The sequence below is a fragment of the Dongia deserti genome (genome assembly GCF_003574735.1).
GTDB lineage: Bacteria > Pseudomonadota > Alphaproteobacteria > Dongiales > Dongiaceae > Dongia_A > Dongia_A deserti.
Map to the genome: position 1 here is coordinate 170,883 of NZ_QORW01000002.1, position 57,671 is coordinate 228,553.

At 65.4% G+C, this 57,671-nt stretch carries 50 protein-coding genes and 1 other RNA gene (2 of these 51 cut by a window edge); 37 read left to right on the plus strand and 14 right to left on the minus strand.

From position 1 onward, the window contains the following. Together DTX69_RS03840 and DTX69_RS03845 are read left to right on the plus strand one after the other, a co-directional pair. Positions 1–752, plus strand: the 3' portion of a protein-coding gene (locus tag DTX69_RS03840) for an MFS transporter (RefSeq protein WP_162916629.1). The gene continues 478 nt to the left of window position 1, outside the view; only the last 752 of its 1,230 coding nucleotides appear in the window; the start codon falls outside the window, past its left edge; its stop codon occupies positions 750–752. Next, positions 715–1,095, plus strand: a complete 381-nt coding sequence (locus tag DTX69_RS03845) for a TfoX/Sxy family protein (protein ID WP_162916631.1) — start codon at positions 715–717, stop codon at positions 1,093–1,095. Before DTX69_RS03840 ends, DTX69_RS03845 begins: the two co-directional genes overlap by 38 nt. Here the strand turns inward: DTX69_RS03845 and DTX69_RS03850 are convergent, their stop codons facing one another. After that, positions 1,096–1,884: a class I SAM-dependent methyltransferase gene (locus DTX69_RS03850; protein WP_119300186.1), complete on the minus strand. Its 789-nt coding sequence runs from the start codon at positions 1,882–1,884 to the stop codon at positions 1,096–1,098. Between the two features lie 122 nt (positions 1,885–2,006). On the opposite strand from DTX69_RS03850, the gene fumC reads away from it, so the two are divergent. The 4 genes from fumC (at position 2,007) to DTX69_RS03870 (ending at position 5,789) form a co-directional block, all read left to right on the plus strand. Beyond that, positions 2,007–3,407 carry a class II fumarate hydratase gene (gene fumC, locus DTX69_RS03855; RefSeq protein ID WP_119300187.1) on the plus strand — a complete coding sequence of 467 codons (1,401 nt, stop codon included), beginning with the start codon at positions 2,007–2,009 and terminating at the stop codon, positions 3,405–3,407. A 162-nt stretch (positions 3,408–3,569) separates the two neighbouring features. Further along, positions 3,570–3,812 carry a ribbon-helix-helix domain-containing protein gene (locus DTX69_RS03860; RefSeq protein ID WP_284735530.1) on the plus strand — a complete coding sequence of 81 codons (243 nt, stop codon included), beginning with the start codon at positions 3,570–3,572 and terminating at the stop codon, positions 3,810–3,812. Then, the gene (locus tag DTX69_RS03865; RefSeq protein ID WP_119300188.1) at positions 3,809–5,425 is read left to right on the plus strand and encodes a GMC family oxidoreductase; all 1,617 of its coding nucleotides are present in this window, start codon (positions 3,809–3,811) and stop codon (positions 5,423–5,425) included. Before DTX69_RS03860 ends, DTX69_RS03865 begins: the two co-directional genes overlap by 4 nt. 49 nt (positions 5,426–5,474) lie before the next feature. Continuing rightward, positions 5,475–5,789 (plus strand): ribosomal protein L7/L12, encoded by a 315-nt coding sequence (locus tag DTX69_RS03870; RefSeq protein ID WP_284735531.1) that lies wholly within the window; start codon positions 5,475–5,477, stop codon positions 5,787–5,789. A 3-nt stretch (positions 5,790–5,792) separates the two neighbouring features. On the opposite strand, the gene DTX69_RS03875 is transcribed toward DTX69_RS03870, so the two are convergent. Further along, positions 5,793–6,650, minus strand: coding sequence for an AraC family transcriptional regulator (locus DTX69_RS03875; RefSeq protein ID WP_119300189.1), 858 nt, complete (start codon positions 6,648–6,650; stop codon positions 5,793–5,795). Between the two features lie 109 nt (positions 6,651–6,759). Further along, positions 6,760–11,052 (minus strand): AsmA family protein, encoded by a 4,293-nt coding sequence (locus DTX69_RS03880; protein ID WP_119300190.1) that lies wholly within the window; start codon positions 11,050–11,052, stop codon positions 6,760–6,762. Between the two features lie 167 nt (positions 11,053–11,219). Here DTX69_RS03880 and DTX69_RS03885 point away from each other — a divergent pair, with 167 nt between their 5' ends. Together DTX69_RS03885 and DTX69_RS30935 are read left to right on the plus strand one after the other, a co-directional pair. Further along, positions 11,220–11,417 carry a DUF4169 family protein gene (locus DTX69_RS03885; protein WP_119300191.1) on the plus strand — a complete coding sequence of 66 codons (198 nt, stop codon included), beginning with the start codon at positions 11,220–11,222 and terminating at the stop codon, positions 11,415–11,417. Between the two features lie 199 nt (positions 11,418–11,616). Then, positions 11,617–11,769 (plus strand): CPCC family cysteine-rich protein, encoded by a 153-nt coding sequence (locus tag DTX69_RS30935; RefSeq protein WP_407643969.1) that lies wholly within the window; start codon positions 11,617–11,619, stop codon positions 11,767–11,769. Positions 11,770–11,777: 8 nt separating this feature from the next. On the opposite strand, the gene DTX69_RS03895 is transcribed toward DTX69_RS30935, so the two are convergent. Both DTX69_RS03895 and DTX69_RS03900 read right to left on the minus strand, forming a co-directional pair. After that, complete coding sequence (locus DTX69_RS03895) at positions 11,778–13,178, minus strand: FAD-binding oxidoreductase (RefSeq protein WP_119300193.1); 1,401 nt, start codon at positions 13,176–13,178, stop codon at positions 11,778–11,780. Positions 13,179–13,182: 4 nt separating this feature from the next. Next, positions 13,183–16,842, minus strand: a complete 3,660-nt coding sequence (locus DTX69_RS03900; protein ID WP_119300194.1) for a hydantoinase B/oxoprolinase family protein — start codon at positions 16,840–16,842, stop codon at positions 13,183–13,185. Between the two features lie 138 nt (positions 16,843–16,980). On the opposite strand from DTX69_RS03900, the gene DTX69_RS03905 reads away from it, so the two are divergent. Both DTX69_RS03905 and DTX69_RS03910 read left to right on the plus strand, forming a co-directional pair. Continuing rightward, entirely contained in the window at positions 16,981–17,736 is a 756-nt protein-coding gene (locus tag DTX69_RS03905; RefSeq protein WP_119300195.1) for a TerB family tellurite resistance protein, read from the plus strand. A 12-nt stretch (positions 17,737–17,748) separates the two neighbouring features. Then, complete coding sequence (locus DTX69_RS03910) at positions 17,749–19,578, plus strand: ABC-F family ATP-binding cassette domain-containing protein (protein WP_119300196.1); 1,830 nt, start codon at positions 17,749–17,751, stop codon at positions 19,576–19,578. Here the strand turns inward: DTX69_RS03910 and DTX69_RS03915 are convergent. Genes DTX69_RS03915 through DTX69_RS03935 form a run of 5 tightly spaced genes read right to left on the minus strand, consistent with a single transcriptional unit; the run spans position 19,575 to position 24,115 of the window. Beyond that, on the minus strand, positions 19,575–20,549 hold the full coding sequence (locus tag DTX69_RS03915) for a branched-chain amino acid ABC transporter permease (RefSeq protein WP_119300197.1): 975 nt from the start codon (positions 20,547–20,549) through the stop codon (positions 19,575–19,577). The genes DTX69_RS03910 and DTX69_RS03915 overlap by 4 nt on opposite strands. Before the next feature lies 1 nt (position 20,550). Next, a complete protein-coding gene (locus tag DTX69_RS03920; protein ID WP_119300198.1) occupies positions 20,551–21,438 on the minus strand; it encodes a branched-chain amino acid ABC transporter permease in 888 nt (295 codons plus the stop codon). A gap of 4 nt (positions 21,439–21,442) precedes the next feature. Further along, positions 21,443–22,153, minus strand: a complete 711-nt coding sequence (locus DTX69_RS03925) for an ABC transporter ATP-binding protein (protein WP_119300199.1) — start codon at positions 22,151–22,153, stop codon at positions 21,443–21,445. Then, a complete protein-coding gene (locus tag DTX69_RS03930) occupies positions 22,146–22,916 on the minus strand; it encodes an ABC transporter ATP-binding protein (protein ID WP_119300200.1) in 771 nt (256 codons plus the stop codon). Before DTX69_RS03930 ends, DTX69_RS03925 begins: the two co-directional genes overlap by 8 nt. An 11-nt stretch (positions 22,917–22,927) precedes the next feature. Beyond that, positions 22,928–24,115, minus strand: a complete 1,188-nt coding sequence (locus DTX69_RS03935; protein WP_284735555.1) for an ABC transporter substrate-binding protein — start codon at positions 24,113–24,115, stop codon at positions 22,928–22,930. Positions 24,116–24,562: 447 nt separating this feature from the next. Here DTX69_RS03935 and DTX69_RS03940 point away from each other — a divergent pair, with 447 nt between their 5' ends. The 24 genes from DTX69_RS03940 to DTX69_RS04055 all read left to right on the plus strand — a co-directional run bounded on the left by DTX69_RS03940 (position 24,563) and on the right by DTX69_RS04055 (position 51,830). After that, entirely contained in the window at positions 24,563–25,447 is an 885-nt protein-coding gene (locus tag DTX69_RS03940) for a DMT family transporter (protein WP_119300202.1), read from the plus strand. Between the two features lie 11 nt (positions 25,448–25,458). Continuing rightward, the gene (locus DTX69_RS03945) at positions 25,459–26,187 is read left to right on the plus strand and encodes an N-acetylmuramoyl-L-alanine amidase (protein ID WP_119300203.1); all 729 of its coding nucleotides are present in this window, start codon (positions 25,459–25,461) and stop codon (positions 26,185–26,187) included. A 12-nt stretch (positions 26,188–26,199) separates the two neighbouring features. After that, an RNA gene (gene rnpB, locus DTX69_RS03950) (RNase P RNA component class A) lies at positions 26,200–26,598 on the plus strand. A 429-nt stretch (positions 26,599–27,027) separates the two neighbouring features. Further along, a complete protein-coding gene (gene mraZ / locus DTX69_RS03955; RefSeq protein ID WP_119300204.1) occupies positions 27,028–27,498 on the plus strand; it encodes a division/cell wall cluster transcriptional repressor MraZ in 471 nt (156 codons plus the stop codon). Further along, positions 27,495–28,460, plus strand: coding sequence for a 16S rRNA (cytosine(1402)-N(4))-methyltransferase RsmH (gene rsmH / locus DTX69_RS03960; protein WP_284735532.1), 966 nt, complete (start codon positions 27,495–27,497; stop codon positions 28,458–28,460). The genes mraZ and rsmH overlap by 4 nt, the downstream gene beginning before the upstream one ends. Beyond that, positions 28,457–29,002, plus strand: coding sequence for a cell division protein FtsL (gene ftsL, locus DTX69_RS03965; RefSeq protein ID WP_119300205.1), 546 nt, complete (start codon positions 28,457–28,459; stop codon positions 29,000–29,002). The genes rsmH and ftsL overlap by 4 nt, the downstream gene beginning before the upstream one ends. After that, entirely contained in the window at positions 28,999–30,873 is a 1,875-nt protein-coding gene (locus DTX69_RS03970; RefSeq protein WP_284735533.1) for a peptidoglycan D,D-transpeptidase FtsI family protein, read from the plus strand. Before ftsL ends, DTX69_RS03970 begins: the two co-directional genes overlap by 4 nt. Next, the gene (locus DTX69_RS03975) at positions 30,860–32,347 is read left to right on the plus strand and encodes a UDP-N-acetylmuramoyl-L-alanyl-D-glutamate--2,6-diaminopimelate ligase (protein WP_119300206.1); all 1,488 of its coding nucleotides are present in this window, start codon (positions 30,860–30,862) and stop codon (positions 32,345–32,347) included. Before DTX69_RS03970 ends, DTX69_RS03975 begins: the two co-directional genes overlap by 14 nt. Next, positions 32,344–33,765: a UDP-N-acetylmuramoylalanyl-D-glutamyl-2,6-diaminopimelate--D-alanyl-D-alanine ligase gene (locus DTX69_RS03980; protein ID WP_119300207.1), complete on the plus strand. Its 1,422-nt coding sequence runs from the start codon at positions 32,344–32,346 to the stop codon at positions 33,763–33,765. Before DTX69_RS03975 ends, DTX69_RS03980 begins: the two co-directional genes overlap by 4 nt. Positions 33,766–33,780: 15 nt before the next feature. Further along, entirely contained in the window at positions 33,781–34,869 is a 1,089-nt protein-coding gene (gene mraY, locus DTX69_RS03985; protein WP_119300208.1) for a phospho-N-acetylmuramoyl-pentapeptide-transferase, read from the plus strand. A gap of 14 nt (positions 34,870–34,883) precedes the next feature. Beyond that, positions 34,884–36,260, plus strand: coding sequence for a UDP-N-acetylmuramoyl-L-alanine--D-glutamate ligase (murD, locus tag DTX69_RS03990; RefSeq protein WP_119300209.1), 1,377 nt, complete (start codon positions 34,884–34,886; stop codon positions 36,258–36,260). Then, on the plus strand, positions 36,257–37,378 hold the full coding sequence (locus tag DTX69_RS03995) for an FtsW/RodA/SpoVE family cell cycle protein (protein WP_119300210.1): 1,122 nt from the start codon (positions 36,257–36,259) through the stop codon (positions 37,376–37,378). Before murD ends, DTX69_RS03995 begins: the two co-directional genes overlap by 4 nt. Continuing rightward, entirely contained in the window at positions 37,375–38,505 is a 1,131-nt protein-coding gene (gene murG / locus DTX69_RS04000) for an undecaprenyldiphospho-muramoylpentapeptide beta-N-acetylglucosaminyltransferase (protein WP_119300211.1), read from the plus strand. Before DTX69_RS03995 ends, murG begins: the two co-directional genes overlap by 4 nt. Continuing rightward, on the plus strand, positions 38,505–39,923 hold the full coding sequence (murC, locus tag DTX69_RS04005; RefSeq protein WP_119300212.1) for a UDP-N-acetylmuramate--L-alanine ligase: 1,419 nt from the start codon (positions 38,505–38,507) through the stop codon (positions 39,921–39,923). The genes murG and murC overlap by 1 nt, the downstream gene beginning before the upstream one ends. An 8-nt stretch (positions 39,924–39,931) precedes the next feature. Then, a complete protein-coding gene (murB, locus tag DTX69_RS04010) occupies positions 39,932–40,876 on the plus strand; it encodes a UDP-N-acetylmuramate dehydrogenase (RefSeq protein ID WP_284735534.1) in 945 nt (314 codons plus the stop codon). Further along, a complete protein-coding gene (locus DTX69_RS04015) occupies positions 40,873–41,796 on the plus strand; it encodes a D-alanine--D-alanine ligase (RefSeq protein WP_119300214.1) in 924 nt (307 codons plus the stop codon). The genes murB and DTX69_RS04015 overlap by 4 nt, the downstream gene beginning before the upstream one ends. Continuing rightward, a complete protein-coding gene (locus DTX69_RS04020) occupies positions 41,784–42,689 on the plus strand; it encodes a cell division protein FtsQ/DivIB (RefSeq protein ID WP_119300215.1) in 906 nt (301 codons plus the stop codon). The genes DTX69_RS04015 and DTX69_RS04020 overlap by 13 nt, the downstream gene beginning before the upstream one ends. After that, positions 42,686–43,945, plus strand: a complete 1,260-nt coding sequence (gene ftsA / locus DTX69_RS04025; RefSeq protein WP_119300216.1) for a cell division protein FtsA — start codon at positions 42,686–42,688, stop codon at positions 43,943–43,945. The genes DTX69_RS04020 and ftsA overlap by 4 nt, the downstream gene beginning before the upstream one ends. A 30-nt stretch (positions 43,946–43,975) precedes the next feature. Then, positions 43,976–45,790, plus strand: coding sequence for a cell division protein FtsZ (ftsZ, locus tag DTX69_RS04030; RefSeq protein WP_119300217.1), 1,815 nt, complete (start codon positions 43,976–43,978; stop codon positions 45,788–45,790). A gap of 227 nt (positions 45,791–46,017) precedes the next feature. Then, entirely contained in the window at positions 46,018–46,806 is a 789-nt protein-coding gene (locus DTX69_RS04035) for an outer membrane protein assembly factor BamD (RefSeq protein ID WP_456073055.1), read from the plus strand. 18 nt (positions 46,807–46,824) lie between these two features. After that, on the plus strand, positions 46,825–48,492 hold the full coding sequence (gene recN, locus DTX69_RS04040; RefSeq protein WP_119300219.1) for a DNA repair protein RecN: 1,668 nt from the start codon (positions 46,825–46,827) through the stop codon (positions 48,490–48,492). A gap of 66 nt (positions 48,493–48,558) precedes the next feature. Continuing rightward, entirely contained in the window at positions 48,559–50,652 is a 2,094-nt protein-coding gene (gene ligA, locus DTX69_RS04045; protein ID WP_119300220.1) for an NAD-dependent DNA ligase LigA, read from the plus strand. Then, the gene (locus DTX69_RS04050) at positions 50,653–51,159 is read left to right on the plus strand and encodes a hypothetical protein (protein WP_119300221.1); all 507 of its coding nucleotides are present in this window, start codon (positions 50,653–50,655) and stop codon (positions 51,157–51,159) included. A 173-nt stretch (positions 51,160–51,332) separates the two neighbouring features. Then, complete coding sequence (locus tag DTX69_RS04055) at positions 51,333–51,830, plus strand: hypothetical protein (RefSeq protein ID WP_162916633.1); 498 nt, start codon at positions 51,333–51,335, stop codon at positions 51,828–51,830. Between the two features lie 54 nt (positions 51,831–51,884). Here DTX69_RS04055 and DTX69_RS04060 read toward each other — a convergent pair whose 3' ends face one another. Beyond that, positions 51,885–53,891, minus strand: coding sequence for an aminopeptidase P family protein (locus DTX69_RS04060; protein WP_284735535.1), 2,007 nt, complete (start codon positions 53,889–53,891; stop codon positions 51,885–51,887). A 225-nt stretch (positions 53,892–54,116) separates the two neighbouring features. Between DTX69_RS04060 and DTX69_RS04065 the strand changes: the two genes are divergently transcribed. Next, complete coding sequence (locus tag DTX69_RS04065; protein WP_162916635.1) at positions 54,117–54,773, plus strand: DUF1127 domain-containing protein; 657 nt, start codon at positions 54,117–54,119, stop codon at positions 54,771–54,773. A 159-nt stretch (positions 54,774–54,932) separates the two neighbouring features. Here the strand turns inward: DTX69_RS04065 and DTX69_RS04070 are convergent, their stop codons facing one another. Beyond that, the gene (locus DTX69_RS04070) at positions 54,933–55,889 is read right to left on the minus strand and encodes a LysR family transcriptional regulator (RefSeq protein ID WP_119300224.1); all 957 of its coding nucleotides are present in this window, start codon (positions 55,887–55,889) and stop codon (positions 54,933–54,935) included. A gap of 104 nt (positions 55,890–55,993) precedes the next feature. Between DTX69_RS04070 and DTX69_RS04075 the strand changes: the two genes are divergently transcribed. Continuing rightward, the gene (locus DTX69_RS04075; RefSeq protein ID WP_119300225.1) at positions 55,994–56,707 is read left to right on the plus strand and encodes an SDR family NAD(P)-dependent oxidoreductase; all 714 of its coding nucleotides are present in this window, start codon (positions 55,994–55,996) and stop codon (positions 56,705–56,707) included. A gap of 24 nt (positions 56,708–56,731) precedes the next feature. Further along, positions 56,732–56,965, plus strand: coding sequence for a tautomerase family protein (locus DTX69_RS04080; RefSeq protein ID WP_119300226.1), 234 nt, complete (start codon positions 56,732–56,734; stop codon positions 56,963–56,965). A gap of 7 nt (positions 56,966–56,972) precedes the next feature. Here the strand turns inward: DTX69_RS04080 and DTX69_RS04085 are convergent, their stop codons facing one another. Both DTX69_RS04085 and DTX69_RS04090 read right to left on the minus strand, forming a co-directional pair. After that, positions 56,973–57,605 (minus strand): hypothetical protein, encoded by a 633-nt coding sequence (locus tag DTX69_RS04085; RefSeq protein WP_119300227.1) that lies wholly within the window; start codon positions 57,603–57,605, stop codon positions 56,973–56,975. A 61-nt stretch (positions 57,606–57,666) separates the two neighbouring features. Further along, positions 57,667–57,671 carry the 3' end of a 50S ribosomal protein L11 methyltransferase gene (locus DTX69_RS04090; protein WP_162916637.1) on the minus strand. 898 nt of this gene lie beyond the right edge of the window, so only the last 5 of its 903 coding nucleotides appear in the window; its start codon lies beyond the right edge, outside the window; the stop codon is at positions 57,667–57,669.

A 57,671-nucleotide genomic window follows, 5' to 3' on the forward strand; every position in this document is an offset into this window, starting at 1 on the left:
CAGCGGCTTTCGTGCTTTCTGCACTCGGCAACGGACTGGCCTTGCTGCTGGTCGCCGCCCTCATTCGATCGCGGCCGGGAGAAAAACACCCGCCGATGCCAGCCTGGGGGGCGCTCTGGCAGGCGGCGCACAACCGCAACGCCCTCGCCTACTCGCTCGCCTACGCCGCGCATATGTGGGAGCTGTATGGCTTCCGCGCCTGGCTGGTCGCCTATCTGTTGTTCGCCGCGACCGGCAGCCTGGCGCCGACTGGCGATACGTCGTATGCGCTGTGGGGCGCGGTCCTGCTGCTGCTCGGCATGCCGTCCAGCATCATCGGCAACGAATTTGCGCTGAAGATCGGCCGGCAGCGCCAGCTCGTGCTGGCGATGTTCATCTCCGTCGCCCTTGCGCTCGCGTTCGGCGCTGGCTCCTTCCTGCCCTTCCCTCTTCTGCTCGTCCTTGGTGGGATCTACTCGCTGTTCGTGACCGCCGATTCCGCATCGCTCACCGCGGGCGCCGTCGCCCAGGCAAAGCCGGGCCAGAGCGGTGCCACCATGGCGCTGCATTCGCTGCTAGGTTTCGGGGCAGCCAGCCTCGGCCCGCTCGCTTTCGGGCTGGCGCTGGATATCGGCGGCGATCATGCTGCCGGATCCTGGTTCGCGGGTTTTGCTATCCTGGGCGCCGGCGTGGCCTGCGGGCCCTTGATCCTGAAGCTCATGCTGAGGACCGGCAGTGACGACAAAGGCGCACGTGATCATCGCAAGGCTTGAAGCCAGCCTGACTCCGCTCGGCGCGTTCCGGTCGCGCGCAATGTTCGGTGGGCACGGGCTCTATCTGAACGACCTGTTCTTCGGCCTCATCGCCTATGACACGCTCTACTTGAAGACCGATGAGACGAATCGCAGTGACTACGTGAAGGCGCATTCGAAGCCATTCTCGTTCGAAAGCAACCGCAAGGGTCTCGTCACCACGTCCTATTGGCAATGTCCGGCAGAGACATTCAAGGATATGCGCAAGCTGCGGCGCTGGGTCGGCAAAGCGCTCGATGCAGCACGACGCGCCAAATCAGCAAAACCGAAGCGCGCGCCGCGCAAGAAGGATTTTCCGTTCTAGCTATTTCCGCGCGCTGATCGAGAACAGCAGCGGCAGCTTGCCTGGATGGTGATTCACCACGAAACGGCCAGGCTCGCTTTCCACCAGGAAGTTCCAACACTTGTGCACGCAGTACGGAAACTCCTTGAGGCTGGTCAGCATGAGGCCGGCGTCGAGCAGCGCTTGCACGATCTCGGCAAGGCTGTGCGGCCACTCGTAGCATTCGATCGGCGCATGTTCGCCGCCGGCATAGCTGGTCGTCGATTCGAAGCGCAGCGCCTCGCCGCTGTTGAAATAGCCGGACGTGATCTGCTTCGCGTCCTCGTCGAGCGCGGAGATGATGGGATGGAACTCCACGATATGAAAGCGTCCGCCCGGCTTCAGATGGCGCGCGATCACCCCTGCCCAGGCATCGAGATCGGGCAGCCAGTTCAAGGAGCCGTACGACGTGAACACGATGTCGAACTGTGCATCGCCCAGCGCCGTGGGATCCAGCACGTCGGCACAGACGAAACGCGCATCGATGCCGAGTTCCTGTGCCAGGGCCTGCGCCCGCGCGATCGCCTCCGGCGACAGGTCCACACCGGTGACCTGCGCGCCGCGGCGTGCCCACGACAAGGTGTCCTGCCCGAAATGGCACTGCAGGTGCAGCAGGCTCTTGCCCGCGACATCGCCCACTTCCTCCAGCTCGATGTGTTTCAGTGAGGTCTGGCCGGCCCGGAAACCCGCCATGTCATAGAATGCGGACTCCTGGTTGATCCGCGCCCATTCGTTCCACAGGCGGCGATTGGCGGTGATGCGGCTGTCCATGATCCCCTCGGCTTGCGGCGCGCACCCTAAGTCCTTGCATCCCGCTGGGTCAATGCGCCGCTTCAAAAATCAGGCGTTTCCGGCTAGAACCCTCGCCATTCCATTCGCCAACGGGGACCTCCATGGCCAAGCAGAAGAACACGCGCACCGAGAGCGACTCCTTCGGCCCGATCGACGTGCCGGCTGACAAACTGTGGGGCGCGCAGACCCAGCGTTCGTTCCAGAACTTCAAGATCGGCGGCGAGCGTATGCCGACGCCTTTGATCCGCGCCTTCGGCCTGCTCAAGCAGGCGGCGGCGGAGGCCAACATGGCGGCGGGCAAGCTCGACAAGAAGATCGGCAAGGCGATCGCCGCGGCCGCGGCGGAAGTGGCGAACGGACAGCTCGACGATCACTTCCCGCTGGTAGTGTGGCAGACCGGATCCGGCACGCAGACCAACATGAACCTCAACGAGGTCATCGCCAACCGCGCCAACGAGATGCTGGGTGGCAAGCGCGGCGACAAGAAGCCGGTGCACCCGAATGACCAAGTGAACTACGGTCAGTCCTCCAATGACTCCTTCCCGACCGCCATGCATATCGCCGCCGTGCAGCAGGTCCACGATCTGGTGCTGCCGGCGCTCGATCACCTCGCCAGGGCGCTGGAGACCAAGAGCAAGGAATTCGCCAAGGTCATCAAGATCGGCCGCACCCATCTGCAGGATGCGACACCGGTTACGCTCGGCCAGGAGTTCTCCGGCTATGCGATGCAGCTGCGCCTCGGCATCGATCGCGTGAAGGCCTGCCTGCCGCGGCTCTATGCGCTGGCGCAAGGCGGCACCGCGGTCGGCACCGGCCTCAACAGCGCCAAAGGATTCGACAAGGCGTTTGCGGATGAGCTGAAGAAGCTGACCGGCCTGCCGTTCGTGCCGGCGAAGAACAAGTTCGAGGCGCTCGCGGCCCACGATGCGATGGTGGAGATCTCCGGCGCCTACAACGTGCTGGCGGCCTCTCTCATGAAGATCGCGAACGACCTGCGCCTCTTGGGCTCCGGCCCGCGCTCCGGCATTGCGGAGATCAACCTGCCGGAGAACGAGCCCGGCTCCTCCATCATGCCGGGCAAGGTCAATCCGACCCAGGCCGAGGCCATGACCATGGTCTGCGCGCAGGTGATGGGCAACCACGTGACCGTGACGATCGCCGGCTCCAACGGCCATCTCGAACTCAACGTGTTCAAGCCGGTCATCATCTACAACGTATTGCAGTCCGGCCGCTTGATCGCGGATGCTTGCCGCAGCTTCACCGATAATTGCGTCGCCGGCATCACGGTCAATTTGCCACGCATCAAGCAGCTGCTCGAGCAGTCGCTGATGCTGGTGACCGCGCTCAACACCCGCATCGGCTACGACAACGCCGCCAAGGTCGCGAAGAAGGCGCACAAGGAAGGCAAGAGCCTGAAGCAGGCCGCGCTGGAGCTCGACCTGCTGACCTCCGAGCAGTTCGACAAATGGGTGCGGCCCCAGGACATGCTGGGACCGAAGTGACGCGGTAGTCGTGGTGTTGACGCACGGCAGAACCACTTCGCAGACCGTCACCCCGGCCTTGAGCCGGGGCCCATTCCTCAGCCGCTCCAGCGTCCGAACAATGGACCCCGGATCACGCCACTTCGTGGCTGTCCGGGATGACGGAGGGAGCAAGCGTCGGCGATGAGTGCTTCCGACCATCGCCTGGAGAAGCATTCCGTCGCGATTGCCGGCCATCGCACCAGCGTCACGCTCGAGGCTATCTTCTGGCGCGCGCTCAAGAGCATCGCGAAGGAACGCCGCCGCTCGCTCTCTGAATTGATCGCTGAAATCGACAGCAGGCGCGGCGAAATGGATCCGCCCCCCAACCTTTCAAGCGCGCTCAGAGTCTATGTACTATCGCAGTCACGCGCAGGCAGGGCATGACTCAGGAACCAACGCTCGGCACCTACGACTACATCATTGTCGGCGGCGGCACCGCCGGGTGCCTGCTGGCCAATCGCCTGTCCGCCGATCCGGGCGTGTCCGTCCTGCTGCTCGAGGCTGGCGGCAAGGACGACTACCTCTGGATCCACATCCCGGTCGGCTATCTCTATTGCATGGGGAACCCGCGCACCGACTGGTGCTTCAAGACGGAAGCGGAGCCGGGGCTCGGCGGGCGCGCCATCAACTATCCGCGCGGCAAGGTGCTGGGCGGCTGCTCCTCCATCAACGGCATGATCTACATGCGCGGGCAGGCGCGCGATTACGACCACTGGCGGCAGCTCGGAAACCAGGGCTGGGGCTGGGATGACGTGCTTCCGCATTTCAGGCGGCACGAGGATTACCTGCACGGCGCCGACGACGCGCACGGCGCCGGCGGCGAATGGCGCATCGATCGCCAGCGCCTGCACTGGCCGATCCTGGATACGATCCGTGAGGCGGCGGTCGCGACCGGCATCCCCAGCGTCACCGACTTCAACCGTGGCGACAATCACGGCGTCGCCTATTTCCACGTGACGCAGCGCGGCGGCCTCCGTGTCAACACCGCCAGGGCGTTCCTGAAGCCGGTGCGCAACAGGCCCAATCTGCGCATCGTCTCGCAGGCGCAGGCGAAGCGCGTGCTGATCGAGAATCGGCGCGCGGTCGGCGTGCAGGCAAGCGTCGCCGGCGCGGACCAGGTCGCACGAGCGCGCGGTGAAGTGATCCTGAGTGCCGGCGCCATCGGCTCGCCGCATCTGCTCGAGCTCTCCGGCGTCGGAGAGGCCGCGCGGCTGTACGATCTCGGCATCGAGATCGTGCATGCGCTGCCCGGCGTCGGCGAGAACCTTCAGGACCATCTGCAGCTGCGTCTGATCTACAAGGTCCAAAACGCGCTGACGCTCAACACATTATCGGCGAGCCTGTGGGGCAAGGCGCGCATCGGCTTCGAATACCTGCTGCGGCAGAGCGGGCCAATGTCCATGGCGCCGAGCCAGCTGGGCGCCTTCGCCAAGTCGGATCCGAGCCTCGAGACGCCCGACCTCGAATATCACATCCAGCCGCTGTCGCTGGATCGGTTCGGCGAGCCCTTGCATCCCTTCCCCGCCGTGACCATGAGCGTGTGCAATCTGCGCCCGGAGAGCCGCGGCAGTGTCCATTCCGTGAGCGCGCATTTCGGTGAGTCGCCGGCGATCCGTCCCAACTACCTCTCCACGCAGCGCGACCGATTGGTCGCGGCTTCCGCGATCCGCCTCACCCGCCGCATCATGCAGGCGGCACCGATGCAGCCGCACGCGCCGGAGGAGTTCAAGCCCGGCCTTGCCTTCCAGAGCGACGAGGAGCTGGCCGAGGCGGCCGGGCAGATCGGCACCACCATCTTTCACCCGGTGGGCACGGCGAAGATGGGCCGCGACGACAGGGCCGTGGTCGACGAGCGGCTGCGGGTGCGCGGCATCGAGCGCCTGCGCGTGATCGACGCCTCGATCATGCCGACCATCACCTCTGGCAACACCAACGCGCCGACCCTGATGATCGCCGAGAAGGGTGCTGCCATGCTGCGCGAGGACCGCCGAGCCTGACCCGCAGATTGCGCTTGTCATCCGGAGCGCGCGATCTCACCATGGCTGCATGCTCAAATACCTCATCCTCGGAATCGTCATCCTGGCGGTGATCTTCCTGGTCATGCGGGCGTTCGGTCGTCGGCCGAAGGACGTGGGCGGAGGCGACAAGCCGAAGATGATCGCTCCGGACGGCGGCGCAGTCGCGGCGGAGATCGAAGGCCAGGAGCTGGATATCGACCCCAAGGTCCTCGACGAGGTACGCCGGCTGTCCGCGGGCGGCCAGAAGATCGAAGCAATCAAGCTGTTGCGCGAAGCCACCGGCCTTGGCTTGGCGGACGCGAAGGGCATCGTCGACTCGCTCGACCGCATTCGCCCCAAGTAAGCCTCATTTCAGCGGCAGATATATGTCCGAGATCAGCTCCGTCGGCGGTGTGTCGCGCGGGGTGTTGAGATACTCCTCCACGCACGGCGCGTCGGCGGGCTCGCGGGCGGATTGCGGCAGCCATGTGCCGTAGAGCCATTCATAGGCGCCACGCATGTCCGCATACGGACCCTTGTGGCGCAGCACTGCATACTCGCCGGCGGCGATGATGACGGGCTCGAGCGGCGGCTCGATCGACAGCGCTGCGGGCGCAATGATGGCGGCGCGCGACCGCAGCTCTGCCTGCGGCACAGAGGCAGGATCATCATAGTAGATGCCGAACATGCGCAGCCCCGGACCGAGCAGGTTGCGCGCACCCAAGACGCCGAACAGTTTCTCGAACGCGCGGCCGATCTCCATGTAGGAGCCGCGGTGCGGAATCGTTACCGCCTGCATCTGCGGCAGAGTACGGATCTCGACGTGCTGCATGGTTGAGCTCCCGTGTTTCGTGGCTGGATCGAAGCGGCGATGGCTGCCTTCCCGGCGGTATTTCGCCGGCGGCATGCCATAAGCCGCTTTGAAGGCGCGCGTGAAGGATTCGACACCGCCGAAGCCGGACTTCTCCGCGATCTCCTCGATTGGACGATCGGTGTGGGTGAGCCAACCGGTGGCGCGGTGCAAGCGCAGGCGCCGCACCGTCGTCGCGATCGTCTCGCCGCGCATGGCATGATAGATGCGATGCCAGTGATAGGGCGAGAGGCAGGCGACCTCCGCCAGCTTGTTCAGATCGAGTTCGTCATCCAGGTGATCGAACACATAGGCCGTCACGCGATCCATGCGCTCGCCATACTCGATCCAGTGATTGTTGCCCGCTCGCGTCATGGGCGGCAGCTAAGCACGGATCGATTTGACAAATCTTGCGGAATGCATCGCCTCGCATGAAACGGGCGGCGTAGTGGCCGCCCGATCCATATGTGATCTCGAAGACTGGCTAGTCGCCGAAGCCTGGCAGCTTCAGGCCAGGGATAATGATGTCCGGCTGCTTTTGCTCCTGCTGCGGCTGCTGTTCGCCGGGCGGAACAGCGCCGGGCTCGGTCGCGCCAGGTTCGGCTGGTTGTTCTGCCGGTGCCTGCTGCTCCGGCTCCGGTGCCTGTTCGGCTGGCGCTTCCTCAGCGGGCGCTTGTTCGGCAGGGGCCTCTTCCGCTGGCGCTGTGCCTGGCACCGCAGCGCCCGGTTCGCTCGGCTGCTGTTGCTGCTGTTGCGCCGGCTGCTGTTGCTGCTGCTGTTTCTTCTTGGTCGTGCCGCCGAACAGGTCGCCGACACCCGGCAGAACGGCGCCGGGCTGTTGCTGCTGTTGCTGTTGTGGTTGTTGTTGTTGCTTCCCCCCGCCCAGCAGATCGCCCACGCCTGGCAGCTTCACCCCCGGCACAGTGCCGACGCCGGGAATCTGAGCACCCGGCTGACCTTCCGTGCTGGTCGCCGGCGCGGTCTGCTGGCCGCCCAGCAGGTTGCCGATGCCCGGCAGCTTCTTGAGTCCGGGAATCTCGTCCACCAGGCCGCCCGGATTGAACGCGCCCTGCTGCGTCAGCCCCATGAGGCCAGTCGCACCGGCGGCGCCGTTGGTGGCGAATCTCGGCGTTGGCGTCATCGGCCCATCCAGCGCGATGCTCATGAACGCCTCCTGCGCGTCCTTGCCGAACAGGTCGACGATCATGTCCATCGCCCAACCGCCGATGTCGAAATCGCCCTTGGCCGTGCCGCGCGCCCGCGGGTTCACGAAGGCGAAGTCCTGGGTGTTGAGCACGCCCTGCTTGATGTTGAACGTGCCGTCCAGCTTGTTGTCGACGCCGGTGTAGGATGAGAGGATGCCGTTCACCGCACTGGTGATGCCCTGCACCTGCTTCACCTTCGCACCGAGAACACCGATCAGGGCGGAGCCGACCTGCTGCTCCATCTTGCCGATGATCTGCACGGTGCCGTCGATGTTGCCGCTACCGGCGAGCGAGCGCATCAACGCAGCCTGGCTTTCACCCGCGCCGGTGGCGTTGAGGTTGAGCGAGAGCGGGCCCTTGATCTGGTTGCCGGCGATGCCGCCGCCAGCCAACTGACCGACCTGGATCTTGTCCACGGCCACCTTGGCGTCGAGCTTGGTGGTCGGCGTGCTGGCATCTACGGTGGTGCCGCCGAGGTTGAAGCCGCCGCCATAGATCTTGCCCTGTAGCGTCTGCATGGTGGCCACGCCGTTGCGCACCGTGATCTTTGCGACCAGGTCGTCGATCTGCTGGTCCGGCATGATCAGGGACTTCGCGGTGAAGTCGATGTCCGCGTCCTGGTTCCGGAGCGCCGACAGATCGAGCGGTTCCTTGGACCAGGGCGAACCGCCCTTGCCGCCACCGCCGGAACCCGCACCGGCGGCCGACTTGCCGCTATCGCCCCCCATGAAGGGTGTCAGATTGACGACACCGCCTTTGAGATTGGCGACGACCATCGGCTTGGCGCCGGTCGCGTCATAGCTGGCGTTGCCGGCGATCGAGCTGTTGCCCCAGGCGGCGTTCAGGTCGGAGACCTTGGCATTCTTGGTGTTGCCTTGCGCTTTCAGCGATGCCTTCAGCGGCCCGGCCTTGACGCCGGAACTCTGGATGTCCGCCATCTGCAGCAGCTGCGTGAACTCCGGATGGTCCGCCGACAAGGCGATGTTGAAGCCGACCGGAGGTGGATTGTTGGGATCCTTGCCCTTCGGCATCTGCACGGTGCCGGCGACCTTCGCCTTGCCACCGATGCCGTTGAGATTGAGATCCAGCGCCATGTCCTCCGCGCTGCCCTTGAGCGTGCCGGCGATGCCCAGCGCGCCGACCGATTTCGCTTTCGGCCCGGCAAGGCCCGCCAGCTGCAGCAGAGGCGCCGGCTTGTCCGCGGTGAGGTTGAGCGCGGTGTCGATTTGCGGCGTACCCGAGATGCCGGCGACCTTGCCCTTCAGCGTGCCTTTGCCTCCGATGCCGGCCATCGCCAGCGCGACGTCGTAGGTCAGATCGTCGGCGCCGCTTTGCGCCTGTCCGGTGAAGCTGACGGCGCCCATGTTCTTGGCCGCATCGGCCGGCGCGCCGGTCAATTCGGCGATCGGGCCCAGGTCCTTGGCCTTGATGTCGAAAGTGGAGTTGATCTTCGGAATCCCCTGGCCGATGCCGTTGGCCGTGCCCTTGGCCGCGCCCTGGAAGCCGATGCCGGCCATCGCCGCATTCACGTCATAGGTAACATCGGTCGGGGTTCCGGCCGCGGTGCCTTTCAGCGTGAGCGCGCCGAACTTGCCCTGCGGCTGCGGGCCCATGCCGGCCATCTGCAGCACACGCCCGGCATCCTTCGCGGTCACGTCAAACTTGGAATCGAACTTCGGATCGCCTTTGAGGTCCGTGATCTTCGCAGCAACGTTCGCCTTGCCGCCCTGGAAGTCGGCGACGCTCAGCTCCTTCACGTCGAGCGCGCCGTTCGCAACCTGTGCCACCAGCCGCAAGCCGCTGATCTGCTGCTCGTTCATGGTGAGCGAGCCGGCCTTGAAGTCGACATTGGCGTTGTAGTCGGCGAGCGGCGCCAGCGCCTTCAGCGGATTGCCGCCCTGGTCCGGCTTCTTGTCGGTCGTCGCGGGCTGCGCTTCCTCTTTCGCGGACTTGACCGGCATGTAGCCGTCTACATTCAGCTTGTCGATCGCGAGGCCGACGCCAAGGCCCATCTGCTTGCGCTGCGCGCCATCCGGCAACGCCAGCGCCACGCCGCCGGTGATGTTCGATTGGTCGAGCGTGGCCTTGAGATTAGCGAGCTCCGCCTGGGAAGGATTGTATTTGACACCGGTATTGAGCGCGAACCTGCGCAGGCGATCGTCCGGCACATCCTTGACCGCCCCCGGCACAAACGCGTCGATCAGGGCGCGCAGATTGCTCGAATCGGCCTTCAGCGTTCCGTCGAAGTTCGGCTGGCCGTTCTGCGCGCTGAGCGCGCCGTTGAGTGCCACGGTGCTACTGCCCGGCAGCTTGGCGGACGCGGTCTTGATGGTGAGCACGCCTTTCGCCAGCTGTACGGCAACGTTCGTGTTTTCGATCGCCTGACCCTTGTAGACAATCTGCTCGACCGTCATGCCGAGGTCGGCCGTCACGTCGGCCGGCAGGCTGAAGGGCTCGGCCGGCTTGGCCGGCCCCGCTGGCGATTGCGCCGGCGCTTCCGCGCTCTCCTGCTTCGCCTCGCCGGCCGGCATCAACTTGTCCAGGTCGACGCGGCCGACGGCGACGTTCGCTTTCACGGTCGGTGCCGCCTCGTAATTGGCGGCGACGTTCGCCTTGGCGTTCAGATCGCCCAGCGTGGCGGTGAAATTGTCCGTCCCGGCATTGGTTTTGCCGGCCTTGATGTCGGCATCGACCGCGAACGCCTGCGCCATGATCGGCGGCAGCCCGTCGGCCGACTGGTTCGGCATGCTCGCGATCAGCTGCGCCAGGTTCTCGCCCTTGCTGGAGAGCTTGCCGGTGACGATGGGCTTGCTGGCATCCTCCACCGCGGACACATCGACCTGGCCGACGAAGCCGATGGTGGCTTTCGCCTCGGTCAGGTTGAAGGTGACCTCCACCGGCATCGGCGCCTGCTGATTGAGCGCACCGGTCTTGATGCGGAAGCCGAGCGGGATGTTGACGACGGTGGCGCCGCCTTCGGCCTGGAAAGGCCCGGTGAGGCTGTCCAGCGACAGATCTATGTTGAGATTCTCCACCTTCTGCTCGGTGCCGGCGGCGAGGTCGCGATAGATGAGCGTGCCGCCTTCGATCGAGGCACTCTTGATCACCACCGCCATGTCGCCGCCGCCGGATGGGGGCGCCGTGCTTGGCTCCGGAACCACACCGGCTTCCGGCGCCTCGACTTCGGGCGCGATCTGCCAGTTGCCGCTGCCATCCTTCAGCTTCTCGAAGACGAAGGTCGGCTTTTCGAGGACCACCTCTTCTACCTCGACCTTGCCGGAGATCAGCGGCATCAACGCCACGTTCACTTTCGCCGACTCGAGGGTCGCCATGTCGGGTTGGCTGCCTCCCGGCGCGTTGCCGAAGCGGACGCCGGAGACCGTCACGCCGGGTGTGGGCAGGATCGTGAGCGAGATGTCTCCGTCGATCGCGAGGTCACGCCCAGTCGCCTTCTTCGCCTGCGCCGCGATCTCCGCCTTATAATCGTTGAGATCGATAAAAAACGGCGCCGCCAACGCCACCACAACGAGGAGGCCAACGAGGCCGCCGACGATCCACAGCACTTTCTTCATGTCGTTCCTGCCCTTTTGTGGCTAGCCGGGTCGGCTCACCCCTCGGGTTCCGGGGCCGAATTCAGAATCGGAACCGCTTGCGGTCATTATCGCTGCGGGACAAAATGCCTCGCAAGCACAACTCGCCCGACCCAGGTGAAATTTTCGCGAGCCCGAAGGCCCTTGATATGGCTGAGATTGTCAATCTGAACCACGTCCGCAAGGCCAAGCAGCGCGAGGAAGACAAGCGCCGAGCCCGCGAGCGCCGCGTCAAATGGGGCCGGATCAAAGCCGACCGCGAGCGCGAGCGCCTGCTGGAAGCCAAGGCCGAGAAGATCCACGAGGGCCACCGGCGGGAAAAGCCGAAGGATGAGCGTGAGGACTAAACGCTCACCCGCGCCACCACTCCTATGTCACCCCGGCCTCCGAGCCGGGGTCCATTGCGCCGCTTGGCGCCAAGCCCATCCATGGACCCCGGATCACGCCGCTTCGCGGCTGTCCGGGGTGACAGATTGAGGAATGTGACTATGATGGGCGCCAACGGCGATTTAGTTCCATGCCCGTGTTGTGGAAGCCCCGCTTTCGGTGAAGTTGGGCAGCTACGAGATCTGCGGAGTTTGCAACTGGGAAGATGACCCTGTGCAATCCGCTGATCTTAATTACCGTGGCGGCGCAAACAAGATGAGCCTGAACGAGGCGAGACAGCACTGGTGCGCGACTAGTACCCCAACGCGCTAGCTCGACCCTCACACCCTGAAAATCTTCCCCGGATTCATCCGGTTCTCCGGGTCCAGCGTCTGTTTGATAAGGCGCATCAGGCCGACCGCTTCGCCATGCTCGCGCTCGAGGAACGCGATCTTGCCGAAGCCGATGCCGTGCTCGCCGGTGCAGGTGCCGCCCATCGCCAGCGCACGATCGACCAAGCGGTCGTTGAAGGCCTCGGCGCGCCTCAGCTCCGCCGGATCGTCGGGATTGATGACGATCGTCACGTGGAAATTGCCATCGCCGACATGGCCCAGGATCATGGCGACAAGTCCGCTCGCCTCGATGTCCTTGCGCGTCTCCACGATGCACTCGGCGAGGCGCGAGATCGGCACGCACACGTCGGTTGGCCAGCCTTTCGAGCCCGGCCGCATCGAGAGGCCGGCATAATAGGCATCATGCCGCGCCTGCCAGAGCTTGGTGCGCTCCTCCGGCTTCACGCTCCAGCGGAAATCGCCGCCGCCATACTCGGCAGCGATGGCCCTTACCAGCTCGACCTGCTCCGCGACGCCCTTTTCGCTGCCGTGGAACTCGATGAACAAGGTCGGCTGCTCGGCATAGTCCAGCTTCGAGTACTGGTTGCTGGCCTTCATCTGGAAATCGTCCAGCAGCTCGATGCGCGCGACCGGAATACCGGCCTGGATGACGTTGATCACCGTGTTAACCGCATCGGCGACGGTCGGGAATGGCGTGACCGCCGCCGCCATCGTCTCGGGAATACCGTAGAGGCGCAGGCGCACTTCCGCGATGACGCCGAGCGTGCCTTCCGATCCGACGAACAGCCGCGTCAAATCGTAACCCGCCGCCGATTTGCGCGCGCGGCCGCCAGTCTTCATGATGCGCCCATCGGCAGTCACGATGGTGAGGCCCAGCACGTTCTCCCGCATCGTGCCGTAGCGCACCGCGTTTGTGCCGCTGGCGCGGGTCGAGGTCATGCCGCCGATCGTAGCATCCGCGCCGGGATCGATCGGGAAGAACAGGCCCTGGTCGCGCAGGTAGGTGTTGAGCTGCTTGCGCGTGACGCCGGCCTCGACCAGCACGTCGAGATCCTCCGCATTCACCTCGACAACTCGGTTCATGCGGCTCATGTCGATCGAGACGCCGCCCTCGAGCGCCGCAACATGCCCCTCGAGTGACGTGCCGACGCCGAACGGAATCACCGGCGCGCTATGCTTGCGCGCGAGGCGCATGATCGCGGCGACTTCCTCCGTGCTCTCCGGAAACACCACGACGTCCGGCTTGTGGGTCTCGTGATAGCTCTCGTCGTGCCCGTGGCGATCGAGAATGCCGGGATTGACGCTGCAGCGCTCGCCCAGCATGGCATGCAGCGCTTCGATCAGCGGAGCAGGTTCCGGAACGCGTCGGGACGTATTGGCAATGGCCATGGCGCTACTCCGCTGCCTTGGGAACGGCAGGCTTGCCGAAGCCGCCGCCGCCCGGGGTCTCTATGATAAAGCAATCGCCGGGCTGCATGTCGATCTTGTCGGTCCCTTTGAGCTCGACCACCGAGCCGTCCGCCCGCTCCACGGAATTGCGACCCAGAGAGCCCGGCGCGCCGCCTTCCAGACCATAGGGTGGGATACGGCGATGGCCGCTCAGGATCGCGGCGGTCATCGCCTCGCGGAAGCGGATGCGGCGCACCACGCCGTCACCGCCACGGTGCAGCCCGGCGCCGCCGCTGCCACGCCGGATGCGGAACTCTTCCACCAGGACGGGGAAGCGGAATTCCAGCACCTCCGGGTCCGTCAGGCGCGAGTTTGTCATGTGGGTCTGCACGGCGTCGGTCCCGTCGAAGCCCGGCCCGGCGCCGGAGCCGCCCGCCACTGTCTCGTAATACTGGTGCCGCGCATTGCCGAATGTGAAGTTGTTCATCGTGCCCTGCGCCTCCGCCATCACCTTCATCGCGCCATAGAGCGCATCGGTGATGCATTGCGAGGTCTCGACATTGCCCGCGACCACGGCCGCCGGATAGGTCGGGCGGAGCATGCAGCCCTCGGGGATCACGACATCCAGCGGCTCCAAACAGCCGGCATTCATCGGGATCTCGTCATCGATCATGGTGCGGAAAACGTAAAGGACGGCAGCCTTGGCAACGGAGGACGGCGCGTTGAAGTTATTCGGCCGCTGCGGCGAAGTGCCGGTGAAGTCGATCTTCGCCCGCCGCGCCTTCTTGTCCACCCTCACGGTCACTGCGATCTTTGCGCCGTCATCCATCTCGTAGACGAACGACCCGTCACTCAGCCGATCGATGACGCGCCGCACTTGCTCGGCGGCGTTGTCCTTCACGTGGCCCATGTAGGCGTGCACGACATCAAGGCCGAACTGTTCCACCATACGCCGCAATTCCTGCACGCCGCGCTCGTTGGCGGCGACCTGTGCCTTGAGGTCAGCCACATTCTGGTCGACGTTGCGGGCGGGGTACTTGCTGCTCGCCAAAAGGGTGCGCAGCTCGGCCTCCAGAAAGCGGCCTTCATCCACCAGCTTGAAATTGTCGATCAGCACGCCTTCTTCCGCCACGTCGCGGCTGTCCGGCGGCATGGAGCCCGGCGTGATGCCGCCGATGTCGGCGTGGTGCCCGCGGCTCGCCACGTAGAACAGGATGACCTTGCTGCCTTCATCGAGCCCGTTCTCGCTAAACACCGGCGTGATCACGGTGACGTCCGGCAGGTGCGTGCCGCCATTGTACGGCGCATTCAGCACATAGACATCGCCGGGCATGATGGTGGATTTGCCGGTTGCATCGCGATTGGCGCGGATGATGGTCTCGACCGATTCACCCATCGAGCCGAGATGCACCGGCATGTGCGGCGCGTTGGCGATGAGCTTGCCTTGCTGGTCGAACAGGGCGCAGGAGAAGTCCAGCCGCTCCTTGATGTTCACCGAATAGCTGGTCTTCTCCAAGGTCGATCCCATCTGCTCGGCGATCGACATGAAGAGGTTGTTGAAGATCTCCAGCATCACCGGATCGACGCTGGTGCCGATGGCGGCCTGCCGTGCCAGCGCCTTGCGCCGCTCCAGCACCAGATGCCCGCGCGGCGTCGCCACCGCTGTCCAGCCCAGCTCCACGATGGTGGTGCTGGTCGGCTCCAGGATGATGGCGGGGCCGTCCACCTCCTGGCCGGGGCGCATTTCGCTGCGCTCCAGCACGGGTGCTTGGTGACTGGCCCCCTCCGCCCAGAACGGCATTGAGGCCTTGGGCTTGGCATCAGCACGATCGGTAGAAGCCAGCACGGGATCGGCGACCGCTTCCGTGCGCCCGATTGCCTCGATGCTGACGGAATCGACGATGAGCGTCTTGTCCGGCACGATGAAGCCGTATTGCCGACGATGTGCGACTTCGAAGCTCTCCTTGATGGCGGCAACGTCACCGAAGTTTGCCAGCAGCGGCGCATCGGTGCCTGCATATTTGATGTGGACGTGCCGCTCCACCTCGATCGCGGACTTGTCGATCCCCTGTGCCAGCAGTTCTGCCTCACCCTCGCGCGCCATTTCGTCCAGCGCGCGCGACAAGGCCGGCATTGCCCCTGCATTCAGCTCCGCCTCAATCGTGCGATGGCGGAGCGCGCGCACGTCCGCGAGGCCCATGCCATAAGCGGAGAGCACGCCGGCGAAGGGATGCAGGAAGATGCGCTTCATGCCGAGCTCGTCCGCCACGCGGCAGGCATGCTGCCCGCCTGCGCCGCCAAAGCAGGCCAGTGTGTATTTGCTGACGTCGTAGCCGCGCTGGATCGAGATTTCCTTGATCGCGTTGGCCATGTTGGCGACCGCGATCGTCATGAAGCCTTCGGCGGTCTCCTCCGCGGAGACGGTCTTTCCGCTGGCCGCTGAAATCTCCTGGGCCAGCGCCGCGAACTTCTCCGCCACGACCTCGCGGTCCAGTGTCTGGTCAGCGCTCGGCCCGAAGATGCGTGGAAAGAACTGGGGGTTGAGCCGACCCAGCATCACGTTGCAATCCGTGACGGTCAGCGGCCCGCCGCGGCGATAGCTCGCCGGGCCCGGATTGGCGCCGGCGGAATCCGGCCCGACGCGGAAGCGCGCGCCGTCGAAATGCAGGATCGATCCTCCCCCCGCCGCAACCGTGTGGATCTGCATCATCGGCGCACGCACGCGCACGCCGGCGACCTGCGCGTCAAAGGTGCGCTCATAGGCGCCGCTCCAATGCGAGACGTCGGTCGAGGTCCCGCCCATGTCGAAGCCGATGATGCGGCTGAACCCCGCCAGGCGTGCCGTCTCCACCACGCCGACGATGCCGCCCGCCGGCCCCGACAAAATGCTGTCCTTGCCCTGGAACTTGGCGGCGTCGGTCAGCCCGCCGTTGGATTGCATGAACATGAGGCGCGTGCGGTCGTTGCCCACCTCCCGCGCCACTTGATCGACATAGCGCCGCAGAATCGGCGAGAGATAGGCATCGACCACGGTCGTGTCGCCGCGGCTGACCAGCTTCATCAGCGGGGACACTCGATGGCTGACCGAGATCTGCCTGAAGCCGAGCTCCTTTGCCAAATCCGCCAGCGCCTTCTCATGCTGCGTATGACGGAAGCCATGCATCAGCAGGATAGCGATACTTTCGAACCCTGCTACGCGTGCAGCGGCAAGGTCGCGCCGCGCCGCCGCGATATCGAGCGGCTTCAGCACCTGGCCCTCCGCCGTGATCCGCTCGTCCACCTCGATCGCCTCGGCATAGAGCAGCTCCGGCAGTTTGATCTGGCGCGCGAAGATCTTGGGCCGGTTCTGGTAGGCGATGCGCAAGGCATCGCGGAATCCCTTGGTGATCACCAGCAACGTCCGCTCGCCCTTGCGCTCCAGCAATGCGTTGGTCGCAACGGTGGTGCCCATTTTTATCGCGGCCACCTCGCGCGGGATCGGCCCGTTGGCCGCGAGGCCGAGGATGTCACGGATGCCCTGGATCGCGGCGTCGCGATAGCGCTCTGGATTCTCCGACAGCAGCTTATGCGTCACCAGCGAGCCGTCCGGCCGCTTCGCCACCACGTCGGTGAAGGTGCCGCCGCGATCGATCCAGAACTGCCAGTCGCCGTTGCCCAGACTCATGCGAAAATCCTTGAAACTGCCGCGTTTCCCTGCGATGAAGCGTCCCGACTATAACGCCTGCCCGGGATCGTTCCAGCCTTGGCGCAGGCGGCTCCGACCGTTATGGTCAGAGTCGGCGGGAGAGGCCACAATCACCACATGAGTATTTGGGGCAAGATCATCGGCGGAGTTGCCGGGTTCGCTTTGGGCGGCCCGCTGGGTGCGTTGCTGGGCGCGATCGCCGGGCACGCCGCCGATATGCGGATCGATCAGGCCGAGCCAGCGGCACCCGACGACCACCAGTTGGACGACCGATCGGCAACGCGGCAGATCGCCTTCACCATCGCCGTCATCGTGCTCGGCGCCAAGATGGCGAAGGCGGACGGCGTGGTCAGCCGCGCGGAGGTCGCCGCTTTCAAGGAAGTGTTCCAGGTGCCGTCGCATGAGATGAAGAACGTCGCGCGTCTGTTCGATCGGGCGAAGCAGGATCCCGCGGGCTTTGAGCCTTACGCCAAGCAGGTCGCGCGCATGTTCCGCAAAGACCATCCGGTGCTGGAGGAGCTGCTCGACGGATTATTCCACATTGCCAAGGCCGATGGCGGCGTGCATGAGGCGGAGGTCGCCTATCTCAAGAGCGTCGCCAACATTTTCGGCCTCGACGAGAACGACTTTGCCCGCATCCGCGAAGGCCACCTGGGTGCGGACAAGGCCGACCCCTACACCATCCTCGGCATCCGCCGTACCGCGAGCAACGAGGAGATCAAGGCGGCTTGGCGCAAGCTGGTGCGTGACACCCACCCCGACACCCTGATGGCGCAGGGCCTGCCGCGGGAATTCATCGACATGGCCAACGAGAAACTGGCCACCATCAACGCCGCTTACGACAAGGTCGCCAAAGAGCGCGGCATCAATTAGAAGAGCGTCCCGATGCCACCCGCTTTGCCGCAACTTGCGTTACGCAACGCCGCGATCACGTTCGGTGGCAGGCCGCTGTTTTCCGGCATCGACGTGACGCTCGGTCGCGGCGAGCGGGTCTGTCTCGTCGGTGCGAATGGGTCCGGCAAGTCCACGATTTTGAAGGCGTTGGCGGGAGAGGTCGAGCTGGACCGGGGCGAGCGGTTCCTGCAGCCTGGCGTGACGGTCGGTTACCTGCCGCAGAATGCGGATTTGAGCGTATCGGGATCGGTCGCGGAGTACGTGGCGGCCGGTGCGCCCGACGCGCACGCGGACGATTACCGCGTCGCCTGGGTGCTCGACCATGTGAGGTTGGATGGCAGCCGCGCCATCGCGACACTTTCTGGCGGCGAAGGACGGCGCGCGGCGCTCGCCCGCACCCTGGTCGCCAAACCCGATCTGCTGTTGCTGGACGAGCCGACCAACCACCTCGATCTGCCGACGATCGAGTGGCTGGAAGAAGAACTTGCGGCGTTCCCCGGCGGCATCCTGATGATCAGCCACGACCGCGCTTTCCTGCGCAAGCTGACCAGCCGACTTCTGTGGCTGGACCGCGGGCGGACGTTCGAGCGTGACGGCGGCTTCGATGGCTTCGAGCAGTGGTCGCAGGAGATCGTGGAGCAGGAAGCCGGCGAGTTCCGCCGCCTCGAGAAGCGCATCGAGACCGAGGAATACTGGCTGCAGCGCGGCGTGACGGCGCGCCGCTCGCGCAACGAGGGCCGACGTCGGCGGCTGTTCGATCTGCGCAGGCAGAAGGCGGAGAGCCTGAAGGGCCGCGGCCGTGCCAGGCTTGCGCTATCCGACGCCGAACTGGGCGGCAAGCTGGCCATCGAAGCGATCGACATCGCCAAGCGTTACACGCGGCCGGACGGCACCGAGCTCAAGATCGTCAATGGCTTCTCGACCCGCATCATGCGTGGCGACCGCATCGGTATTCTCGGACCCAACGGCGCCGGCAAGACCACGCTCATCAAGCTGCTGACGGGCGAGATCGCTCCGGACAACGGCACGGTCCGCCTCGGTATCGGCATCATGTCCATCTATCTCGACCAACGGCGGCAGAGCTTTGACCTCGATCGCACCTTGTGGGAGACGCTGGCGCCGACCGGTGGCGATTCCATCATCGTCAATGGCCGGCCGCGCCATGTGGTCGCCTATTTACGCGACTTCCTGTTCGACGAGCGGCAGGCCACCATGCCGGTGCGCCTGCTCTCCGGCGGCGAGCGCGCGCGCCTGATGCTTGCGAAATTGTTCGCGGAGCCCGGCAACCTGGTCGTGCTGGACGAGCCGACGAACGATCTCGATATGGATACGCTCGATCTGTTGCAGGACGTGCTCTCCGACTTCGAAGGCACGCTGCTGCTGGTCAGCCACGATCGCGATTTCCTGGACCGGTTGGTGACCAGCACCATCGCGGTCGAAGGCGACGGCGAAGTCGTGGAATATGCCGGCGGCTACAGCGACTACGTCATCCAGCGCGGCGAGCGTGCGGAGAAGGCCCAGCCGCGCAAAGCCGAGCCGAAGCGCAGCGAACCACCGAAGCCGAGCGCGCCCGCGCCGGCGCGGTTCTCCATGAAGGAGCAGCGCGAGCTCGACGAAATCAACGCCAAGCTCGACCGGCTGCATGCGGAGATTTCGACGCTCGAATCCGCCTTGGCCGACCCCACGCTCTATCAGCGCGATGCCGTCAAGGCCGCGCAAGCTGGCGCCCTCCTCGCCCGCAAGCGCGACGAGCTGCACGCCACCGAAGAACGCTGGCTGGAGCTGGAAGAGAAGCGCGCGCAGCTTACAGGTACGCGCTAGCCCTTATTGTTGCCGCGACGCAGCGCCCGGGCATAGAGCTCGCCCACGATGCCGCGGCGGAACAGCAGCACGCAGATCATGAAGATGATTCCGGTGGCGATGGTGACCGGGAACTCCGAGGTGGCGAGCGTGTTCTGCAGCGCGACCACGAGGCCGGCGCCGACGATCGGGCCAACCATGGTGCCGATCCCGCCAAGCAGGGTCATCAGGATGACCTCCCCTGACATTTGCCAGGCAACGTCCGTGAGCGTGGCGAACTGGAAGACGATGGCCTTGGTCGCGCCGGCGAGGCCCGCCAGCGCCGCCGACATGACGAAGGCCGCCAGCTTGTAGTTGCCGACCGAATAGCCGAGTGAAATGGCGCGCCGTTCGTTCTCGCGGATCGACCGCAGGATCATGCCGAACGGCGAATGGACGATACGCCAGATCGCGAACACGCCGATCAGGAAGATCGCCAGCACGGTGTAGTAGATGTTGAGCGGAACGTGCAGATCGATAATGCCAAAGAGAACGCCGCGTGGCACGCCCTGGATGCCATCCTCGCCGCCGGTGAATTCGGCTTGCAGGCAGAAGAAGAAGAACATCTGCGACAGCGCCAGGGTGATCATGGCGAAATAGATGCCCTGGCGCCGGATGGCGAAGAAACCCATCACCGCGCCGAGCACAGCAGCGCCGAGGACACCGAGCAGGATCGCGGCCTCCGGCGGCCAGCCCCACACCTTCGCTGCATAGGCTGAGAAATAGGCAGCACCGCCGAAGAAGGCGGCATGGCCGAACGACAGCAGACCGGTATAGCCGAGCAGCAGGTTGAACGCGCAGGCGAACAGCGCGAAGCACAGCATCTTCATCAGGAAGATGGGATAGACGAAGAAGGGCGCTGCGATCAGCGCGACGATACCCAGCACGATCAGTATCCGCTCGACCCTGCCGGTCGTCTGCGCACGCGCCTCCTGCAGCGTCAGCTCGGCCATCTCATGCTTCCTTTCCGAATAGGCCGGCCGGCCGGATCAACAGCACGATCGCCATGATGACGAAGACCACGATGTTGGAGGCTTCCGGATAGAACACCTTGGTCAGGCCCTCGGCCACCCCGAGCAGATAGCCGGTGACGATGGCGCCGAGAATAGATCCCATGCCGCCGACCACCACCACCGCGAATACCACGATGATGAGATTAGAGCCCATGAGCGGGCTGACCTGGTAGACTGGTGCTGCGAGAATGCCGGCAAGGCCCGCCAGCGCCGAACCCAGCCCATAGGTCAAGGTCAGCAGCAGCGGCACGTTGACCCCGAAGGCCTGCACTAGGCTGCGGTTCTCCGTCGCTGCGCGCAGATAGGAGCCAAGCTTGGTCTTCTCTATCACGAGCCAGGTGCCGAGACAGAAGATCAGCGAGGCAATAACGACCCAGCCGCGGTAGTTGGGAAGGAACATGAAACCAAGGTTGGTGCCGCCGGCCAGCAGCGGCGGTACCGGATAGGGATTGCCGGAGACGCCGAAGTAATAGCGGAATATGCCTTCGAGTACCAGCGCGAGCCCGAAGGTGAACAGCAGCCCATAGAGCGGATCGACATCATACAGCCTGGCAAGCGCAAGGCGCTCCACGACGATCCCGCTGATGCCGACGATGATCGGCGCCAGGAGCAGGGCCGGCCAATAGCCGACTCCTAGCTGCACGAGCAGCAGGTAACCGACGAAGGCGCCCAGCATGTATTGGGCGCCGTGCGCGAAGTTGATCACCCGCAGCAGGCCGAAGATCACCGCCAAGCCCAGGCTCAGCATCGCATAGAACGAGCCGTTGATGAGGCCGACCAGCAGCTGACCGAGGAATGCCTGGATCGGTATGCCAAGGATCGTGATCATCGCGTCACACGCCCAGCACGTCGTGCAGCTGCGCCATGCGGCTCTCCAGCTCGCCGACCGGGAAATCGGCGATCACCCGGCCATGCTCCATCAGGTAGAAGCGGTCGGCGATCCGGCTCGCGAAGCGGAAATTCTGCTCCACCAGCAGGATCGTCATGCCACGGCTCTTGAGCGTTCCCAGCAACTCTCCGATGCGCTGCACGATCACGGGTGCCAAGCCCTCGGTGGGCTCGTCGAGCAGCAGGGTTCTGGCGCCGGTGCGCAGCATGCGCGCGATCGCCAGCATCTGTTGCTCGCCGCCCGAGAGCTTGCCGCCCGGGCTCTTTCGCCGTTCCTTGAGGTTGGGGAACAAGCCGAAAATCTCCTCGACGCTCATGCCGCCCGAGGCGACGACCGGCGGGAGCGCCAAATTCTCGTCTACCGTCAAGCTTGCGAAGATGCCGCGCTCTTCCGGGACGAATCCGATTCCGGCATGGGCAGTGCGATGCAGCGGCAGGCGCATCAGGTCCTTGCCCTCGAAGGCGATCCGCCCGGTCCGTTTGCGGATGAGGCCCATGATGGCGCGCAGCGTCGTGGTCTTGCCGACGCCGTTGCGACCCAGCAAAGTGACGGTCTCGCCGGCATGGACCTCGAGCGTCACGCCGTGCAGCGCGTGGCTCTCGCCGTACCAGGCGTGAACGTCGCGCAATTCCAGCAATGGCGCCGCGTCAGACATGCTGCGTCCCCATATAGGCGGTGCGCACGCGCTCATCCTGGCTGACGGTCCGGTAGTCGCCGGCAGCCAGGACTTCGCCGCGCTGAAGCACCGTGATCCAATCACAGAGATCGGCGACCACGTCGAGATTGTGCTCCACCATCAGCACGGCACGGTCCTTCGCCACCGAGCGGATGATCTCGGTGACCGTCCCGACATCCTCGTGCCCCATGCCGGCTGTCGGTTCGTCGAGCAGCAGCACCTTGGGATCGAGCGCCAGGGTGGTGGCGATCTCGAGCACGCGCTTGCGGCCATAGGAGAGATCGCCGGCAAGCTGGCTGCGCGCATCCTCCAGTCCCACGGAGCGCAACAGCTCTTCCGCGCGCGGCGTCAACGCATTCAGGACCTGCAGCGAGCGCCAGAATTGGACGTGCAAGCCGCGCCGCCGCTGGAGGGCAACACGCACATTGTCCAGCACCGTCAGATGCGGGAAGATCGCCGAGATCTGGAACGAACGCGCCAGCCCCATGCGCGCCACCTTGGCCGGCGGCGTGTGCGTGATGTCCTGACCTAACAGCTCTATCCGCCCGGCGCTCGGCGGCAGAAACCTGGTGAGCAGGTTGAAGACCGTCGTCTTGCCGGCGCCGTTCGGCCCGATCAGTGCATGGATCCCGCCGTGATGGACATCGAGATCCACGTTATTGACCGCGACGAAGCCCTGGAAATCACGCCTGAGGCCGCGGGCGGAGAGGACCACCCGCGGCACATCATTGACCGCTGACATCCCGGCCGCCGTCAGTCGACCAGTGGGCAACCGCTCTCCTCGGGCTTGATGTAGGCCTCGTCGCCGGGGATGGTGGCGAGAACCTTGTAGTAGTCCCACGGCTGCTTGCTCTCGGAAGGCTTCTTCACCTCCATCAGATACATGTCGTGGATCATGCGGCCGTTCGGCCCGACCTTGCCGCCATGTGCGAAGATGTCATCGACCGGCATCGCGTGCAGCTCTTCGGAGACCGCTTCGGTCTCGTCGGTTCCTGATTTGTCAATCGCCTTCAGGTATTGCGTCACCGCGGAATAGGTGCCCGCCTGAACCATGTTGGGCATGCGGCCGGTGCGCTCCATGTAGCGCTTGGACCACTCGCGTGACTCATCGTTGCGGTCCCAGTAGAAGCCCTCGGTCAGCGTCAATCCCTGTGCCGCCTCAAGACCGAGTCCGTGCACCTCGGCCAGCGTGAAGAGCAGCGCCGCCAGGCGCTGGCCGCCCGCGACGATGCCGAACTCCGCGGCCTGCTTGATGGAATTGGCAGTATCGAGGCCGGCATTGGCAAGCCCGATGACCTTGGCGCCGGAGGCCTGCGCCTGCAGCAGGAACGAGGAATAATCGGTGGTCGCGAGCGGATGGCGCACCGAGCCCAGCACCTTGCCACCCTGCGCTTTGACGAAATTCGAGGTCTGCTCCTCAAGCGAATAGCCGAAAGCATAATCCGCCGTGAGGAAGTACCACGTATCGCCGCCCTGCTTCACCAAGGCGCCGCCCGTGCCGACGGCGAGAGAATGGGTGTCATAGGCCCAGTGGAATCCATAGGGCGAGCAGGCCTTGCCGGTCAGGTCCGTGGTGGCGGCGCCCGTGACGATGTCGATCTTCTTCTTCTCCGCGGAAATACCCTGGACGGCGAGCGCCACCGAGGAGGTCGTCAGCTCCATGATCGCATCGACCTGTTCGGTGTCGTACCACTGGCGGGCAATGTTGGCGGCGATGTCCGGCTTGTTCTGGTGGTCGGCGCTGATGACTTCGATGGTCGCGCCTTGCACCTTGCCACCGAAATCCTCCACGGCCATCTTAGCGGCCTCGACCGACCATTTGCCGCCGAAGTCGGCGTAGACACCGGACTGGTCGTTCAGGATACCGATCTTGACCTTGCCGTCGGAAATCTCGGCAGCGAAGGCAGGGGCTGCGGCGGCAGCCAACAGGGCAGCCGACATGAGATATGTCAGTTTCACGAGCCAATTCCTCCCTTGTGGCCAACCATCGAGAGAATATCGACAGAGGCCTGCGACGGCCTTTTTGGCCGACTGGATATAAGTCTTCAAAAAGACGAAGCGTTCCCCTGGAAATGCGCCCCGCCATGCAGCATCGCGCCCGCAGCTGGGCCCGGGCGTGACCGTTGAATGCTATCGTGTGGCGCGAACGCGCTTCAATGTCGACCTAGGTCGGAAGCCACCTACATAGGCGGTTGCCCCCGAAAGACCATCCCGTGCGCGCGGATTTGATCAGCCGGGCACAAGGGAGTGCGCTGGTGTGCTGCGCGCGCGTTTCGTCGCTACCTTCTTGGCGCTTTACTCTTGCGACCTCAGCGCCTATGGCTCTGTCCGCAGTCGGGCTGACTGCGTCGTCTTCCCCGCTCTATCAGTCGCCAGGTCCATCTCCGAATGCTCCCGCGCCATCTCGCCCTTATGCTGCTGGTGCAGCTGCTCTGGGGCGTCAACTTCGCGGTCGCCAAGTTCGGCCTCGATCACTTTGCGCCGATCTTTTTCGTGGCACTCAGGTTCAGCCTCGTCGCGGTGCTCCTGGTATTCGTCGTCGGCCTGCCCAAGCGCGCCATGATGAAGCAGCTGTTGCCGCTCTCCGCCACCATGGGCGTCATGCATTTCACCCTGATCTTCCTCGGCATGCGGGATTTGGATGCGGCCACCAGCTCCATCGCCGTGCAGCTGCAAACGCCGTTCGCCGCGATCATGGCGGCGTTCTTTTTCGGCGAGAAGCTCGGCTGGCGGCGCGTCCTCGGCATGATTGTCGCCTTCGCGGGCGTGACCCTGATCGCCGGAGAGCCGCGGTTTTCGGATAATCCCTGGCCGTTGATGGCGGTGATCGCGGCCGCTTTGGTGTGGGCCGCCGGCAATATCCAGGTGAAGGCGCTGGGTGATTCGATCGATGCCGTCACGCTCAACGGCTGGATCGCGATCCTGGCGGCGCCGCAGCTCCTGATCGCGTCCTGGCTGATCGAGGGGCCGCAGTGGGTGCACATCCCGGAGGTGACCTGGGTCGGCTGGGGCGCTCTCCTGTTCCAGGCGGTGGTGATCGCCATCTTCACCTACTGGATTTGGTACAACATGATGCGCCGGTATCCTGTGAACCAGGTCATGCCCTTCACCCTGCTGCTGCCGATGATCGGGGTCGCCGCCGGCGCCCTGATGCGCGGCGAAGAGATCACCTGGCAAATGCTCGTAGGCGGCTTGGCGACAATCGCCGGCGTCGGCATTATCGTGCTGCGCCGGCCGACCGTGGCGGCGCCCGCCACCAAGACCGGAATCTAACCAGAGACATCATGACCGACAGTTTGGCGATCGAAGAGCTGCCATCCCCCAATTGCGACGAAAGGCCGGCCGGGCAGAAAGTCGACATCCTGCTGCTGCACTATACCGGCATGCCGGATGCGAGCCAGGCCTTGCGGCGCCTACGCGATCCCCAGGCGAAGGTGAGCGCGCATTACGTGATCGACGAAGCTGGCAAGATCTATCGCATGGTGCCGGAAGAGAAGCGTGCCTGGCATGCGGGTATCAGCGCCTGGAAGGGCGAGCGTGACATCAATGCGCGCTCCATCGGGATCGAGATCGTCAACACCGGACACGAGTTCGGCTATCGCCAGTTCCAGCTGGAGCAGATGGATGCGCTGGTGGCACTGGCCAAGGACATCAAGACGCGTCACGACATCCCGCTGGAGCGCGTGCTGGGCCACTCCGACGTGGCGCCGCTGCGCAAGCAGGATCCGGGCGAGCTCTTCGACTGGTACCGTTTGGCGGTCGAGGGGATCGCGATCTGGCCGATACCCAAGCTAGTGGACTGGACGGACGAGCAGTTCTTTCAGGCGCTGGCGGCATTCGGCTACGATCTGAGTGGGCCGCCGAAGGCGAATGTCGACCCGCAGGTCGCGCGCCGCGCCGCGTGCGTCGCCTTTTGCCGGCACTTCCGGCCCGCCGTCCTGCGACCGACGCCGGACCCCGAGATGAAGATCATTCTCGCCGGTTTGGTTGACAAGCCGGCCGCGCAATCCTAGCTAACAGCTGTGCCAGACGGCCGGATGGCCGCTGCTCCTGCGGCTTGTACGCAGGGGTGGAGGAAAGTCCGGGCTCCACGGAAGGACGGTGCCGGGTAACGCCCGGCGGGAGCGATCCTAGGGACAGTGCCACAGAGAACAGACCGCCGCGGCTGCTTTCGAGCGCTGCGGTAAGGGTGAAACGGTGCGGTAAGAGCGCACCGCGGTTCCGGTAACGGCGCCGGCACGGCAAACCCCACCGGGAGCAAGACCAGATAGGAGAATGGGGCCGGGCAACCGGCCCAGGTGCCTTTCCGCACCAGATTCTCGGGTAGGTCGCGCGAGGCGTCCGGCGACGGGCGTCCCAGAGGAATGGCCATCCAGGGGCGGCAACGCCCTGGACAGAACCCGGCTTACAGGCCGTCTGGCACCCGTTAACATATTGATCTGATTTGCTTGACGGCCGAGCGGCAAGACGCCATGACCGCGCAGCTTGAAACCGCCTGTTCCCGTCTTGTTCATGGGCAAAACTTGCCTCAAATCCCGACCTCTGCGGGACCAGCTTGAGTCCCGGTGTGAGCGCCCGTGTGTAAACACTTGTTAACATTGTCTTCTCACGTCGTGTTGATCTTCACGAATTCTCAAAAATCCAAGATTTTCCAGAGAGTTACGGTCCAATCCCATTGACGCCCATGCTATCCCATGATATCCCACTATCCACAGACTTACTCCCATGTCTGACCGGGCGTGATTTGGGGCGCGCCCATGGCGGGGATGGGCCGACCGGCGCGTCGGGTGGAAAGACCTCCTCGGGTGGCATTGGGACGCCCGGGCAGGGTCAAGGGGCGAGCTCGAGACGTCATGGCAGTGTTCATCGACACATTCGTGAACAAGATCGACCGGAAGGGCCGGGTGTCCGTCCCGGCGACCTTTCGTGCTGCCCTCGCCGAGCAGCCGTTCCAGGGCATCGTCGCCTTCCCCTCCTTCCAGCTGAACGCGCTGCACTGCGCCGGCATGGATTGGATGCAGTCGCTCATTGACAGCACGCAGAACGTCGATCTGTTCTCGCAAGAGCATGATGAACTGACGGCAGCGTTGTTTGCCGATGCGAAGCAACTGCCATTCGATGGCGAGGGGCGCATCATGCTGCCCGAAGCTCTGTGCGCGCATGCGAAGCTGACCGAGTCGGCCGCGTTCGCAGGCCGCGGCAAATACTTCGAGATCTGGGAACCGCAGGCGCTCGAGGCCTACAAGGCGGAGGCCCGCAAGCGCGCGGCGGAGAAGCAGCGCACCTTACGCCAGCACGTCTCCGATCAGGGGAGCGGCAAATGACCGCGGCGGCGATGGACAGCACGCCGCATCGCCCCGTTCTGCTGACGGAAGTGATCGAGGCGCTCTCACCCCGCGACGGCGCCATCTACGTCGACGGCACGTTCGGCGCGGGCGGCTACAGCCGCGCGCTGCTGGACGCGGCGCAGTGCACCGTGTGGGCGATCGACCGTGATCCCGACGCGGTGAAAGGTGCAGCCCCCCTGCTCGACCGCTATGCCGGGCGCCTGCACATCGTGCAGGGCCGTTTCGGCGACATGTTCGACCTGTTGAGCGCGCGCGGTGTCGCCGCCGTGCAGGGCGTCGCGCTCGATCTTGGCGTCTCTTCGATGCAGTTCGACCAGGCGGAGCGCGGTTTCTCCTTCCGCTTCGAAGGTCCGCTCGACATGCGCATGGAGCGCGCCGGCAAGAGCGCAGCGGATCTGGTGAACGAACTGGCGGAGCGGCCGCTCGCCGACCTTATCTTCACCTTCGGCGAAGAGAAGAAGGCGCGCCGCATCGCCAAGGCGATCGTCGGCGCCCGCGCCCTGGCGCCGATCAGCACCACACAGCACCTGGCGGAGATCGTGCGGCGCGCCATCGGCGCGAGCCATGAGCGCATCGATCCCGCAACGCGCACCTTCCAGGCACTGCGCATTGCGGTGAATGATGAAATGGGCGAGATCGATCGCGGGCTCGCCGCAGCGGAACGCCTCCTGGCGCTCGGCGGGCGGATGGCCGTGGTCTCGTTCCATTCGCTGGAAGACCGGCGCGTAAAGCAGTTCCTGCGCGATCGCGCCGGACGCAACCCGAAAGCCTCGCGCCACCTGCCGATGCAGCGCAGCGAAGCCAAGCCGACCTTACGCCTGATCGCGCCCGGCGGCATCGAGCCCGGCGCAGACGAAGTCAGGACGAATCCTCGCGCCCGCTCCGCGCGGCTGCGCGTGGCCGAGCGCACCGATGCACCGTTGGAGGCTGCGGCATGATCCGGATCAGCGCCATCGTCTGGGTGGTCGTTCTGGCTCTGCTCGGCATCGGCCTGTTCCAGGTCAAATACAACGTGCAGAGTCAAGAGCGCGAGCTGCGCGAGGTGCGCCGCCAGATCGAGGCGAACTATGCCGCCATCCACGTGCTCGAGGCGGAGTGGAGCTATCTCAACGATCCGTTGCGCCTCGCCGATCTCGCACGCCGCCACACCGAGCTGGTGCCGACCACGCCCGGTCAGATCAGCGATTTCGCCAGCCTGCCGCTGCGCATCGAGGACGTGCCGGCATCACCCGACCAACCGGCCGAGCCGCAGCCGCCGTTGATCTCCAGCGCGCCGCAAGCACCCGTGCCGATGCTGCAGGTGAAAGCCACCGACAAGCCGGCCCAAGAGCAGCCGGCCGCAAAGCCGACACAGCAGGCGAAACAGGAACCGCAGCCGCTGAAGCCGAAGGATGAGCAAGCCGAGGCCGATGCCATGATCGACGCCATCCTGGCCGACATGGAGAAAGCGCAGAGCGAGCAGTCGGGAGGCGCGCAATGACGCGCCGCCCCGCACCTGATCTGGTCGCGCAACGACCGCAGCCGGTCATCAATCCGATGACGCTGGAGATGGAACCCGACGGGCCGCGCAAGCGCGCGCTCGAGGTGAGCCACAGCCGCGTGCTGCTGGGCGCCAGCTTGTTTGCGGTGGTATTCCTGGTCATCGCTGCGCGCCTGGTTGCCATCACCGTGCTGCCCGATGGAGCCGACAGTGCTGCGGTGGCGCCGGTCAAGACCAAGACCGCCGACCGCGCCGACATCGTGGACCGCAACGGCGTGGTGCTGGCGACCAGCCTTACCACCGCTTCCCTCTATGCCAACCCCAGGCAGGTGCAGAACCCCGACGAAGCGGCGCAGCTGCTGAATTCGGTCCTGCCGGACCTCAACATCGCCTCGACTGCCGCCAAGCTGGACACCGACCGCGGCTTCATCTGGCTGAAGCGAGACCTCACGCCGCGCCAGCAGCTGGCGGTTAATCGCTTGGGCCTGCCCGGTATCTACTTCCAGGCCGAGAGCAAGCGGGTCTATCCTCAAGGCAACCTCACTGCGCATCTGGTCGGCTTCACGGATGTGGACAGCCGCGGCCTCGCCGGCGTCGAGCGGTCGTTCGACGATCTGCTGCAGAGCGGCGATCGGCCGCTGCAGCTTTCCATCGATGTCCGTGTGCAGCACATCCTGCATGAGGAGCTGAACCGCGCTATCGTCGACTTCAACGGCATCGGCGGCGCGGGCATCATCATCGATTTGAAGAGCGGCGAAGTATTGGCGATGATCTCGCTGCCCGATTTCGATCCGGCGCGGCCGGGCGAAGCCATCGAGGATGCGCGCTTTGATCGCGCGACGCTCGGGCTCTACGAAATGGGCTCGGTCTTCAAGATCTTCAACACGGCGATCGCGCTCGACAGCGGAACGGTCACCCTGGCCGACGGCTTCGATGCCACCAAGCCGATCCGCATCGGCGGCCACAGCATCAACGACTACAAGGGCAAGCACCGGTTCCTGACGATCCCGGAGATCTTCACCTATTCCTCCAACATCGGCTCGGCGAAGATGGCCGACCTTTTCGGAGCTGAGGTCCAGCAAGCCTACCTGAAGCGCTTCGGCCTGATGGACAAGTCGCCGATTGAGCTGTCGGAGGTCGGGGAGCCGTTCTATCCCTCGCCGAAGAACTGGAAGCGCATCAACACCATGACCGTCTCCTACGGTCACGGCATTTCGATCAATGCGATGCAGCTCATCACTGCGGTCGGCGCCGTCGTCAATGACGGCATCCTGCGCGAGCCGACCCTGCTCAAGCGGAACCTTGGAGAATTACCGGAAGGCACGCGGGTGGTGAGCCGGCAGACCTCGGAACAACTGCGCCAACTGATGCGTTTGGTGGTGCAGATCGGCACCGGAAAAAAGGCGAATGCGCCGGGCTACCTGGTGGGCGGCAAGACCGGCACCGCCGACAAGCAGAAGGGTCGCGGCTACGCCGCCAATACGCGCCTGGCTTCCTTCGTCGCCGCCTTCCCGATGAACGATCCCCGCTTCGCGATCCTGGCCATGGTCGACGAACCGAAGCCCAACGCCAGCAGTCACGGCTATGCCACCGCCGGCTGGGTGACCGCGCCGGTCGTCGGCGCCGTCGTGCAGCGCATCGCCCCGCTCTATGGCCTGAAGCCGCTTCCGGATGACGCGCTGGAAGCGCAGAATCCGCTGGTCGGCATGGTGGCCGACTACGATTCGCCATCCGCAAAAAAGGCGCAATCGGCGCTCAAACAAGCGGTTGCACCGGCACCGATTCCGTTCGGCGCCGCTGCCGCACCGACCCCATTGAACGTGTCGGCGCAACCGATTTCCATTCCGGAGGCGCCGCTTGAGGCTGAATGATTTGATTCTCGGCATCGACGATGTGCGCCTGCAAGCTGGCGACGCAACGGTCGATGTGCGGGACCTGGCACTCGATTCGCGCCGGGTGAGGGCCGGCGCGCTGTTCGCCGCGCTGCCGGGCACCAAGCTCGACGGGCGTGCGTTCGTCGCCGACGCAGCCAAGGCCGGTGCCTCTGTCATCCTTGCGCCGGCGGGCAGCATCTTCGCCGATCTGCCGAAGGATGTTGCTGTCCTGACCGCACAGGAGCCGCGGCGCGCGCTGGCCTTGCTTGCTGCCCGCTTCTTCAGCAACCAGCCGCATTGCATCGCCGCCGTTACCGGCACCGGCGGCAAGACCTCGACCGTCGCCTTCGCACGCCAGCTCTGGACCTTGGAAGGTCGGGAGGCGGCGAGCATCGGCACCCTCGGCATCATCTCGCGCACCCTGAATGATCCCGGCTCCTTGACCACGCCCGATCCGATCGCCTTGCACCGTCTGCTGGCCCAGCTTGCCGACGGCGGCATCACCCATCTGGCGATGGAAGCATCGAGCCACGGGCTCGATCAGTACCGGCTGGACGGCGTGAAAGTGGCCGCCGCCGCCTTCACCAACCTGTCGCAGGATCACCTCGACTATCATGCGGACATGGCCAGCTACTTTGAGGCCAAGCTGCGCCTGTTCTCCGGTCTGCTGCCGGAGGGCGGCACGGCGGTTGTGAACCTGAAGCTCGAACAGGCCCAGAGCGTGATCGATGTCGCGCGCAAGCGCCGGCAGCGGCTGATCACCTTCGGCGGTGGCGATGCCGACATCCGCCTGTTGAAGCAGACGCCGACTCCGCAGGGCCAGTTGCTGGAGCTCAGCCTGTTCGGCGCCCATCACGTGGCGGAGTTCCCGGTGGCGGGCGCCTTCCAGGCGGAGAACCTGCTGGCCGCCCTCGGCCTCATCATCGGCAGCGGATCGGATGTCAACAAGATCGCCGGCCTGATCGGCAGCCTCACCGGCGTGCCGGGCCGCATCGAACACGTCGCGGATACGCCGGCCGGCGGCGCTGTCTATGTCGATTACGCGCACAAGCCCGGCGCGCTCGAGGCCGTCCTCACCACGCTGCGCCCGCACGCGGTGCGCCAGCTGGCCGTGGTGTTCGGCTGCGGCGGCGATCGCGATCGCGGCAAGCGGCCGATGATGGGCGAGATCGCCACGCGCCTTGCCGACCGCGTCATCATCACCGACGACAATCCGCGCAGCGAAGCGCCCGCCGCGATCCGCGCCGAGATCCTGGCCAAGGCGCCGGGCGCGATCGAGGTTGGCGACCGCGCCGAGGCGATCCGCGTCGCCATGAGCGAACTCAAGCGCGGCGACCTCCTGGTGATCGCCGGCAAGGGGCATGAGACGTATCAGATCGTCGGCGATAAGACCTATCCGTTCGACGATGCCGAAGTGGCGCGCCAGATCGCGGCCGAGCTGGGCGGCGCGCCGGTGAGGTTGGTGCGATGAGCGCGCTCTGGACATCCGCCGAAATTGCCGCCTCTGTTGCCGGCCAGGCTTCCAGCGACTTCGCCGCGACGGGTGTGTCGATCGATTCCCGCAGCCTGGAGAGCGGCGATTTGTTCATCGCGCTGCAGGGCCCGACCTTTGACGGGCACGATTTCGCGGCCGCCGCCTTGCAGCACGGCGCGTCCGGCGCGCTCATTCATCGGCGTCCTGCCAACCTGCCTGCCAACGCGCCGGTGATCGAAGTCATTGACACCATGAAGGCGCTGGAGGATCTGGGCCGTGCCGCGCGCGCCAGGACCGAAGCCAAGGTGGCCGCCGTCACCGGCAGCGTCGGCAAGACCAGCACCAAGGAAGCGCTGCGCTCCGTGCTGTCGCTGTTCGCGCCGACCTTCGCCAGCGCCGGCAACCTCAACAACCAGTGGGGCGCGCCGCTCAGCCTCTCTCGCATGCCGCGCGACACGCGCTATGGCGTGTTCGAGCTCGGCATGAACCATGCCGGCGAGATCTCGCCCCTGTCGCAGATGGTGCGGCCGCATGTCGCCATCATCACCGCGGTCGAGCCGGTCCATATCGAGTTCTTCGCCTCGGTCGAAGAAATCGCCGATGCTAAGGCCGAGATCTTCGATGGCCTGATGCCCGGCGGCGCGGCTGTATTGCCGTTCGATAACCCGCATTTCGATCGGCTCGAGGCCAAGGCCCGCCGCATGGGCGCACGCATTCTGACCTTCGGCGCCAAGGAAGGCGCCTGGGCAAGGCTGATCGATTGCCAGATCTTGCCCGACGGCAACGAGGTGACGGCGGAGGTCGGCGGCAAGCGCCTGCGCTATCGCATGGCGGCACCGGGCAAGCATCTCGCGCTCAATTCCGTCGCTGTGCTGGCGGCCGCCTTCGCCTTCGAACTCGACCTTGACCAGGCGCTGCCAGGCCTCACCGCGGTGCGGGCCCTGAAGGGCCGCGGCAAGCGCGAGCATCTCCGCATTCCAGGCGGCGACATCGAGTTGATCGACGAAGGCTACAATGCCAGCCCCGCCTCGGTGCGCGCCGCGCTTAATCTGCTCGGCACTTTGCCGACGGCGTTCGGCGGCCGGCGCATCGCCGTCCTGGGCGACATGCGCGAGCTGGGCGCTGCGGCTCCGCAACTTCATCGCGACCTGGCGCCAGACCTGACGGCGGCCAAGGTCGACCTTGCCTTCCTGGTCGGTCCGCACATGCGGGGGCTCTACGACTTGCTGCCCGACACGATGAAGGGGGCCCATCGTGCGGCCTCGGACGAAATGGTGCAGCCGCTCATCGGTGCGCTGAAAGCGGGCGATACGGTTCTGATCAAGGGATCGCTCGGCACGCGCATGGCGCCCCTGGTGGAGGCGGTGCGCAGCCTTGGTTCCGGCGCAGGCGAGAGGACCGGCAACGGTCAGTAAGGGGGAAATCAGGGGATGCTGTTCAATCTGCTGGCACCTTTGTCCGACGAGCTCAATCCGCTCAACCTCTTCCGCTACCAGACGTTCCGCAGCGGCAGCGCCATCATATTCGCCTTCTTCCTGACCCTGCTGATCGGTCCGCGCATCATCAATTGGCTCAAGTTCAAGCAGCGCGAAGGCCAGCCGATCCGCGAAGATGGGCCGGAATCCCACCTGCTGACCAAGAAGGGCACGCCCACCATGGGCGGCCTGATGTTTCTGATCTCCGCCTGCCTCACCACCATCCTGTGGGCCGACGTCAGCAATCCCTATGTGTGGGTGGTGCTTCTCGTCACGATCGGCTACGGCGCGATCGGCTTCGGCGACGATTTCCTGAAGCTCACCAAGCGCAACACCAAGGGGCTTCCCGGCCGCTTCAAGCTGCTGGCGCAATTCGCGATCGGCGCGGTGGCGAGCGCGATCGTGATCTGGGTTGCGCCCGAACCGCTTTCCACCGGCCTGGCCGTGCCTTTCTTCAAGGAAGTGCTGATTCCGCTGGGCTGGTTCTTCCTGCCGTTCGCGACCCTGGTGATGATGGGCTCCTCGAACGCGGTCAATCTGACCGATGGGCTCGACGGTCTCGCCATCGTGCCGGTCATGATGGCGGCGGCGAGCCTCGGTTTCATTGCCTATTTCGCCGGCAACGCCAATTTCGCGGACTACCTGCAGCTGCACCACGTGGTGGGCGCGGGCGAACTCGCCGTGTTCTGCGGTGCCTTGTGCGGCGCCGGCCTCGGCTTCCTGTGGTTCAACGCGCCGCCGGCCATGGTGTTCATGGGCGACACCGGCTCGCTCAGCATGGGCGGCGCGCTCGGCGCCATCGCGGTGATCGCCAAGCACGAGCTGGTGCTCGCCATCATCGGCGGCGTGTTCGTGCTGGAGACGGTGTCGGTCATCGTGCAGGTGATCTCGTTCAAGACCACCGGCCGGCGCGTGTTCCGCATGGCGCCGCTGCATCACCACTTCGAGAAAAAGGGTTGGGCCGAGCCCACCATCGTCATCCGATTCTGGATCATCGCCGCCGTGCTGGCGCTGATCGGTCTGTCCACCTTGAAACTGCGATAGGAACGCGCGCGCTCGTGCCACAGCCCATCCGCATCCCCGACGTCGCAGGCAAGGTCGTTGCCCTGCTCGGCCTCGGCCGGACGGGCAGCGCAACCGCGGCCGCGCTCGAAGCGAGCGGCGCGATTGTGTGGGCGTGGGACGACAACGAGCAGGCGCGTGCCGCGCTACCAACCGACATGATCGTCGACCTCGCTAAGGCCAATTGGTCGCGGCCCGAGATGCTGGTAATGAGCCCCGGCATTCCGCACACGCATCCCGCGCCCCATCCGGTCGCGGCGCTGGCGAAGGAAGCGGGCAAGCCACTTCTTGGTGACATCGAGTTGCTCTATCGCGCGACGCCGCGGCAGCGTTATGTCGGCGTCACCGGCACCAACGGCAAGTCCACCACGACGACCCTGATCGCGCACATCCTGCGCCAGGGCGGCAAACATGTGGCGGTCGGTGGCAATCTCGGTGCTGCAGCTTTGTCACTGGAACCGCTGCCGGGCGACGGCATTTACGTGCTCGAGCTCAGCTCATACCAGCTCGAGCTCACACCGACGCCGATTTGTGACGTCGCGATCCTTTTGAACGTTACGCCGGACCACCTGTCCCGTCACGGCGGGATGGATGGCTACATCGACGCCAAGGCTCTGATCCTGCGTCCGAAAGGTCGTGGAAGTATCGGTGTCCTTGGCGTCGATGACCAACCCTGCCGCGACCTCTTCGCGAGGTTGCAGGACGGCGGCCGCAAGCTCATCCCCATCTCGGTCGAGCGCGAAGCTGCTGGCGGCGTCGATGCGGTGAACGGTGTGCTGATCGACCGCACCGGCAAGCAGCCGGAGCACGTGCTCGATCTCAAGTCCATCGCGACGCTACCGGGCAGCCACAATTGGCAGAATGCAGCGGCGGCCTACGTCGCTGCGAAGGCGATGGGCCTCGATCGCGCCGCGATCGTCGCGGGTCTTCAGAGCTATCCCGGCCTCGCGCACCGGCAGGAACTGATCGCGACCGTCGCCGGCGTGCGCTATGTCAACGACAGCAAGGCGACCAATGCCGACGCGGCGGCGAAGGCGCTCGCCTGCTACGAGAACATCCACTGGATCATCGGCGGCCGCGCCAAGGAAGGTGGCCTCGCGGGGCTCGATCCTCTCTATCGGCGCGTGCGTCACGCCTACATCATCGGCGAGTGCGCCAACGATTTCGCGAAGCAGCTGCGCGGCAAGCTGCCTTTCACCCAGTGCGGGACGTTGGACAAGGCCGTCGCCGCTGCGCATGGCGATGCCAAGACAGGCGCCGTGGTGCTGCTCTCGCCCGCCTGCGCCTCGTGGGACCAGTATCCGAACTTCGAAGCGCGCGGCGATCATTTCCGCCAGCTGGTTCTGGCCCTCGGCGGAAGGGGGGCGGCATGACGAACTTCACGCGCGCCGATCGCTCCGTTGTCGGTTTGTGGTGGTGGACCGTCGATCGCTGGACGCTCGCGACCGTCGGCGCGCTGATGTTCATGGGCGCGATCCTGGTGCTGGCCGCCAGTCCCGCGGTCGCCACGCGCATCGGCCTCGACAGCTTCCACATGGTGCGCCAGCACTATGTGATGCTGCCGGTCGCGTTCGCGGTGGTGGTTGGCGTCTCCATGCTGTCGCCGAAGCAGGTGCGACGCCTCGGTGTGCTGCTGTTCCTGCTGTTCCTCGGGCTCACCTCTCTCACGCTCGTCTACGGCACCGAGATCAAGGGTGCGACGCGCTGGATCTCGGTCGGGCCGTTCTCACTGCAGCCGTCCGAGTTCCTGAAGCCGACCTTCGCCATCTTCGCCGCCTGGATGTTCTCGCTGAAGATGAGCGAGCAGCGCGTGCCGGGCAACCTGATCGCCATTTTGGCTTTCGCGCTGGTGGTCTCGGTGCTGCTACGTCAGCCGGATCTCGGCATGACGGCCGTCATCACGGCCACCTGGTTCGCGCAATTCTTCGTCGCCGGTCTGCCCTTCATCTGGGTGATCCTGTTCGCCGGCCTTGGCGTCGCGGGCCTCGTTGGCTCCTACTTCATGTTCTATCACGTGCGCGAGCGCGTCGATCAGTTCCTGAAGGGCACCGGCGATTCCTATCAGATCGACCGCGCGCTGGAGGCGTTCCAGAACGGTGGCCTATACGGCCGCGGTCCGGGCGAAGGCTCGGTCAAGATGGTGCTGCCCGACGCGCATTCCGACTTCATCTTCGCGGTCGCGGGCGAGGAGTTCGGCCTGATCGTCTGCCTGCTCCTGGTCGCCTGCTTCGCCTTCATCGTGCTGCGCGCGCTCTCGCGCATGGTCTCCGAGCACAACATGTTCGTGCTGCTGGGCGTCACGGGACTTGCCACCGGTTTCGGGCTGCAGGCCGTCATCAACATGGCATCCAGCCTGCACCTGATGCCGACCAAGGGCATGACCCTGCCCTTCATCTCCTATGGCGGTTCTTCGATCATCGCCATCGCACTCGGCGTCGGCATGCTGCTCGCGCTGACCCGCAAGCGCTTCCCGGGGAGCCTCGATACATGACGGCGCCCCGCATCCTGCTCGCGGCTGGCGGCACCGGCGGCCACATGTTCCCGGCGGAAGCGCTGGCGCGCGCATTGCTGGGGCGCGGTCTTGCCGTCGACCTCGCGACCGACGAGCGTGGCGGGGGCTTCGGCGATCGGCTACCCGAGGTGAAGGTTCATCGCATCGCGTCCGGCGGCGTTGCCGGTAAGGGAACGCTGACGCGGCTGCGCAACTTCGTCCGCCTTGGCTTGGGATTCATGCAGGCACGCAGCCTGCTGCGTCAGCTGCGACCGGCCGTGGTGGTCGGCTTCGGCGGCTATCCGTCCATTCCGCCGCTTTCCGCCGCCCACCGCGGCAAGATCCCGACGCTCCTTCATGAGCAGAATGCCGTGATGGGGCGCGCCAACCGTTTCCTCGCCAAGCGCGCCGCGCGCCTGGCCCTGAGCTTCGAGCAGGTGCAGTTCGCGGACTCGGTGCCGGCCGCGCGCCGTACCGTCACTGGAAACCCGGTGCGGCCGAAGATCTCCGCCATCGGCGATACGCCGTACGTCGCGCCGCGCGCGGGCGAGAAGGTCCGCCTGTTCGTGATGGGCGGCTCGCTCGGCGCACGGGTGTTCGGCCGAGCGGTGCCGGAGGCCGTCGCATTGCTGCCTCAGGAGCTGCGCAACCGCCTCTCCATCACGCAGCAGGCGCGCGCCGAAGATCTGGCGCAGGCTGAGGCGGATTATCGTGCGCTGGGCCTGACCGTGGAGCTAAAGCCGTTCTTCGACGACGTGCCGCAGCGCCTGCGTGACGCGCACCTGCTGGTCACGCGCGCCGGCGCATCCACGTTCGCGGAGCTCACCGCCGCCGGGCGTCCCGCAATCCTGGTGCCATTGCCCAATTCCATCGACGATCATCAGATGGCGAACGCCCGTGCGTTGGAATCGGCAGGCGGCGGATGGCTGCTGCCGGAGAGCACGCTCTCGGCGTCGTCGCTGGCGAAGATCCTGCAAGAGGTGCTGGCCGATCCCGCCCGCCTGGAGAAGGCGGCGGCGGCGGCCAAGAGCCTCGGCAAGCGCGATGCCGCCGACCGGCTTGCCGGCCTCGTCATCGATCTGCTGCCGCAGGATGCGCGCGCTCAGTTGAGGGAGGGATCGCACTGATGCGCAGCCTTCCTCTCGACATCGGCGTCATCCATTTCGTCGGCATCGGCGGCATCGGCATGAGCGGCATCGCCGAGATTCTGCACAATCTCGGCTACAAGGTACGCGGCAGCGACCTCAACGAGTCCTACGTCACCAAGCGCCTGCGCGATCTCAAGCTCCCGGTGGAGATTGGCCACCGGCCCGAGAACCTGGCGGATGCCGAGGTCGTGGTCATTTCCTCCGCGGTCAAGCCGGACAATCCGGAAGTGATTGCCGCGCGCGCCAAGCTGTTGCCGGTGGTGCGGCGGGCCGAGATGCTGGCCGAGCTGATGCGCCTCAAATGGTCTGTGGCGGTCGGCGGCACCCACGGCAAGACCACCACCACCTCCATGGTCGCGGCGCTGATTGATGCGGCGGGGCTCGACCCCACGGTCATCAACGGCGGCATCATCAACAACTATGGCACCAACGCGCGGCTCGGCGCCGGCGACTGGATGGTGGTCGAAGCGGACGAATCCGACGGTACCTTCGTGAAGCTGCCGGCCGTCATCACCATCGTCACCAACATGGATCCCGAGCACCTCGACCATTACGGCTCGGTCGAGGCGATGAACCGCGCCTACGAGGATTTCGTCCACAACATCCCGTTCTACGGCTTTGCGGTGCTGTGCATTGACCATCCGGTCGTGCAGGCGATGATCCCGCGCCTCTCGGACCGGCGCGTCATCACCTACGGTTTCTCGCCCCAGGCCGACGTGCGCGCCGTTGATCTGCGCCTCGATCCGTCGGGTAGCACCTACAATGTCGTGATCAACGACCGATTCCGCGAGGTCACCAGCCGGATCGATGACGTGCACCTGCCGATGGTCGGGCAGCACAATGTGCAGAACAGCCTGGCCGCCGTCGCCGTCGCCTACGAGATGCGCGTCGGCGAAGACGTGATCCGCAAGGGCTTCACCGGTTTCGGCGGCGTCAAGCGCCGCTTCAGTCGCACGGGCGAGGCGAACGGCGTCACGGTAATCGACGATTACGGGCACCACCCCGTGGAGATCGCCGCCGTGCTGAAGGCCGCGCGTCAGGCGATGCAGGGCAAGGTCATCGCCGTGGTGCAGCCGCATCGCTACTCGCGCCTCAGCAATCTGTTCGAGGATTTCTGCACCTGCTTCAACGACGCCGACATGGTGCTGGTGGCCGACGTCTATCCCGCCGGCGAGCAACCGATCGAAGGCGTCAGCGGCGAGGCGTTGGCCGAGGGCCTGCGGGCGCGCGGCCATCGCCATGTCGAGCATCTCAAGGATCCGAAGGAGCTGGCGAAGATCGTGGCACCGATTGCGGCGCCGGGTGACCTCGTCGTCTGCCTCGGCGCTGGCAGCATCACCTACTGGGCGCAGGCCCTGCCCGCCGAGCTGCAGGCGATTTATGGGGCGAAAGCATGAGAGCGGCCATGGCAGTTGCTGACACACCGCTGATCGATCGCCTGCCTCAAGTGCGGGGCCGTCTGAGCGCGGGCTCGGCCCTGTCTGCCGTGACGTGGTTCCGCGTCGGCGGCCCCGCCGACGTCTTGTTCAGGCCGGCCGATGTCGAAGATCTCGCGCACTTCCTGAAGCACAAGCCCAACGACGTGCCGGTGATGGTGATCGGCGTCGGCTCCAACCTGTTGGTACGCGACGGCGGCATCGAGGGCGTGGTGATCCGGCTCGGCCGCGGCTTCACCGACATCCGCGCCAACGGCACCACGATCGAGGCCGGCGCCGGCGCGCTCGACCTCAACGCAGCACTCTCCGCGCGCGATGCCGGGATCGGCGGGCTCGAGTTCCTGTCGGGTATTCCAGGCACCATCGGAGGTGCCTTGCGCATGAATGCCGGCGCCTACGAATGCGATGTCTCGCAGATCTTCCAGCATGCCGATGCGCTCGACGCAAAAGGCACGCTGCATCGCCTGGGCAAAGCGGAGATGGGCTTCACCTACCGCCACTGCGCAGTGCCGGAGGACTGGATTTTCGTCGCCGGCGCGTTCACCGGTCACGCGGATGATCCGAAGGCCATCCACGCGCGCATCCAGGAGATCCAGACGAAGCGCGAAGAGACGCAGCCAATCCGTTCCCGCACCGGCGGCAGCACCTTCGTCAATCCCACAGGCCACAAGGCCTGGAAGCTTATCGACGAGGCCGGCTGCCGTGGCCTGCGCAAGGGCGGCGCCATTGTGTCGGAGAAGCACTGCAATTTCCTCATCAACACCGGCGATGCAAATGCCGCCGACATCGAATCGCTCGGCGAGGAAGTGCGTCGCCGCGTGCGCGACAGGAGCGGCGTGGAGTTGGCCTGGGAAATCAAGCGCATCGGGCGCCCGGCGGCGCGGGCGCGCATCGCGAATGGAGAGGAAGAATGAAGCGCGTTTCGGTCCTGATGGGCGGCCCGTCGGCGGAGCGCGAGGTCTCGCTGAACAGCGGCGCCAATTGCGCGGCGGCCCTCAAGGAGGCCGGCTACAAGGTCGCTACCATCGACGTGACGCGCGATGTCCCGGCGCTGATCAAGGCGATCAAGGCGCAGAAGCCGGACGTCATCTTCAACGCGCTGCACGGCCGCTGGGGCGAAGACGGCAACATCCAGGGCATCCTCAATTTCATCGGTATTCCCTACACGCATTCCGGGTTGATGGCCTCGGCGATCGCGATGGACAAGCCGATGGCCAAGCGGCTGTTCGCCGATGTCGGCCTGCGCTGCCCCAAGGGCGTGCTGCTGCACAAGTCGCAGGTCTTGAAGGGCGATCCGCTGCCGCGTCCGTACGTCGTGAAGCCGGCCAACGAAGGCTCCAGCGTCGGCGTGCAGATCATCAAGCAGAGCGACAATGCGCGGCCGTTTGACGGCATCGAGTGGCCGTACGGCGAATATGTGCTGGCGGAGGAGTTCATCCAGGGCCGCGAGTTCACGGTTGGGGTGATGGGCGACCGCGCCATGACCGTCACCGAGCTCAAGCCCGACACAGGCTTCTACGACTACGCTCACAAATACACGAGTGGGCTCACGGTGCATCTGTGCCCGGCGCCGCTGCGCGAAGATATCGCTGCGGAAGCGATGCGCACGGCTCTGGTGGCGCATCAGACCTTGGGCTGCCGCGGCGTGACACGGTGCGACTTCCGTTACGACGACAGCAACGGCGACGACATCAACAAGCTGTATCTGCTGGAGATCAACACCCAGCCCGGCATGACCGCTTTGTCGCTGGTGCCGGAGCAGGCCAAGCACCTTGGCATCTCCTATCCCGAGCTCGTGTCCTGGATGGTGGAGCACGCCGCATGCGACGCCTAGAAGCCCCGGCGGTCAGAATCGCGCGCGGCCGCGGCAATCCAGCGGCGGCACGCAACGTCGTGCCGCCACGCAAGCGGCCGCAGCCTGCGTGGCTGCGCTGGGTCATCCGCTTCGGCATCGGCTTCGGCACCTGCGCCGCGCTGGGCGGCGGCCTGCTGTGGGGCGTCGAGTCCGGCTGGCTGCAGCGCCAATGGACCGCGGTGGCCGATGTCGCGCTGGAAGCGACGGCGGATGCCGGGCTCAACCTGCAGATCGTAGAAGTCCACGGCCGCGGCGAGACCAAGCAAGCGGACATCGTCGCCGCCCTGGGCGCCCCGCGCGGCGCGCCGCTGCTGGGGCTCGACATCGATGCCATGCGCGAACGCCTGATCGCCCTGCCCTGGATCGTGTCGGCGGAGATTGAACGACGCTATCCCGACCGCCTGCTGGTCACGGTGGAGGAAGCGGAGCCGATGGCGCTGTGGCAGCGCAGCCAGAAGCTGTTCCTGGTCAGCCGCGCCGGCAAGGTGATCGAGACTGCCGACCTCGCGAAATATTCCAAGCTGCTGGTGATCGTGGGCGACAACGCCCCCACCCATGCCGAAGCCCTGTTCGACCTGCTGGCACGCGAGCCGCAGCTCAGGGAGCGGGTCACCGCCGCCGTGTTCGTCGGCAAGCGGCGCTGGAACCTGCGTTTCGACAACGGCACCGACGTGAAGCTGCCGGAGGACAATCCGGCGTCGGCTTGGTCGCGCTTCGCAGCGCTGCAGAAGCAACACGGCCTCCTGGAAAAGGACGTGCGCATCATCGACCTGCGCCTGCCCGATCAGGTGGTGGTGCGGCGCGCGCACCCAGACCTGCCTGACGATTCCAAAGCCCCTGGGGGCGACAAGCCAAAGGACAAGGCAACATGATCAAAAAGACGCGCGTCGCACCGCGCAATGGCTTGATCGCCGCACTCGACATCGGCACCAGCAAGATCTGCTGCTTCATCGCGCGCATCGCGGAGGACGGCCGGCCGAGCATCGCCGGGATCGGGCACCAGATCTCCCGCGGGGTGCGTAACGGCGCCATCATCGACATGGAGCAGGCCGAGCTCGCGCTGCGCACCACCGTCCATGCGGCCGAGCAGATGGCGGGCGACACCATCCAGGATGTCGTGATCAACCTCTCCGGCGGCTATCCGGCCTCCCAGACGATCGGAGTCGAGGTGCCGATCTCCGGCCGCGAGGTGGCGGACCACGACCTGCACCGTGTGCTGATGCAGGGCGCCCAGGTCCAAGGGGCTGTCGACCGGCGGCTCATCCACTCGATCCCGGTCAGCTATTCGATCGACGGGTCCAAGGGGATTCGCGACCCGCGCGGCATGTTCGCCGAAAAGCTTGGCGTCGACATGCATGTGGTGACGGCGGCGGCCGGCGCGGTGAAGAACCTCACCACCTGCGTCGCGCGCTGCCATTTGGAGCCGCGCGCGATCGTGGTGTCGCCTTATGCCGCCGGCCTCGCCTCTCTGGTCGATGACGAAATGGACCTTGGCGTCACGGTCATCGACATGGGTGCCGGTACTACTTCCCTCGCCGTCTTCTTCGACGGTCACGTGGTCTACACCGACTCCGTTCCCATCGGCGGCGGTCACGTCACCAACGACATCGCGCGCGGGCTCTCGACCCCACTGGCGCATGCCGAGCGCATCAAGACGCTCTACGGCAACTGCATCGCGACGCCGGCGGATGAGCGCGAGATCATCCACGTGCCGCAGGTCGGCGAAGAGGAAACCGGCATCGCCAATCAAATTCCCCGATCAATTCTGATCGGCATCGTCCAACCGCGACTTGAAGAGACGTTCGAGCTCGTTCGCTCTCGACTCGAATCGAGCGGCTTTGACAAGATCGCAGGACGGCGCGTCGTCTTGACGGGGGGCGCCAGTCAGCTGAGTGGTGTGAGAGAGCTCGCTGCCCTGGTGCTCGACAAGCAAGTGCGCATGGGTCGGCCGATCCGGGTCCATGGATTGGCCGACGCGACCGGCGGTCCAGCGTTCGCGACGGGAGCCGGTCTCCTCACATTTGCGCTTGAAGGCGAATCCCAACAGCCAAGATCGGCGCGCGGCAGCGAAGCCCATGCATCGGGTTTCCTGGGGCGAATCGGTTTGTGGCTGAAGGAGAACTTCTGACCACCAACCTTGAAAAAATGGAGGCACCTCATGACTCTTAACCTCTCGTTACCCCAGGATCCGTTCGACATCCGGCCGAAGATCACGGTCGTCGGTGTCGGCGGCGCCGGCGGCAACGCAGTCAACAATATGATTCGCTCCAAGCTGGAGGGAGTCGACTTCCTGGTCGCCAATACCGACGCCCAGGCTTTGCAGCAGAGCCAGTGCGAGCGGCGCATCCAGCTCGGCTCCACCGTGACAAAGGGATTGGGCGCGGGCGCGCGGCCCGATGTCGGCCGCATGGCTGCCGAGGAGGCGGTGCGCGACATCGCCGAGCAGCTCGCCGGCTCCAACATGGTGTTCATCACGGCGGGCATGGGCGGCGGCACCGGCACGGGCGCAGGCCCCGTCGTCGCTCAGATCGCCCGGGAGCAGGGCATCCTGACCGTCGGCGTGGTGACCAAGCCCTTCCATTTCGAAGGCTCCCACCGCATGCGCATGGCGGAGTCCGGGATCACGGAGCTGCAGAGCTATGTCGACACGCTGATCATCATCCCGAACCAGAATCTGTTCCGCATCGCCAACGAGAAGACCACCTTCGCCGACGCCTTCAAGATGGCGGACGAGGTGCTCTATTCCGGCGTGCGGGGCGTCACCGACCTGATGGTGATGCCGGGCCTCATCAATCTCGATTTCGCCGACATCCGGGCGGTGATGAGCGAGATGGGCAAGGCCATGATGGGCACCGGCGAGGCCTCCGGCGACAACCGCGCGATCGCGGCCGCCGAGGCGGCGATCTCCAACCCGCTGCTGGACGAGATCAGCATGAAGGGCGCGCGCGGCGTCCTCATCAACATCACCGGTGGCATGGACATGACCCTGTTCGAGGTTGACGAGGCGGCCAACCGCATCCGCGACGAGGTCGACCCGGACGCCAACATCATCTTCGGCTCGACCTTCGACCAGACGCTCGAGGGCCGGATTCGCATCTCGGTGGTAGCGACTGGCATCGATGCCCAGGCCGTCACGCAGCCGCGTCCGGGCGCGAACCTCAGCTTGGTGCCACGTACCGTGCCGGTGATGACGCAGCCCGGCGGTGATGTTGGCGATCGCGCGGTCGCGCGCACCGAAACCGGCTTCACCCCTGCGGCGGCTTCGCCAATGGCAGCTCACGCCGTCGCACCTCAGGCACGCCCCGCCGCCGGCTTCGGCATGGTCACCACGCCCAAGGTCGCGCAGCCGACCATGAGCACTGGCCAGCAGCAACCGATGACGCATCCGACGATGGGTGCCACCGCGTTGCAGGCGCAGCCCGCGCGTCAACCCATCCTGAAGGATGAGATGGCGGCGCTGGATCGCCTGATCGCACGTCCGGTGGCGCGAGTCGAGCGCCCGATCGACGATAAGCCCTTCATGGCGCCGCCGGCGAGCGAACCGGCGACGCGCATGCAGCCGCAGGTCGCCGAGCCGGTGGTTCCGCAAGCCCGGGCACCGCAGCCGGAGTCCGCGCCGGCCCCACAAGCTGCAGCGCCGGCGCAAGCGTCATCGATGCAGATGCCGTCACCGCAGGCACCGGCCGTGCAGCCGCCGAACCTAACGGTCGATCCGCCGCATGCCGAGCAGCGGCGGCGCGCGCCGAGCCTGTTCGAGAAGGTGACCAGCCGTCTGACCGGTCAGCCAACGCCTAAGGCGCCACCCGCACCGCAGGCCCCACGGCCACAGGCGGAACGCCAGAGCGACCGGAGGGCCGAGCCGGTCCTGAGCCAGCCGCAGCTGCAGCTGGACCCGGCCGACCGCATGTCGCTCAGCCGGCAGGAGGAGGACATGCTGGACATCCCGGCCTTCCTCCGGCGGCAGGCCAATTGACGGCGTGACGTGACGTGTCCGGGCTGGTGACCGCCGCATCCTCCGCAGCGTTCACCGGCCCCTCTGAGGTAGCCTCGACTTGGCCCGAAATCCGGTTCGCCCGGGTTTCGGGCTCTTTGTTTTTCAAGGACTTGAGAAGCTTGAGCGGACCTTGCCCGACCTCTATAGTCAGCCCCGCATTTGGGGAAGGAAGCAGCAGAATTATGGGTTTTCGGATGCCTGGTCTCTTGAGGAGTGTCGCTCTGTGCGCCGGGCTGGCGATCGCGCTGGCCGCCTGCGCTAGCGAGGAGCCTGAGATTCCCGAGCAGCCGGCGGAGGTGCTCTACACCAACGCCCTCAACGCGCTGGAGGAGGGCCGCGCGCCCCAGGCCGCGCGCATGTTCGAGGAGGTGGAGCGCCAGCATCCCTATTCCTCCTGGGCAACCCAGGCGCTGATCATGGCCGCCTACTCCTATTATCTGATGGACGACTACGACAGCGCGATCCCGGCGCTTGAGAACTTCATCCAGCTGCACCCCGGCAACCGCAACGCCGCGTACGCCTTTTATCTGCGCGCCCTCTGCTACTACGAGCAGATCGCCGACGTGACACGCGACCAGGGCAATACCGAGGAGGCGCAGCGCGCGCTGAGCGACGTGGTGGCGCGCTTCCCCAACACGCCTTACGCCCGCGACGCCAGCCTGAAGCTCGACCTGGTGCGCGATCACCTCGCCGGCAAGGAGATGGAAATCGGACGCTATTATCTGCAGCGCGACATGTTCCTGGCCGCGATCAACCGCTTCCGCACAGTGGTGGAGCGCTACCAGACCACGACCCATGTGCCCGAGGCCCTGCACCGCCTGGTGGAGGCTTATCTTTCTCTTGGCATCACCGACGAGGCGCAGGCGGCAGGTGCGGTACTCGGTTATAATTATCCGGGCAGTGCGTGGTACCTGGATTCCTATGCATTGCTGGCATCACGCAACCTCCAGCCGGAGGAACCCGACGAGGGCTCCTGGCTGCAAGGCGCCTTCTAACCGCAGGTTCGCTCCCTCATGCTGACAGGACTCGCCATTCGCAACGTCGTCCTGATCGAGCAGCTGATCCTGACGTTCGAATCGGGTCTCACGGTGCTGACCGGGGAAACCGGCGCCGGCAAGTCCATCCTGCTGGATGCGCTGGGGCTCGCGCTCGGCGCGCGCTCCGAATCCGGCCTGGTGCGCAGCGGCGCCAGCCTGGCGGTGGTGACCGCGGAATTCTCGCTGCCGGAGGACCATCCGGCGCTGGCCTTGCTGGCCGAGCAAGGCTTGCAGACCGGTCAGAACCTCATCCTGCGCCGCCAGGTCGGCAGCGACGGCCGCTCGCGCGCCTTCGTCAACGACCAGCCGATCAGCATCGGCCTGCTGCGGCAACTGGGTGACCTGCTGGTGGAGATCGAGGGCCAGTTCGAAGCGCATGGACTGCTGGACGTCGCGACTCACCGCGGCCATCTGGATCGCTTCGCGGCGCTGGAGAACCATGTCGCGCGAACACGGGGCGCCTTCGCCGCCTGGCGCAAGGCCAAGCAAGAACATGCCGAGGCCGCGGCCCTGACCGACAAGGCGCGTAGCGAAGAGGAGTACCTGCGCCACGCGGTCGCCGAGCTCGATCTCGCCGCGCCCAAGCCCGGCGAAGAGGCCGAGCTGGCGGCGGAGCGCGCGCGGCTCTCCAATCGCGAGCAGGCGCTTGAAGCGCTGAACGGCGCCATCTCCGATCTCTCGGGCGATCGCGGGACCGAGCGCAGCCTTGCCTCCGCTCTGCGGCGGCTGCAGCGCATTCAGGACAAGCTCGGTTCCGAAGGCGAGTCCGCCGTTGCCGCCCTCGACCGCGCGTCCATCGAGCTCACGGAAGGCGTCGCCTCGCTCCAGCGCCTGATCGCGTCCATCGACGCGGATCCGCAGCGGCTGGAGAAGCTGGAAGAGCGGATCTATCTGCTGCGCGACCTGGCACGCAAGCACCGCACCACGCCCGACGGGCTGTCCGAACTCCATGAAGAGCTGAAGAAGCAGCTCGCCTCCCTCGAGAACCAGGGCGGCGACATCGCGAAGCTGCGCGAGGCGGAGCAGAAGGCGCGTGAGGCTTATGTGGCCGCGGCGGAGTCGCTGTGCAAGGGCCGCAGTCGCGCCATCAAGTTCCTGGAGGCCGCCGTCCGGGACGAGCTGCCGCCACTCAAGCTCGAGCGCGCGCGCTTCACGGTGCAACTCGAGAAACTGGACGAACCGCGCTGGGGCGAGGAAGGCTGGGACCAGATCAGCTTCGTCGTCTCGACGAATCCCGGCGCGCCGCCGGCGCCGATCGAGCAGGTAGCGTCAGGCGGCGAGCTTGCACGCTTCATGCTGGCGCTGACAGTGGTGCTGGCGGGAGGCCAGGCGGCGGAGACCTTGATCTTCGACGAGGTCGATACCGGCATCAGCGGCGCCACGGCGACCGCTGTGGGCGAGCGGCTGAAGCGCCTGTCGGAGCATTTCCAGATGCTGGTCATCACCCACTCCCCGCAAGTCGCGGCCCTCGCCGACCAACATTGGTCGGTCGCCAAGGAGACCTTCCGTAACAACGCGATTACCACGGTCACCGCCCTGGACAAGAGGCAGCGCCGGGAAGAGATCGCGCGCCTGCTGGCGGGCACCACCATCACCGACGAAGCCCGTGCCGCCGCCGACAAGCTGCTGGCGGATGCGAAATAGCACTGACATTCGCCGGCAGGCACAGAAAGCAGAGTAGGTGCCTCACAGCACGCGAGTGAGTAAGGCATGAACAAAGAAGCCATGAAGGCCCCGGAAGAGCTGACGACCGCCGAGGCCAAGGCCGAGCTGAAGCGGCTGGCCAAGGAAATCGCCCACCACGACAAGCTCTATTACCAGAAGGATGCGCCGGAGATCAGCGACGCTGAATACGACGCGCTGGTCCGCCGCAACAGGGCGATCGAGGGGCTGTTCCCCAGCCTGATACGGAGCGATTCACCCACCACGCGCGTCGGCGCCGAGCCCGCCGCCGGCTTCGGCAAGGTCAAGCACCTGCATCCGATGCTCTCGCTCGACAATGCGTTTGACCGCGAGGACGTGGCGGATTTCATCGGCCGCATCCGCCGCTTCCTGGGCCGCAAGGACGATGGCGAGATCGAGCTCAACGTCGAGCCGAAGATCGACGGCCTCTCCGCCAATCTGCGCTACGAGGATGGCACGCTCACCATCGGCGCGACCCGCGGCGACGGCGCGGTGGGCGAGGACATCACCGCGAACCTCAAGCATGTGGCCGGCATCCCGCACAAGCTGAAGGATCCGCATCCGCCCAAGCTGATCGAGATTCGCGGCGAGGTCTATTTCCCGCACGATGCGTTCTTCACGCTGAACAAGGAGCGCGAGAAGGCGGGCGAGCCGGTCTTCGCCAATCCGCGCAACGCGGCCGCCGGCTCGGTGCGGCAACTCGATCCCAACATCACCAGGTCGCGGCCGCTGAAGTTCTTCGCCTATGCCATGGGCGCGACGGAGGGCTGGCGCAACGAGCCGAAGCTGCATTCCGAGGCCATTGAGCAGCTCCGCACATGGGGCTTCGCGGTCAACCCCGAGATATGCGTCGCAAAGACGCTGGATGACGCGCTCGAATTCTACGACGAGATGACGAAGAAGCGCGCCGACCTCAACTACGACATCGACGGCGTCGTCTACAAGGTCAATAACATTGCCATGCAGAACCGCCTGGGCTTCGTCGGGCGCGCGCCGCGCTGGGCGATCGCGCACAAGTTTCCGGCCGAGCAGGCAGTCACCACGCTCAATGCTATCGCGATCCAGGTCGGCCGCACCGGCGCCCTGACGCCCGTCGCCAAGCTGGAGCCGATCACGGTGGGCGGGGTCGTGGTCTCGAACGCGACCTTGCACAACGAGGATGAGATCGAGCGCAAGGACGTCCGCATCGGCGACAAGGTGATCGTGCAGCGTGCCGGCGACGTGATCCCGCAGATCGTCGGCGTGGTCGATGCCGATCGCAAGAATCGCGGGCCCAAATACAAGTTCCCGGATCGTTGCCCAGTCTGCGGCTCCCATGCCGTGCGCGAGGAAGGCGAAGCGGTGCGCCGCTGCACTGGCGGCCTCATCTGCCCCGCCCAGGCGATGGAGACGCTGCGCCATTTCGTCTCGCGCGGCGCCTTCGACATCGAAGGGCTGGGGTCCAAGCACATTGAATCCTTCTACACCGACGGCCTGATCAAGACGCCGGTCGACATCTTCAAGCTTCACCACCGGCGCGGGGAACTGGAGGAGCGCGAAGGCTGGGGTAAATCTTCTGTGAGCAATTTGCTGAACGCGATCGAGGCGCGGCGGACGGTGCCGCTCGACCGCTTCATCTATGCGCTTGGCATTCGGCAGGTCGGCGAAGTGACCGCCAAGCTGCTGGCGCGGCACTATCACACGCTGAAGGACTGGCGGCACGCCATGCTGGCCGCCACCAAGGACCGCGAAACCCCGGAATACCAGGACCTCGTCAACATTGACCAGATCGGCGAATCGGTCGCTAACGATATCCTCGACTTCTTCGATGAGAAGCCCAACGTCGAGGTGCTCGATGCCCTCGCCAAGGAAGTGACGGTCGACGAGGTCCAGGCGCCGCGCGCCGCCGATTCGCCCGTCGCCGGCAAGACCGTGGTCTTCACCGGCGCGCTCTCGAAGATGACCCGCGACGAAGCCAAGGCCCGCGCGGAATTGCTCGGCGCGAAAGTCGCGAGCTCCGTCTCCAAGAAGACCGACTACGTCATCGTCGGCGAAGACGCCGGCTCCAAAGCCGCCAAGGCGCAGGAGCTAGGCGTCAAGATGCTGAGCGAGGATGCGTGGCTGGAGTTGATTGGGGGGTAGATGAAACCCTTGAGCAAGGCTGCCCGATTCGCTCTCGTGCGACTCCTGGCTGTTGCGGGCTGCAGCCTTGCGGCGGGTCCACTTGTATTTCTCTTGGAGTTCTTCGTCGACGCGATTGAGGGTGCGTCCGTGACCTATGCGGCCGCCCGCCTTCGGCACTCGCCGGATTCCCTTCTCTTCAAATTTGCTGCGATCTCGATCATGGTGTTGCCGGCGACGACGCTGATCGCTTCCGGCATTCACGTGCTTGGCAGAATGCGAAAGGACTCTTTTTTCTTCGCAACGCTGTCGGGGAGTATGCTCGGTTCCATTGCTCTCTACGTCACCGCGCTTTCCTTAATTGGACAATGGCCCGGCCTCAGGTTCCTCAATATCAGAGGTGCCACGGCAATCATTGGGCTCAGCATCTTGCTGAGCGCCCTCTACTGGGTTGTGGCAATTCGCGGTCATCGCCGCATGCGCGCGCTAGTGGAACAGGATGCGTGGGCTATTCGCGCGATGGAATGAGCGCCATGGCGCAGCCGCGCGCCAGCCAAGTCTATCGAAATTCTGCCGTGATGGCGCCCCAATCGCCGCTGAAGATGCGACCGACCAAAGCCTGAGGGAGCCGTTGCATGGACGCTGCGTCCGCCATAGCGCGGCATGATCGGCGCCACCCGATGGCGCCGCGGACGGTCCGCTTGGCGCTACTCGCGGCGTTCGTGACGGCGGTTCTTGCTGGGTCCGTGACGTGGACCTTGTTCATGGCCGGGCTCGTGCTCCAGGGAGCCTTTCCCTTCTTCATCTCGGGCATGGACCTGCAGGACCTGGCGGAGATGTTCCTTTACAGCACGCTTGCTGGCCTGGTCGGCTCGGTACCCGCCGCCGCGATCAACGCGATCCTCCTCGCGTGGCTCGCGCGGCGCGGGAGGGACGCGGGCTGGCTGGCCATCGCGTCGGGCGGAAGCCTCGGGTTCGTCATCGGCGGCGCGCTCGCTACCTTAGTCCTCGCAATGAACGATGGCACTCTGTTCTGGGAGTCCAACAGGATACTCGGCGTGGCTTTGTCCTTTAGCCTGCCTTTCACGACCGCAGGCGCGCTGATGGGCGCGCTGCATTGGCGCATCGCGATCCGGCCGCGCCGCGCCTGGCGGCTCTTTCAGGAGCGCGAACGCGCGACCCTGCGCGCGATGGAATAGATCTCAGCCCTCCGGGGGCGGCGCTGCTTTGAGCAGGGCTGGTGCCAGCGGCACCTAGATCGCCCGCGCCGCACCCTCCAGCCACTTCGCCGTCGCGGGATCGACCAGCGGTTTGATCGTCTGGCGGACGCGCTCATGGTACGCGTTCAGCCATGCCACTTCGTCGGCCGTCAGCAGGCTGCGGTCGATGGCGTTGAGGTCGATCGGCGCCAGGGTCAGCGTCTCGAAGCACAGCATGCCGGGATGCTGCTTGTCCTCGATCACCGTCACCAGGTTCTCGATGCGGATGCCGTACTCTCCGTCCTTGTAGTAGCCGGGCTCGTTGGAAATGATCATGCCGACGTCGAGCGTCACGCGGTTCGGCATCTTGGAGATGCGTTGCGGGCCTTCATGCACCGAGAGGTACGAGCCGACGCCGTGGCCGGTGCCGTGGTCATAGTCGAGGCCGACTTCCCACAGCGGGCGGCGCGCGATGGAATCGAGCGCGCTGCCGGTGGTGCCGCGCGGGAAGCGCGTGGTGGCAAGCGCGATGTGGCCCTTCAGCACGCGGGTGAAGCGGTCCTTCATCTCTTGGGTCACCTGCCCGACCGCGATGGTGCGCGTGATGTCGGTGGTGCCGTCGAGATATTGCCCGCCGGAATCCACCAGGTAGAGCCAGTTGACCGGGATCGGCCGGTTGCTCTTCTCCGTCACCTTGTAGTGGCAGATGGCGCCGTTCGGCCCCGCGGCCGAGATGGTGTCGAACGAGAAATCGCGGAACAGGTCGTTGCGCCGGCGGAACTCCGCCAGCCTCTCTGCCGCCGCGATCTCGTCGAGCCCGCCCTTCGGCGCCTCGATCGAGAGCCAGTGCAGGAACTGCGAGACCGCGGCGCCGTCGCGCCGGTGTGCCGCCCGCGCGCCCTCGATCTCCACGGGGTTCTTGCACGCTTTGGGCAGCGCGCACGGATCCTCGCCCACGGCGGGCTTGGCACCCGCCGCTTTCAGCCGGTCGAAGATCGCAACGCCCGCCGTCATCGCATCGACCGCGACCACCGCGCCCTGCTTGCCAAGCGAATCCAAGGCCGGCACGAAGCCGCTCTTCGGCTGCACCGCGATTTCGTTGCCGAGATGGGCGCGCGCTTCCTGCGTGAGCTTGCGCGGATCCACGAACAGATCGACCTTGCCCTCCTTGTCGACGATCGCGTAGCCGAGGGCGAAGGGCGTGCGCGGCACGTCGCCGCCGCGGATGTTGAGCAGCCAGGCAAGCGAGTCCGGTGCCGAGATCACCGCCGCGTCCTGGCCCTTTTCCTTCAGCTTGCTGGCGATCAGCTGCCGCTTCTCACCCGCGCTCATGCCGGCATGGCGCGTGTCTTGTGGCCAGATCGGCGCGATCGGCTCCGGCGGCTGGTCCGCCCAGGCTGCGTCCAGCGGGTTGCGGTCGACGGCTTTCAGCTCCGCGCCAGCCTTGCGCGCGGCCTCGCGGTAGCGCTGCGCCGCATCCGGTGTAATGAGCCAGGGATCGAAGCCCAGTATCTCGCCTTTCTTCAGGGTCCCGGCGATCCAGGCCTCGGGCGGCTCATTGATCAGGTGGCGGATCTCGAACAGCTGGGCATCGACCTGCTCGCGCACCTGGATGGTGTAGCGGCCGTCGACGAAGATCGCCGCCTTGTCCTTGAGCACGACGGCGAGGCCCGCCGAGCCGGTGAAATTGCTGATCCAGGCCAGCCGCTCGGCCCGCTTGGGGACATACTCGCCCTGGTGCTCGTCGGCCCGGGGAACCAGGAAACCGTCCAGCTGCTGGCTGGCGAGTTCTTTTCGCAGTGCAGCAAGACGGGCTGAGACGGGTTGTCGCGCCTGCGCCTTGGCGGCTTCTGCCCAGCTTGCATAGGCGGTGACCAGCCGGCGCCTGGTGTCCGCATCGGCACCCGGCGCAACCAGCGCGATCCACTCCTCCGAGCGCTCCCCCTCGGGGGCTGCGATGGCTCCGTCCAGCAGCTGTTCGAACTCGGTTAAGCTCATGTTCAGCTTGATATTTTCGATCGCGGAGGCGACCGCTTGGGAACGCGTTGCGTGTTCGTTCATGCCCTTGCCTTCTTTCCACCCGAAAGGCGCCTTGAAGCACCGTGCGCGGGGTCACAATTCCGCCATAAGCCATGCAAAGTTAACGACAATTAGCGATTTCGTATGCGCTTCCCGCATTACTGCAATGCAGCAAGACCCCTGCCTGATCGATCGGTTAATCCCTACATTCTCACTCGTGATTACGGGGCAACAGAGCCCTACACCAAACATCGGATGACTGAGATCATGTATCGGACGACTGCAAATGAGAAGGTAGTGCTTGGCCGCGCGGATATGCCGGAAGCGACTACCCGTAAGACCGGCTTTGGCGCCCTCGCGGTGTTCGCCAAGCACGTTATCACCTCCGTGCGCCGCACGCTGGAGCTCAACGCCATTGCGCGGGAGTTGGCCGCGCTGAACGATCGCGAGTTGGCTGACATCGGCCTTACCCGCGGTGACATTCCGGCTGTGGCCGCGCAGAGCGTGACCATCCCGGCCGGCAAGAGCCTGGGCACGGCTTTCGTGGAGATGCTCCACGACCTGGTGATCGCTCCGGTCGTGCTGTGGAACAAGCGCCGCTATGCCTTCAATGCGCTGAGCGCGCTGGATGACCGGATGCTCGCCGACATCGGCGTGGCCCGGTGGGAGATTGCGAACGTTGTGAAGGGCGTGCACAAGTCGGTGTCCTATCCGGCGGTGGCGCTGGACCTGGTTGCGCCGATCGCCGCCTGGAACCGCGCCCGTCAGACCGCCAGCCAGCTCTACAAGCTTGAGGACCGCATGCTGCTCGACATCGGCGTGGTCCGCGGCGACATCGACTGGCTGGCGAGCGAAGTCGCCCACAAGGCGGTCCAGGCCGCCAACCGGAATCAGCCGACCGGCCACACGCCGCGCGTGGCCTAAAGCGAGATCTGCTCGAGCGTCCCCTCTGCGATTGCGGGACGTCCCATATCACCGGCGGTTCGCCCAGGGTTCACCAGGGGCGACCGCCTGTTTTCTTTGCCGAGGCTTTGGCACGGGGCGCACCGAAACGCCCGCCTGGCCATCCGTCTGTACCAGAAGTCAGCGGCTACTCGGTGGCGTCCTAGCCGTCGCCGGCTTTCTCTTCAGCTCCGCCATGCGCGCGAATTCCGCCTTCAGCCGCGGCACGGCGAAATCCACGAAGGCGCGCACCTTCGGCACGGAGAGGCGGCCTTCGGGCGTCACGATATGCACCGGCAAGGCCGGTGATTCAGCATCCGGCAGCACGATGTCCAGCTTCCCGGCGCGCACTTCATCGGCCACTTGGTACGAGAAGGCACGCGTGAGGCCATAGCCTTCGACCGCCGAGCCGACTGCCGCTTCCACCGTGTTGACGATGAGTCGCGGCGCGATCGGCACGTGGCGGGTATCGGGATCGCCCTCCGTCGGCGCAAAGCTCCACGCGTCCTCGCCGAACACCGTCATCGCCACGATCCGATGAGCACCGACATCATTCGGATCCTTGATCGCTGGATGTCGTGCAAGATAGGACGGCGCAGCACAGATCACTTGCCGCACTTCGCCGACGCGGATCGCGATCAGGCTCGAGTCAGGGAGATGGCCGATGCGCAGCGCGACGTCGATCCCCTCCTCCACCAGATTGAGCTTGCGGTCGAGCAAAAGCAGCCGCGCTTTCACCGCCGGCTGCGTGTCGAGATAGGCATCGAGGATGGGCCGCAGGATGCGCGCGCCGCTCACGATCGGCCCGCTAAGGCTGAGCAGCCCGCGCGGCGCGGCACTCTCGCCCGCCGCCAGCATGTCCGCTTCTTCGAGGTCGGTGAGCACGCGCCGGCACGCCGCTGCATAGCGCTCGCCCGCTTCGCTCAATCGCATGGTGCGGGTCGTGCGATGCAGGAGCGGTGTGCCGACATAGTTCTCCAGGAACGCGATCGCGCGCGACACCGCCGCGGGCGAGCGGCCGAGGCGCCGGCCGGCCCCGGCCAGGCTGCCCGCGTCCAGCGCCGCCACAAACACCCGCATGGCCTCGATCCTGTCCATTGTTCCTTTGTGCGCAATAGTGACTTCCGATCGTCAGGCATTCTGCCGAAACTGGCAAGAGATTAGCTTTGCCTTCAAGCGCAACTCTTGAAGGACAGGCAGTCATGAGCACGGAAGGCAAAGTCGCCATCATCACTGGCGCGTCGCAGGGCATCGGAGCCGGTCTGGTCGACGGCTTTCTGGGCAAAGGCTATCGCGTGGTCGCTAACTCCCGCTCGATCAAGCCGAGCGGCAAGGCAGACCTGGTCGCCGTCAACGGCGACATCACCGACCCGCAGGTCGCCAAGCGCGTGGTCGCTACCGCCATCGAGCGCTTCGGCCGCGTCGACACGCTGATCAACAACGCCGGCATTTTCGTCTCCAAGCCGTTCATCGAATACACGGCGGAGGATTTCGCCAACGTCATGTCGGTCAATGTAGCCGGCTTCTTCCACGTCTCACAGCAGGCCGCAGCACGCATGCTGTCGCAGCGCTCGGGCCATATCGTCAACATCACAACTACGCTGGTCGATCAGCCGATGACGGGCGTGCCGGCTGCGATGGCATCGCTGACCAAGGGCGGGCTCGATGCGGTCACGCGTTCCCTCGCCATCGAGTATGCTGACAGGGGCATCCGCGTGAACGCCGTCTCCCCTGGCATCATCAAGACTCCGATGCACAAGCCGGAGACGCACGAGTTCCTGGCCAAGCTGCACCCGATGCAGCGGTTGGGCGAGGTCAAGGAGATCGTCGACGCGGTGCTGTATCTGGACAACGCCGGCTTCGTAACCGGCGAAGTGCTGCGGGTCGATGGCGGCCAGCACGCCGGCCGCTGGTGAACTGAAACTGGAAAGGAAAGCGACATGCCATACGTCAACATCAAGGTCACGCGCGAAGGCACCTCACCGGACCGTCCCAGCGTCACACCGGAGCAGAAGGCTGAACTCATCAAGGGCGTCAGCGAGCTACTGCTGAAGGTGCTCAACAAGCCGCTGGATTGGACCTTCGTCGTCATCAACGAGGTCGAGAAGGAGGACTGGGGCGTCGGCGGCCTGCCGGTGGACGAGTGGCGGCGGCAGAAAGCCGCGGCAAAATAGATCGCGTCTACGGCAAGGCAGCGGTACGCAGTCTGGGCGCCGTCGAGAAACGCTCGGCAAGACGCTCGAGGAGGCCGACCGTTGCCTTGCTGTTGGCCTCGGCCAGCACTTCGGCACCGTCTCCGCACGTAACGACGTCGTGCTCCACGGTTCGCGTGTCCGATTCCTCGGCCTGCAGCAACCGGCCGGCCGGTCCATCGACTATCAGCGATGCGCCGATCGTAACCGTCGCATCAGCCGTGGCCGAGAACAGGCCGGGATTGAAATCCAGTTGGGCATCATAGGCGGTGGTCTCGAGGACGATCTGGCCGCGATGCTTGCCGGCCTGAAGTTGCTCGGGCGTCAGTGCCTGCTCCGCGGTTTCCAGCGCCTCGACCAGCTGTATCATCGTATCGCGCGCCGACTGCTTGAACGAGGCGCGCGCATCGATCGGGTATTCGGGCCCGCCGCAGGTAAAGGAGCTGGGATCGACGGTCTTGATCAGCTTGTCGGACTGCACGACCAGGACATAGCTGCCGGGAAGCTTCGCACCATCCGCCGGCCGGACACTCGTTGCCGGCGACGCGATGGTCTTGACCTCGTGCGAGCAGGCGCACAGCGCCACAGCGGCAACCACAGCCGCAACAATCGACCTGAACATGAGTCCCCCAAGAATCTGAATTGGGCCGCGCAACTATTAGTACAGTCATCAGCGGAATTGTCTACT

Bases quoted from the DNA above. Each gene is read 5' to 3' on its own strand.
- DTX69_RS03850 (WP_119300186.1), bottom strand. From the start codon at position 1,884: ATGGACAGCCGCATCACCGCCAATCGCCGCCTGTGGAACGAATGGGCG.
- fumC (WP_119300187.1), top strand. From the start codon at position 2,007: ATGGCCAAGCAGAAGAACACGCGCACCGAGAGCGACTCCTTCGGCCCG.
- DTX69_RS03860 (WP_284735530.1), top strand. From the start codon at position 3,570: ATGAGTGCTTCCGACCATCGCCTGGAGAAGCATTCCGTCGCGATTGCC.
- DTX69_RS03865 (WP_119300188.1), top strand. From the start codon at position 3,809: ATGACTCAGGAACCAACGCTCGGCACCTACGACTACATCATTGTCGGC.
- DTX69_RS03870 (WP_284735531.1), top strand. From the start codon at position 5,475: ATGCTCAAATACCTCATCCTCGGAATCGTCATCCTGGCGGTGATCTTC.
- DTX69_RS03875 (WP_119300189.1), bottom strand. From the start codon at position 6,650: ATGACGCGAGCGGGCAACAATCACTGGATCGAGTATGGCGAGCGCATG.
- DTX69_RS03880 (WP_119300190.1), bottom strand. From the start codon at position 11,052: ATGAAGAAAGTGCTGTGGATCGTCGGCGGCCTCGTTGGCCTCCTCGTT.
- DTX69_RS03885 (WP_119300191.1), top strand. From the start codon at position 11,220: ATGGCTGAGATTGTCAATCTGAACCACGTCCGCAAGGCCAAGCAGCGC.
- DTX69_RS03895 (WP_119300193.1), bottom strand. From the start codon at position 13,178: ATGGCCATTGCCAATACGTCCCGACGCGTTCCGGAACCTGCTCCGCTG.
- DTX69_RS03900 (WP_119300194.1), bottom strand. From the start codon at position 16,842: ATGAGTCTGGGCAACGGCGACTGGCAGTTCTGGATCGATCGCGGCGGC.
- DTX69_RS03905 (WP_119300195.1), top strand. From the start codon at position 16,981: ATGAGTATTTGGGGCAAGATCATCGGCGGAGTTGCCGGGTTCGCTTTG.
- DTX69_RS03910 (WP_119300196.1), top strand. From the start codon at position 17,749: ATGCCACCCGCTTTGCCGCAACTTGCGTTACGCAACGCCGCGATCACG.
- DTX69_RS03915 (WP_119300197.1), bottom strand. From the start codon at position 20,549: ATGGCCGAGCTGACGCTGCAGGAGGCGCGTGCGCAGACGACCGGCAGG.
- DTX69_RS03920 (WP_119300198.1), bottom strand. From the start codon at position 21,438: ATGATCACGATCCTTGGCATACCGATCCAGGCATTCCTCGGTCAGCTG.
- DTX69_RS03925 (WP_119300199.1), bottom strand. From the start codon at position 22,153: ATGTCTGACGCGGCGCCATTGCTGGAATTGCGCGACGTTCACGCCTGG.
- DTX69_RS03930 (WP_119300200.1), bottom strand. From the start codon at position 22,916: ATGTCAGCGGTCAATGATGTGCCGCGGGTGGTCCTCTCCGCCCGCGGC.
- DTX69_RS03935 (WP_284735555.1), bottom strand. From the start codon at position 24,115: ATGTCGGCTGCCCTGTTGGCTGCCGCCGCAGCCCCTGCCTTCGCTGCC.
- DTX69_RS03940 (WP_119300202.1), top strand. From the start codon at position 24,563: ATGCTCCCGCGCCATCTCGCCCTTATGCTGCTGGTGCAGCTGCTCTGG.
- DTX69_RS03945 (WP_119300203.1), top strand. From the start codon at position 25,459: ATGACCGACAGTTTGGCGATCGAAGAGCTGCCATCCCCCAATTGCGAC.
- mraZ (WP_119300204.1), top strand. From the start codon at position 27,028: ATGGCAGTGTTCATCGACACATTCGTGAACAAGATCGACCGGAAGGGC.
- rsmH (WP_284735532.1), top strand. From the start codon at position 27,495: ATGACCGCGGCGGCGATGGACAGCACGCCGCATCGCCCCGTTCTGCTG.
- ftsL (WP_119300205.1), top strand. From the start codon at position 28,457: ATGATCCGGATCAGCGCCATCGTCTGGGTGGTCGTTCTGGCTCTGCTC.
- DTX69_RS03970 (WP_284735533.1), top strand. From the start codon at position 28,999: ATGACGCGCCGCCCCGCACCTGATCTGGTCGCGCAACGACCGCAGCCG.
- DTX69_RS03980 (WP_119300207.1), top strand. From the start codon at position 32,344: ATGAGCGCGCTCTGGACATCCGCCGAAATTGCCGCCTCTGTTGCCGGC.
- mraY (WP_119300208.1), top strand. From the start codon at position 33,781: ATGCTGTTCAATCTGCTGGCACCTTTGTCCGACGAGCTCAATCCGCTC.
- DTX69_RS03995 (WP_119300210.1), top strand. From the start codon at position 36,257: ATGACGAACTTCACGCGCGCCGATCGCTCCGTTGTCGGTTTGTGGTGG.
- murG (WP_119300211.1), top strand. From the start codon at position 37,375: ATGACGGCGCCCCGCATCCTGCTCGCGGCTGGCGGCACCGGCGGCCAC.
- murC (WP_119300212.1), top strand. From the start codon at position 38,505: ATGCGCAGCCTTCCTCTCGACATCGGCGTCATCCATTTCGTCGGCATC.
- murB (WP_284735534.1), top strand. From the start codon at position 39,932: ATGGCAGTTGCTGACACACCGCTGATCGATCGCCTGCCTCAAGTGCGG.
- DTX69_RS04015 (WP_119300214.1), top strand. From the start codon at position 40,873: ATGAAGCGCGTTTCGGTCCTGATGGGCGGCCCGTCGGCGGAGCGCGAG.
- DTX69_RS04020 (WP_119300215.1), top strand. From the start codon at position 41,784: ATGCGACGCCTAGAAGCCCCGGCGGTCAGAATCGCGCGCGGCCGCGGC.
- ftsA (WP_119300216.1), top strand. From the start codon at position 42,686: ATGATCAAAAAGACGCGCGTCGCACCGCGCAATGGCTTGATCGCCGCA.
- ftsZ (WP_119300217.1), top strand. From the start codon at position 43,976: ATGACTCTTAACCTCTCGTTACCCCAGGATCCGTTCGACATCCGGCCG.
- recN (WP_119300219.1), top strand. From the start codon at position 46,825: ATGCTGACAGGACTCGCCATTCGCAACGTCGTCCTGATCGAGCAGCTG.
- ligA (WP_119300220.1), top strand. From the start codon at position 48,559: ATGAACAAAGAAGCCATGAAGGCCCCGGAAGAGCTGACGACCGCCGAG.
- DTX69_RS04050 (WP_119300221.1), top strand. From the start codon at position 50,653: ATGAAACCCTTGAGCAAGGCTGCCCGATTCGCTCTCGTGCGACTCCTG.
- DTX69_RS04060 (WP_284735535.1), bottom strand. From the start codon at position 53,891: ATGAACGAACACGCAACGCGTTCCCAAGCGGTCGCCTCCGCGATCGAA.
- DTX69_RS04065 (WP_162916635.1), top strand. From the start codon at position 54,117: ATGTATCGGACGACTGCAAATGAGAAGGTAGTGCTTGGCCGCGCGGAT.
- DTX69_RS04070 (WP_119300224.1), bottom strand. From the start codon at position 55,889: ATGGACAGGATCGAGGCCATGCGGGTGTTTGTGGCGGCGCTGGACGCG.
- DTX69_RS04075 (WP_119300225.1), top strand. From the start codon at position 55,994: ATGAGCACGGAAGGCAAAGTCGCCATCATCACTGGCGCGTCGCAGGGC.
- DTX69_RS04080 (WP_119300226.1), top strand. From the start codon at position 56,732: ATGCCATACGTCAACATCAAGGTCACGCGCGAAGGCACCTCACCGGAC.
- DTX69_RS04085 (WP_119300227.1), bottom strand. From the start codon at position 57,605: ATGTTCAGGTCGATTGTTGCGGCTGTGGTTGCCGCTGTGGCGCTGTGC.